Annotated in this window: 53 protein-coding genes and 1 tRNA gene (2 of these 54 cut by a window edge); 34 read left to right on the top strand and 20 right to left on the bottom strand. The window is 70.8% G+C overall.

The features are described 5' to 3' along the window. Positions 1-846, top strand: the 3' portion of a protein-coding gene (locus AUV07_RS07660; RefSeq protein WP_062635035.1) for an arylsulfatase. 1488 nt of this gene lie to the left of the window's left edge; the window shows 846 of its 2334 coding nt (coding positions 1489-2334); its start codon lies off the left edge, out of view; the stop codon is at positions 844-846. Between the two features lie 43 nt (positions 847-889). Beyond that, entirely contained in the window at positions 890-1774 is an 885-nt protein-coding gene (locus tag AUV07_RS07655; protein WP_396816484.1) for a formylglycine-generating enzyme family protein, read from the top strand. A gap of 15 nt (positions 1775-1789) precedes the next feature. Here AUV07_RS07655 and AUV07_RS07650 read toward each other — a convergent pair whose 3' ends face one another. Next, positions 1790-2722 carry an HAD family hydrolase gene (locus AUV07_RS07650; protein WP_062635031.1) on the bottom strand — a complete coding sequence of 311 codons (933 nt, stop codon included), beginning with the start codon at positions 2720-2722 and terminating at the stop codon, positions 1790-1792. 156 nt (positions 2723-2878) lie between these two features. Here AUV07_RS07650 and AUV07_RS07645 point away from each other — a divergent pair, with 156 nt between their 5' ends. The 4 genes from AUV07_RS07645 (at position 2879) to AUV07_RS07630 (ending at position 7902) form a co-directional block, all read left to right on the top strand. Continuing rightward, the gene (locus tag AUV07_RS07645) at positions 2879-3088 is read left to right on the top strand and encodes a heavy-metal-associated domain-containing protein (RefSeq protein WP_025103117.1); all 210 of its coding nucleotides are present in this window, start codon (positions 2879-2881) and stop codon (positions 3086-3088) included. Further along, complete coding sequence (locus AUV07_RS07640; protein ID WP_062635030.1) at positions 3088-5343, top strand: heavy metal translocating P-type ATPase; 2256 nt, start codon at positions 3088-3090, stop codon at positions 5341-5343. Before AUV07_RS07645 ends, AUV07_RS07640 begins: the two co-directional genes overlap by 1 nt. Before the next feature lie 23 nt (positions 5344-5366). Beyond that, complete coding sequence (locus AUV07_RS07635) at positions 5367-5627, top strand: YHS domain-containing protein (protein ID WP_025103119.1); 261 nt, start codon at positions 5367-5369, stop codon at positions 5625-5627. Positions 5628-5694: 67 nt separating this feature from the next. After that, on the top strand, positions 5695-7902 hold the full coding sequence (locus AUV07_RS07630; RefSeq protein ID WP_062635029.1) for a heavy metal translocating P-type ATPase: 2208 nt from the start codon (positions 5695-5697) through the stop codon (positions 7900-7902). Positions 7903-7932: 30 nt separating this feature from the next. Here the strand turns inward: AUV07_RS07630 and AUV07_RS07625 are convergent, their stop codons facing one another. The 3 genes from AUV07_RS07625 to AUV07_RS18095 all read right to left on the bottom strand — a co-directional run bounded on the left by AUV07_RS07625 (position 7933) and on the right by AUV07_RS18095 (position 11205). Beyond that, on the bottom strand, positions 7933-8499 hold the full coding sequence (locus tag AUV07_RS07625) for a hypothetical protein (RefSeq protein WP_062635028.1): 567 nt from the start codon (positions 8497-8499) through the stop codon (positions 7933-7935). A 2-nt stretch (positions 8500-8501) separates the two neighbouring features. Beyond that, complete coding sequence (locus tag AUV07_RS07620; RefSeq protein ID WP_062635027.1) at positions 8502-9650, bottom strand: zinc-dependent alcohol dehydrogenase; 1149 nt, start codon at positions 9648-9650, stop codon at positions 8502-8504. A gap of 94 nt (positions 9651-9744) precedes the next feature. Next, on the bottom strand, positions 9745-11205 hold the full coding sequence (locus AUV07_RS18095; RefSeq protein ID WP_062635025.1) for an aminotransferase class I/II-fold pyridoxal phosphate-dependent enzyme: 1461 nt from the start codon (positions 11203-11205) through the stop codon (positions 9745-9747). 158 nt (positions 11206-11363) lie between these two features. Between AUV07_RS18095 and AUV07_RS07610 the strand changes: the two genes are divergently transcribed. Beyond that, positions 11364-12461, top strand: coding sequence for a carboxylate-amine ligase (locus AUV07_RS07610; RefSeq protein WP_062635023.1), 1098 nt, complete (start codon positions 11364-11366; stop codon positions 12459-12461). A 77-nt stretch (positions 12462-12538) separates the two neighbouring features. On the opposite strand, the gene ctaD is transcribed toward AUV07_RS07610, so the two are convergent. From ctaD to AUV07_RS07590, 5 genes are all read right to left on the bottom strand, one after another. Beyond that, positions 12539-14209 (bottom strand): aa3-type cytochrome oxidase subunit I, encoded by a 1671-nt coding sequence (ctaD, locus tag AUV07_RS07605; RefSeq protein ID WP_231868214.1) that lies wholly within the window; start codon positions 14207-14209, stop codon positions 12539-12541. Positions 14210-14325: 116 nt separating this feature from the next. Continuing rightward, complete coding sequence (nhaA, locus tag AUV07_RS07600; protein ID WP_062635019.1) at positions 14326-15624, bottom strand: Na+/H+ antiporter NhaA; 1299 nt, start codon at positions 15622-15624, stop codon at positions 14326-14328. 61 nt (positions 15625-15685) lie between these two features. Then, complete coding sequence (locus AUV07_RS17775) at positions 15686-15859, bottom strand: hypothetical protein (RefSeq protein ID WP_197462122.1); 174 nt, start codon at positions 15857-15859, stop codon at positions 15686-15688. Positions 15860-15955: 96 nt separating this feature from the next. Further along, positions 15956-16028, bottom strand: a tRNA-Arg gene (locus AUV07_RS07595). A gap of 16 nt (positions 16029-16044) precedes the next feature. Further along, positions 16045-16854 (bottom strand): SGNH/GDSL hydrolase family protein, encoded by an 810-nt coding sequence (locus tag AUV07_RS07590; RefSeq protein WP_062635252.1) that lies wholly within the window; start codon positions 16852-16854, stop codon positions 16045-16047. A 93-nt stretch (positions 16855-16947) separates the two neighbouring features. Here AUV07_RS07590 and argS point away from each other — a divergent pair, with 93 nt between their 5' ends. Continuing rightward, positions 16948-18612 (top strand): arginine--tRNA ligase, encoded by a 1665-nt coding sequence (gene argS, locus AUV07_RS07585; RefSeq protein ID WP_062635018.1) that lies wholly within the window; start codon positions 16948-16950, stop codon positions 18610-18612. A gap of 8 nt (positions 18613-18620) precedes the next feature. After that, positions 18621-19469, top strand: coding sequence for an LmeA family phospholipid-binding protein (locus AUV07_RS07580; RefSeq protein WP_062635016.1), 849 nt, complete (start codon positions 18621-18623; stop codon positions 19467-19469). 12 nt (positions 19470-19481) lie between these two features. On the opposite strand, the gene AUV07_RS07575 is transcribed toward AUV07_RS07580, so the two are convergent. The 4 genes from AUV07_RS07575 to AUV07_RS07560 are packed head-to-tail and all read right to left on the bottom strand — an operon-like array spanning position 19482 to position 22807. Continuing rightward, positions 19482-20216 carry an alpha/beta fold hydrolase gene (locus AUV07_RS07575; protein WP_062635014.1) on the bottom strand — a complete coding sequence of 245 codons (735 nt, stop codon included), beginning with the start codon at positions 20214-20216 and terminating at the stop codon, positions 19482-19484. Between the two features lies 1 nt (position 20217). Further along, positions 20218-20799, bottom strand: coding sequence for a TetR/AcrR family transcriptional regulator (locus tag AUV07_RS07570; RefSeq protein WP_062635012.1), 582 nt, complete (start codon positions 20797-20799; stop codon positions 20218-20220). After that, entirely contained in the window at positions 20792-21682 is an 891-nt protein-coding gene (locus AUV07_RS07565; RefSeq protein ID WP_062635010.1) for an alpha/beta fold hydrolase, read from the bottom strand. The genes AUV07_RS07570 and AUV07_RS07565 overlap by 8 nt, the downstream gene beginning before the upstream one ends. 51 nt (positions 21683-21733) lie before the next feature. After that, on the bottom strand, positions 21734-22807 hold the full coding sequence (locus AUV07_RS07560; RefSeq protein ID WP_180964522.1) for a YihY/virulence factor BrkB family protein: 1074 nt from the start codon (positions 22805-22807) through the stop codon (positions 21734-21736). Positions 22808-22953: 146 nt separating this feature from the next. Here AUV07_RS07560 and lysA point away from each other — a divergent pair, with 146 nt between their 5' ends. The 5 genes from lysA to prfA all read left to right on the top strand — a co-directional run bounded on the left by lysA (position 22954) and on the right by prfA (position 29874). Further along, entirely contained in the window at positions 22954-24372 is a 1419-nt protein-coding gene (gene lysA / locus AUV07_RS07555; protein ID WP_231868213.1) for a diaminopimelate decarboxylase, read from the top strand. Positions 24373-24393: 21 nt separating this feature from the next. After that, a complete protein-coding gene (locus tag AUV07_RS07550; RefSeq protein WP_062635006.1) occupies positions 24394-25698 on the top strand; it encodes a homoserine dehydrogenase in 1305 nt (434 codons plus the stop codon). A 5-nt stretch (positions 25699-25703) separates the two neighbouring features. After that, a complete protein-coding gene (gene thrB, locus AUV07_RS07545) occupies positions 25704-26669 on the top strand; it encodes a homoserine kinase (RefSeq protein WP_231868219.1) in 966 nt (321 codons plus the stop codon). A 164-nt stretch (positions 26670-26833) separates the two neighbouring features. After that, on the top strand, positions 26834-28786 hold the full coding sequence (gene rho / locus AUV07_RS07540) for a transcription termination factor Rho (protein ID WP_062635004.1): 1953 nt from the start codon (positions 26834-26836) through the stop codon (positions 28784-28786). An 8-nt stretch (positions 28787-28794) separates the two neighbouring features. Next, a complete protein-coding gene (gene prfA, locus AUV07_RS07535) occupies positions 28795-29874 on the top strand; it encodes a peptide chain release factor 1 (protein WP_025103135.1) in 1080 nt (359 codons plus the stop codon). 18 nt (positions 29875-29892) lie between these two features. Here prfA and AUV07_RS07530 read toward each other — a convergent pair whose 3' ends face one another. Both AUV07_RS07530 and AUV07_RS07525 read right to left on the bottom strand, forming a co-directional pair. Then, on the bottom strand, positions 29893-30546 hold the full coding sequence (locus AUV07_RS07530; RefSeq protein WP_062635002.1) for a response regulator: 654 nt from the start codon (positions 30544-30546) through the stop codon (positions 29893-29895). Next, the gene (locus AUV07_RS07525) at positions 30543-32186 is read right to left on the bottom strand and encodes a sensor histidine kinase (protein ID WP_157523945.1); all 1644 of its coding nucleotides are present in this window, start codon (positions 32184-32186) and stop codon (positions 30543-30545) included. Before AUV07_RS07525 ends, AUV07_RS07530 begins: the two co-directional genes overlap by 4 nt. A gap of 147 nt (positions 32187-32333) precedes the next feature. Between AUV07_RS07525 and AUV07_RS07520 the strand changes: the two genes are divergently transcribed. Then, a complete protein-coding gene (locus AUV07_RS07520) occupies positions 32334-33881 on the top strand; it encodes a CitMHS family transporter (RefSeq protein ID WP_062635000.1) in 1548 nt (515 codons plus the stop codon). A gap of 26 nt (positions 33882-33907) precedes the next feature. On the opposite strand, the gene epsC is transcribed toward AUV07_RS07520, so the two are convergent. After that, positions 33908-34477, bottom strand: coding sequence for a serine O-acetyltransferase EpsC (epsC, locus tag AUV07_RS07515; protein ID WP_062634998.1), 570 nt, complete (start codon positions 34475-34477; stop codon positions 33908-33910). 8 nt (positions 34478-34485) lie between these two features. Beyond that, a complete protein-coding gene (gene cysK / locus AUV07_RS07510) occupies positions 34486-35424 on the bottom strand; it encodes a cysteine synthase A (RefSeq protein WP_025103141.1) in 939 nt (312 codons plus the stop codon). 97 nt (positions 35425-35521) lie between these two features. Here cysK and prmC point away from each other — a divergent pair, with 97 nt between their 5' ends. The 16 genes from prmC to AUV07_RS07430 all read left to right on the top strand — a co-directional run bounded on the left by prmC (position 35522) and on the right by AUV07_RS07430 (position 51416). After that, positions 35522-36382, top strand: a complete 861-nt coding sequence (gene prmC / locus AUV07_RS07505; protein WP_062634996.1) for a peptide chain release factor N(5)-glutamine methyltransferase — start codon at positions 35522-35524, stop codon at positions 36380-36382. Between the two features lie 52 nt (positions 36383-36434). Further along, positions 36435-37130, top strand: coding sequence for an L-threonylcarbamoyladenylate synthase (locus AUV07_RS07500; protein WP_062634994.1), 696 nt, complete (start codon positions 36435-36437; stop codon positions 37128-37130). Continuing rightward, complete coding sequence (locus AUV07_RS07495) at positions 37127-38299, top strand: MraY family glycosyltransferase (RefSeq protein ID WP_025103144.1); 1173 nt, start codon at positions 37127-37129, stop codon at positions 38297-38299. Before AUV07_RS07500 ends, AUV07_RS07495 begins: the two co-directional genes overlap by 4 nt. Then, the gene (locus AUV07_RS07490; RefSeq protein WP_062634992.1) at positions 38296-38814 is read left to right on the top strand and encodes a hypothetical protein; all 519 of its coding nucleotides are present in this window, start codon (positions 38296-38298) and stop codon (positions 38812-38814) included. The genes AUV07_RS07495 and AUV07_RS07490 overlap by 4 nt, the downstream gene beginning before the upstream one ends. 144 nt (positions 38815-38958) lie before the next feature. Beyond that, the gene (atpB, locus tag AUV07_RS07485) at positions 38959-39747 is read left to right on the top strand and encodes a F0F1 ATP synthase subunit A (RefSeq protein ID WP_036292497.1); all 789 of its coding nucleotides are present in this window, start codon (positions 38959-38961) and stop codon (positions 39745-39747) included. 43 nt (positions 39748-39790) lie between these two features. Beyond that, positions 39791-40027 (top strand): ATP synthase F0 subunit C, encoded by a 237-nt coding sequence (atpE, locus tag AUV07_RS07480; RefSeq protein ID WP_025103147.1) that lies wholly within the window; start codon positions 39791-39793, stop codon positions 40025-40027. A 27-nt stretch (positions 40028-40054) separates the two neighbouring features. After that, positions 40055-40633, top strand: a complete 579-nt coding sequence (locus AUV07_RS07475; RefSeq protein WP_060922506.1) for a F0F1 ATP synthase subunit B — start codon at positions 40055-40057, stop codon at positions 40631-40633. Beyond that, positions 40633-41424 carry a F0F1 ATP synthase subunit delta gene (locus AUV07_RS07470; RefSeq protein ID WP_062634990.1) on the top strand — a complete coding sequence of 264 codons (792 nt, stop codon included), beginning with the start codon at positions 40633-40635 and terminating at the stop codon, positions 41422-41424. Before AUV07_RS07475 ends, AUV07_RS07470 begins: the two co-directional genes overlap by 1 nt. A gap of 47 nt (positions 41425-41471) precedes the next feature. Next, positions 41472-43112, top strand: a complete 1641-nt coding sequence (atpA, locus tag AUV07_RS07465) for a F0F1 ATP synthase subunit alpha (RefSeq protein WP_062634989.1) — start codon at positions 41472-41474, stop codon at positions 43110-43112. Positions 43113-43131: 19 nt separating this feature from the next. Then, positions 43132-44028, top strand: coding sequence for a F0F1 ATP synthase subunit gamma (locus AUV07_RS07460; RefSeq protein WP_025103151.1), 897 nt, complete (start codon positions 43132-43134; stop codon positions 44026-44028). Positions 44029-44054: 26 nt separating this feature from the next. After that, positions 44055-45509, top strand: a complete 1455-nt coding sequence (atpD, locus tag AUV07_RS07455; RefSeq protein ID WP_025103152.1) for a F0F1 ATP synthase subunit beta — start codon at positions 44055-44057, stop codon at positions 45507-45509. Positions 45510-45511: 2 nt separating this feature from the next. Further along, on the top strand, positions 45512-45772 hold the full coding sequence (locus AUV07_RS07450) for a F0F1 ATP synthase subunit epsilon (protein ID WP_025103153.1): 261 nt from the start codon (positions 45512-45514) through the stop codon (positions 45770-45772). A 75-nt stretch (positions 45773-45847) separates the two neighbouring features. After that, on the top strand, positions 45848-46594 hold the full coding sequence (locus tag AUV07_RS07445; protein ID WP_062634987.1) for a YaaA family protein: 747 nt from the start codon (positions 45848-45850) through the stop codon (positions 46592-46594). Positions 46595-46733: 139 nt separating this feature from the next. Further along, entirely contained in the window at positions 46734-47543 is an 810-nt protein-coding gene (locus AUV07_RS07440; RefSeq protein WP_062634985.1) for a hypothetical protein, read from the top strand. Between the two features lie 243 nt (positions 47544-47786). Beyond that, positions 47787-48584: a PP2C family protein-serine/threonine phosphatase gene (locus AUV07_RS07435; RefSeq protein WP_062634983.1), complete on the top strand. Its 798-nt coding sequence runs from the start codon at positions 47787-47789 to the stop codon at positions 48582-48584. A 57-nt stretch (positions 48585-48641) separates the two neighbouring features. Further along, on the top strand, positions 48642-51416 hold the full coding sequence (locus AUV07_RS07430) for an FtsK/SpoIIIE domain-containing protein (RefSeq protein ID WP_062634981.1): 2775 nt from the start codon (positions 48642-48644) through the stop codon (positions 51414-51416). A gap of 43 nt (positions 51417-51459) precedes the next feature. Here AUV07_RS07430 and AUV07_RS07425 read toward each other — a convergent pair whose 3' ends face one another. Then, positions 51460-52455, bottom strand: coding sequence for an asparaginase (locus AUV07_RS07425; RefSeq protein WP_062634979.1), 996 nt, complete (start codon positions 52453-52455; stop codon positions 51460-51462). Positions 52456-52536: 81 nt separating this feature from the next. Here AUV07_RS07425 and AUV07_RS07420 point away from each other — a divergent pair, with 81 nt between their 5' ends. Further along, a complete protein-coding gene (locus AUV07_RS07420; RefSeq protein ID WP_062634977.1) occupies positions 52537-53034 on the top strand; it encodes an OsmC family protein in 498 nt (165 codons plus the stop codon). A 9-nt stretch (positions 53035-53043) separates the two neighbouring features. On the opposite strand, the gene AUV07_RS07415 is transcribed toward AUV07_RS07420, so the two are convergent. Next, positions 53044-53823 (bottom strand): lysophospholipid acyltransferase family protein, encoded by a 780-nt coding sequence (locus AUV07_RS07415; RefSeq protein WP_062634975.1) that lies wholly within the window; start codon positions 53821-53823, stop codon positions 53044-53046. 124 nt (positions 53824-53947) lie between these two features. Between AUV07_RS07415 and AUV07_RS07410 the strand changes: the two genes are divergently transcribed. Beyond that, on the top strand, positions 53948-54910 hold the full coding sequence (locus tag AUV07_RS07410) for an FKBP-type peptidyl-prolyl cis-trans isomerase (RefSeq protein ID WP_062634973.1): 963 nt from the start codon (positions 53948-53950) through the stop codon (positions 54908-54910). Between the two features lie 31 nt (positions 54911-54941). Continuing rightward, positions 54942-56024 carry a 1-deoxy-D-xylulose-5-phosphate reductoisomerase gene (gene dxr, locus AUV07_RS07405; protein ID WP_062634971.1) on the top strand — a complete coding sequence of 361 codons (1083 nt, stop codon included), beginning with the start codon at positions 54942-54944 and terminating at the stop codon, positions 56022-56024. 12 nt (positions 56025-56036) lie between these two features. On the opposite strand, the gene AUV07_RS07400 is transcribed toward dxr, so the two are convergent. Further along, on the bottom strand, positions 56037-56428 hold the end of the coding sequence (locus AUV07_RS07400) for a Mur ligase family protein (protein ID WP_062635243.1). The gene runs 1225 nt beyond the window's last position; 392 of the gene's 1617 nt are visible here — the last part of the coding sequence; the start codon falls outside the window, past its right edge; its stop codon occupies positions 56037-56039.

The raw sequence follows: 56428 nt of genomic DNA, 5'->3' as shown, positions 1-56428 counted from the left end.
TACTCGATGCTCGGCACCCGGGGCATCTGGAAGGACGGCTGGAAGGCGGCGGCGGTGCACGCTCCGCTGAGCGGCAAGGGCCACTTCGACGACGACGTGTGGGAGCTGTATCACGTGGCGGAGGACCGCTCCGAGTCGAACGACCTCGCCGCGACGCACCCGGAGAAGCTGCAGGAGCTCATCGCCGCGTGGTTCGCGGAGGCGGAGGCGAACTTCGCCCTTCCCCTCGACGACCGGTCGGCCCGCGAGATCCTCACGGTCCCCCGGCCTCAGGCGGAGGCGCCCCGGGAGCGGTACGTCTACTTCTCCGGCACCGCGGCGGTGCCGGAGAGCGTCGCAGTGAACGTCCGAGGGCGCTCCTACAAGATCATCGCCGACGTCATCCTGGAGCAGGGCGCCGAGGGAGTGCTCTTCGCGCACGGCTCCCGCTTCGGCGGCCACTCGCTGTTCCTCAAGGACAACAGGCTCGTCTACGTGTACAACTTCCTCGGCATCCCGCCGGAGCAGTCGTTCACCTCGGACGAGCTCGCCCCCGGACCGCACACCCTCGGCGTGGAGTTCGTGCGGGAGGGAGCGGGGGATCACGGCGAGTCCGTCGGCACCGCCACGCTGTACGTCGATGATCGCGCCGTGGCGTCCGGTCCGATGCGGGCCCAGGTCGGGAAGTTCACGCTCTGCGGCGACGGGCTCTGCGTCGGGTGGGACAGTGCCGACCCGGTGAGTGCGCAGTACGCCAACCCGTTCCCGTTCACCGGCGGCACGCTCCTGGGCGTGGCGGTCGACGTGAGCGCGGAGCAGTATCTCGATATGGAGCTCGAGGCGGCCGCGATGCTGTCGCGCGAGTGACCGCGCGGAGCGGGCGGCGGCCTAGCATGAGGGCATGACGGCGATGATCGAGGTCCCCGGCGGAACGCTCCTCATGGGATCGGACGAGTTCTACCCGGAGGAAGGCCCCGTCCACGAACGGCGCGTGGAGGCGTTCGCGCTGGATCAGCACCCCGTGACGAACCGCCAGTACGCCGCGTTCGTCGAGGACACCGGCTACGTCACGATCGCCGAGCGGCCGATGGACCCCGCCGACTACCCCGGCGTGCATCCGGATGACCTCGTCCCCGGCGCCATGGTGTTCACGCCGACCCGCGGGCCCGTCGACCTGCGCGACTGGCGTCAGTGGTGGCGGTGGGAGCCCGGGGCGTCCTGGCGCCACCCGTTCGGACCGGCCTCGTCGATCGACGACCGCCTCGATCATCCGGTCGTGCAGGTCGCGTACCCCGATGCCGTCGCCTACGCCGCGTGGGCAGGCAAGCGCCTGGCCACGGAGGCGGAGTGGGAATGGGCGGCGCGCGGCGGCCTCGTCGGCGCCCGCTTCGCCTGGGGTCAGGAGACGAAGCCGGACGGCACCCTCATGGCCGACACCTGGCAGGGCGCCTTCCCGTATCGGAACGACGGCGCCGACGGATGGATCGGTACCGCTCCGGTCGCCTCATTCCCCGCGAACGGCTACGGCCTGCACGACATGATCGGCAACGTCTGGGAGTGGACGGCGGACTACTGGACGCACCGGCACGTTCCGCCGGGCGCGGTCGGTGTCGACGCCGGTCAGCGCGCGAGCCTGCTGTCCTCCGAGCCCGGGTCGCCCATCCCTCGCCGCGTGCTCAAGGGGGGATCGCACCTGTGCGCTCCGGAGTACTGCCTCCGCTACCGCCCCGCGGCGCGATCGGCGCAGGCGGAGGACACCGCCATGACCCACATCGGGTTCCGCTGCGCCCTCTGACCGGTGATCCCCGACTCAGACGGGGTCGGGGAACATGGACGCCCAGTCGTCGCGGACGCTCACCACGGTGTACCCGCGGTCGGCGGCTGCGCGGAGGGCCTGCTCCGCTCCCGTGTCGTAGGGCGTGTCGTCGCGGTCGGCGTCGTCGTGATGGATCAGCAGCGCGAGTCCGGGCCGAGGGCCGCCGTGCGCGAAGTCGAGCATCGGCATGTCGCCGTTCGAGTTGCCGGCCGCCAGCAGCGGGCGCCGGCCGATCCGACTCCAGATCCGCACGGGCTTCTCCGGACCGTCGTCGAAGAACGCCAGGGCGGACGAGTAGCGGACGCTGGCAGCCTCCTCGTCGTAGGTGAGCCCGAGCGCCGAGCCGATCACGCGCTCGGGAGGGATGCCGTAGTTCGCCTGGGTCATCGGTCGCATGAAGTCGCGCTCGCCGCCCGACACGATGTAGCACGTGAAGCCGTGGCCCTCGAGGTACCGCAGCAGCTCGACCATCGGGCGGTACACCGATTCGGCGTAGGGGCGGCCGAGGAGCGGGTGCTGGGCCGTGCGGTAGAACTCCGCCACGGAGCGGGCGTAGTCCTCCACGCTCACGCCATCGGTCAGTCCCAGGAGCGCCTGGATGATGACGCCGAGGTCGGAGTCGTCGCCGGCGTAGTGCTTGTCGATCGCGGTGCCGAGCCAGCCGAGGTCGCCGGTGACCGCGGCGCGGTAGGGCTGCCGGTCGGCCAGGGAGGGGTCGCGGGTCGCCTCCTCGCGCCAGCGCTCGACGACGTAGTGCAGCTGGGTGGGCATGGGCTTCTCCGACCAGAGAGTGCCGTCGTTGTCGAACACCGCGATGCGTTCGTCGACGGGGACGGCGTCGGGGCCCTCCGTCACGGCGGCGACGAACGCCTCGATGGTGCGCCGCGTGCCGGTGTCCCGCCAGGAAGACAGAGGTGAGGAGTCCATGACCGCGATCCTTCCAGGCGCGGCGTCGGATGCCGAGCGTCCCTCACCCGGAGCGGACGAGTCTCGCCGCGGCCGGGCGTGCGGGAATACCCTCGGAGGGTATAAGGTTGTGCCGAAGGAGTACCCCAGGGGGGTATCCCGAGGAAAGGAAGCATGATGAGCACGAGCGAGTACCAGGTCACCGGAATGACGTGCGGCCACTGCGAGATGGCGATCCGCGACGAGGTGTCGCGCATCCCCGGTGTCGAGGGTATCGATGTCAGCGCGCAGAGCGGGAGACTCGTGGTGCGCAGCTCCGCCCCCGTCGACGACACGGCCGTGCTGGCCGCCGTGGACGAGGCGGGCTACCAGGCGGTCCGGTCCTGATGGACACCCCGTCCGCGACCAGCGTGGAGCTGGAGATCGGCGGCATGACCTGCGCGTCGTGCGCGATGCGGATCGAGAAGAAGCTCAATCGTCTCGACGGCGTCACCGCCACCGTGAACTACGCGACCGAGAAGGCGAGCGTCACGGTGCCGGCGGGCGTCGACACCGCCCTGCTCATCGCCGAGGTCGAGAAGACCGGATACACCGCCGTCCTCCCCGCGCCTCCCGCGCCGGAGGGTGCGCAGCCCGACGGAGAGCAGCCGGATCCGGAGCTCACGGCGCTGCGGCAGCGGCTGATCGCCTCCGTCGTGCTCACCGTCCCGGTCATCGCGATGGCGATGATCCCGGCGCTCCAGTTCACGTACTGGCAGTGGCTGTCGCTCGCGCTCGCGGGTCCCGTGATCGTGTGGGCGGCCTGGCCGTTCCACAAGGCGGCGTGGATCAACCTCCGGCACGGTGCGGCCACGATGGACACGCTCATCTCGATGGGCACGATCGCCGCGCTGCTGTGGTCGCTGTACGCGCTCTTCTTCGGCACCGCCGGGATGCCCGGCATGACGCACCCGTTCGAGTTCACCGTCGCGCCCAGCGACGGTGCCGGGAACATCTACCTCGAGGTCGGAGCGGGGGTGACCACGTTCATCCTCGCCGGACGCTACTTCGAGAAGCGCTCCAAGCGTCAGGCCGGTGCGGCGCTCCGCGCGCTGCTGGAGCTCGGCGCGAAGGAGGTCGCGGTACTCCGCGACGGCGTCGAGACCCGGATCCCGACGAGCGAACTGCGGGTTGGCGACGAGTTCATCGTGCGCCCGGGGGAGAAGATCGCCACCGACGGGGTGGTGGTCGGCGGCACGTCCGCGGTCGACGCCTCGATGCTGACCGGTGAGTCGGTGCCCGTCGAGGTCGGGGAGGGAGATGTCGTCACCGGCGCCACGGTGAATGCCGGGGGACGCCTCGTCGTCCGCGCGACCCGCGTCGGCGCCGACACCCAGCTCGCGCAGATGGCGCGGCTCGTGGAGGAGGCGCAGACCGGGAAGGCCGAAGTCCAGCGGCTCGCCGACCGTGTCTCCGGGATCTTCGTGCCGATCGTGATCGTGATCGCCCTCGGCACGCTCGTGGCCTGGCTCGCGACCGGGTTCCCTGCCGCCGCCGCCTTCACCGCCGCGGTCGCGGTGCTCATCATCGCCTGCCCCTGCGCGCTGGGCCTGGCCACGCCGACCGCCCTCCTCGTCGGCACGGGTCGCGGCGCCCAGATGGGCATCCTCATCAAGGGCCCCGAGGTGCTCGAGTCGACTCGGAAGGTCGATACGGTCGTGCTCGACAAGACGGGCACCGTCACCTCCGGTCGCATGACGCTGACGGCGGTGCACACCGACGACGGCGTGGAGCGCGAGGAACTGCTGCGGCTCGCCGGCGCCCTCGAGGACGCCTCCGAGCACCCCATCGCGCAGGCCGTGGCGGCCGCGGCCACCCGGGAGCTCGGCACCCTGCCGAGCGTCGAGGAGTTCGCGAACGTCGAGGGCAGGGGCGTCCAGGGCATCGTGGACGGCCACGCCGTCGTCGTGGGACGCGCCTCGTTGCTCGCCGACTGGTCGCAGCACCTGTCCGCGGGGCTGGCTGCGGTCAAGGCCGAGGCGGAGGCCCAGGGCAAGACCGCGATCGCGGTGGGCTGGGACGGTCGTGCCCGCGGGGTGCTCGTCGTCGCCGACTCGGTCAAGGCCACGAGCGCGGAGGCGGTGGCGCAGCTCCGGGCGCTGGGACTGACGCCCGTCCTGCTCACGGGAGACAACCGCGCGGTGGCCGAGCAGATCGCCCGCGAGGTGGGGATCACCGAGGTGCTCGCCGAAGTGCTGCCCCAGGACAAGGTGGACGTGGTGCGCCGGCTCCAGGAAGAGGGCAAGGTCGTCGCGATGGTGGGAGACGGCGTGAACGACGCCGCGGCCCTCGCCCAGGCGGACCTCGGGCTGGCGATGGGGACCGGGACCGACGCGGCGATCGAGGCCAGCGACATCACGCTCGTCCGCGGCGACCTGCGCAGTGCGGCCGACGCGATCCGCCTGGCCCGGCGCACGCTCGGCACGATCAAGGGCAACCTGTTCTGGGCCTTCGCCTACAACGTCGCAGCGATCCCGCTCGCAGCGCTCGGCCTGCTCAACCCCATGCTCGCCGGTGCGGCGATGGCGTTCTCCAGCGTCTTCGTCGTCGGCAACAGCCTCCGCCTGCGGTCCTTCCGCAGCAGGGCGGTGGACACCCCGTGAACGAGAGACAGAGGAGTACCGACATGTCCGATTCCCCCGCAGGATCCTGCTGCAGCGTCCCGCGCCAGAGCGGCGTCTCCGCCGAAGGACGCACCGATCTGCTCGCCGTGCCGGCCGAGGGCATGGCCGAATGCCCGGTGATGGCCGGAACACCGGTGGTGATCGCCACGGCCGAGGCCGCGGGGCTGTACCGCGACCACGAGGGCACGCGCTACTACTTCTGCTGCGCGGGCTGCGGGCCGGCGTTCGACGCCGATCCCGCGAAGTACACCAGGGCGGCCTGAGCCCCCACCCGTGCGGGGCCGCGACAGATCCGGCCCCGCACGGCATCATCGACGTTGGAGGGAAGACATGAGCACCTCGCATCACGACCATTCCGCGCACGGTCACCCCACGGGAACGGGGACCGGGACGCCCGTGGACCACACCGGACACGCGGAGCACGCCGCGCACGGAGACCACACGGACCACACCGGACACACGGAGCACGCCGGACACGCGGAGCACGCCGGACACGCGGAGCACGCCGGACACGGCGGTCACGCGGGACACGGCGGTCACGGCGGCCATGGCGGTCACGGCGACCACGTCGCCCAGTTCCGGCGGCTGTTCTGGATCATGCTCGTCCTCGCCGTGCCCACCGTGCTGCTCTCGGGCATGTTCGCGATGATCGTGGGCTACCCGCTTCCCGACATCCCGGGTCTGGTCTGGGTGTCGCCGGTCCTCGGGACGGTCATGTACGTGTGGGGAGGAAAGCCGTTCCTCACCGGCGCCGTCAGCGAGATCCGTGCCCGGCAGCCCGGCATGATGCTGCTCATCGGGCTCGCGATCACGGTGGCGTTCGTCGCGTCGTGGGGAGCGAGCCTCGGCCTGCTGCATCATGAGCTCGACTTCTGGTGGGAGCTCGCTCTCCTCATCGTGATCATGCTGCTCGGGCACTGGATCGAGATGCGCTCGCTGGCGCAGACCACCTCCGCCCTCGACTCGCTGGCCGCGCTGCTGCCGGACGAGGCGGAGCGTGTGGAGGGCGATCAGGTCGTGCGGGTCTCCCCGTCGGACCTCCGCGTGGGCGATGTCGTGGTGGTGCGCCCCGGCGGGAGCATCCCCGCCGACGGGCGGATCGTCGACGGCCGCGCCTCGATGGACGAATCCATGGTGACCGGGGAGTCCCGCACCGTCACCCGGGCGACCGGCGACGCGGTGACCGCGGGGACCGTCGCCACCGACTCGGGGCTGCGCGTGGAGATCACGGCGACCGGAGACGACACGACGCTCGCGGGGATCCAGCGGCTCGTGACGGAGGCGCAGAACTCCTCGTCCCGCGCACAGCGTCTGGCCGACACGGCAGCCGGCTGGCTGTTCTGGTTCGCGCTCGGTGCTGCCGCGATCACCGCGGTGGTGTGGAGCGCGGTCGGCCTGCCGGACGACGCCGTCATCCGCACGATCACCGTCCTCGTGATCGCCTGCCCGCACGCGTTGGGCCTGGCCATCCCCCTCGTCGTCTCGATCGCGACCGAGCGCGCGGCCCGTGGCGGGGTGCTCGTGAAGGATCGGCTGGCCCTGGAGAGCATGCGCACGGTCGACACCGTGCTGTTCGACAAGACCGGCACGCTGACCAAGGGTGAGCCCGTCGTGTCCGCGGTGTCGGTGGCCGGCGCGGAGACCGCGGAGGAGGTGCTGGCGCTCGCCGCGGCCGCCGAGGCCGACAGCGAGCATCCGCTGGCGAAGGCCATCGTCCGCGCCGCGCGCGACAAGGAACTCCGCGTGCCGGCGAGCCGCGACTTCTCGTCCTCGCCGGCGGTGGGGGTGACCGCGACGGTGGACGGTGCGGTGATCCGCGTCGGCGGCCCGCACCTGCTCACGGAAGAGGGGGCCCACGAGCTCCCCGCTGCGGAGGGCTGGCGTGCGGACGGCGCGATCATCCTGCATGTGCTGCGGGACGGCCGCGTCATCGGGGCGCTCAAGCTCGCGGACGAGGTGCGCCCGGAGTCGCGGGACGCGGTCGACGCCCTGCACGCGCTCGGTGTCCAGGTCGTGATGATCACCGGCGACGCGGAGGCCGTCGCGCACACCGTCGCGGCCGACCTCGGCATCGACCGCGTGTTCGCGGGCGTCCGGCCGGAGGACAAGGCCGCGAAGGTGCAGGAGCTGCAGCACGAGGGCCGCAGGGTCGCGATGGTGGGCGACGGCGTGAACGACGCGCCCGCGCTCGCTCAGGCCGACGTCGGCCTGGCGATCGGCGCCGGCACCGACGTGGCGATCGCCTCCGCCGGGGTCATCCTCGCCGGAGACGACCCGCGTGCGGTGCTGTCGGTGATCGAGCTCTCCCGCGCCTCGTACCGGAAGATGACGCAGAACCTCTGGTGGGCGGCCGGGTACAACCTGCTCTCCGTCCCGCTCGCGGCGGGTGTGCTCGCCCCGATCGGCTTCGTGCTGCCGATGTCGGTCGGCGCGGTGCTCATGTCGCTGTCGACGATCGTGGTGGCGCTCAATGCGCAGTTGCTGCGGCGGCTCGATCTCCGTCCGGAGGTCGTCACCGCGGACATCCTGCAGCGCTGAGCGCCACCACGCCGCCGTCTCGGTCCCGGCTCAGCGCCGACGGCCGAGGCGGCGGAGAGCGCGGACGCTCAGGACCGCCGTCAGCACCCAGGGCCCCACGACGATGATCGGGTCGAGCCAGGTGTGCCGGAGATCGATGCGGCCGCGTCCGAACCGCGACGCGAGCGGACGATGCTGCGGTTCCGCGAGGACGCCGGTCTGCGTGATGGGGTCGTCCGGCCGCCGGGTGAGCAGGGAGCGGGCGTGCGCGGTCACGGCATCGACGCGGTCGCCCAGCACGAGCAGCATCCAGCGGGTGTTCTTCGTCTCGCTGAACCGGTCGTAGGCCACGCGCCGGATGGCGCCGGACAGGCCGTGCAGCGGCTGGGCGGTGCCCCAGACGGGAGGCAGCATCCCGTGCTCGATCGAGCGCTCGCGGCCGCGGTCGGGGCCCTGACGCTCGGGGAGGTCCCAATGCGCGCCGGTGTCGCCGACATCCTCCAGCTGCTGCCAGGTGCGGCGGTGCTCGGGGGCGAGGTCGGCGCCCCAGCCCGGGATCCGGGCACGCAGCTCCTCGGGGGTCGGTGCGGGGATGGGTCGAGATCCTTCGTACGGCATGGTCATTCCTCTCCGACGACGATGAGCGGCTTGATGCAGTCGTCGAGCTTGGACGAGAACACGTGGTAGGCCTCCGCGATGTGCTCCAGGGGGAAGCGGTGCGTCAGCAGCTCGGACGGACGGATGTGCCCCGCCTGGATGTGTTCGAGCAGCCGCGGCCACTGCCTCTTCACGGGAGCCTGGTTGCCGCGCACCGTGAGCCCCTTGTTGATGATGTCGCCTAGGCGCACCGAGGTCACCAGCGGACCGTACGCGCCGAGGATCGACACGGTGCCGCCCTTGCGCACGCTGTCGATGGCCCAGTTCACCGCGACGGGGGAGCCGCCCTGCAGCTTGAGCTTGGCCGCGGTCACGTGCTGGACGACACTGCCGTCCGCCTCCGCGCCGACCGCGTCGATCACGACGTCCGCGCCGAGGTAGCCGGTCGCCTTCTTCAGCGCGAGCACGATGTCACCGGCTTCGTGGAGGTGCATCGTCTCGGCGAAGGCGAAGTCCCGTGCCTTCTCGAGCCGGTAGTCGAGGTGGTCGACGACGATGACCCGTCCGGCGCCGAGGAACCAGGCCGAGCGGGCGGCGGCCAGGCCGACGGGCCCGGCGCCGAACACGACCACCGTGTCCCCTTCGGCGATGTCGGCCTGCTGCGCGCCGAAGTAGCCGGTGGAGAACGCGTCCGTGAGCAGCAGCGCGTCTTCGGAGGTGAGCCACTCCGGGATCACCGACGGGCCGACATCGGCGAACGGCACGCGCACGCGCTCCGCCTGCCCGCCGTCGTACCCGCCTGTCGTGTGCGAGTAGCCGTAGATCCCCCCGACCGCGGTCGCATTGGGGTTCACGTTGTGGCAGTTCGAGAAGAGGCCGCGGCGGCAGAAGTAGCACGAGCCGCAGTAGATGTTGAACGGCACCATCACCCGGTCGCCCGGACGAAGCGTCTCCACGGAGGAGCCGACCTCCTCGACCACCCCGACGATCTCATGACCGAAGGTGTGCCCGATGCGGGTGTCGGGCATCATGCCGTGGAAGAGATGGAGATCCGACCCGCACACGGCTGCTCTCGTGACCCGCACGATCGCGTCGTTGGGGTGCTGGATCGTCGGATCGGGTTTCTCCTCGACGCGGATCTTGTACGGTCCGCGGTAGGTCATCGCCTTCATCGGGTGCTCCTTCTCTGCGTGGGGTGACCGACGCTAGGGACCGCCTCGAGGATGACTCAGGGCATTGACGGATGAGCGAGGGAGGCGTAGGGGATCAGGACCGCACGACGCGGATGGTCTCGACCGACGGATCCGCAGCGTCGGGGATCACCATCCCGGCCTCCGCGCCCGAGCGCAGGTAATCGACCACTGCCTCCTCGATGCGCTCGCCGGGGAGGACCGCCGGCACCCCTGGCGGGTAGGGCGTTATCTGCTCGGCGGCGATGCGTCCGACCGCCTCGACGGCCGGCACCACCTCGACGGGACCGAAGAACGCGTCGCGCGGGCGCATCACCGTCTCCAGCTCGAGATCGCCCGGCGCGGGCCGATGTACGGGCGGAGCCGCGGGCAGGCCATCCGCGGCCTGCCCGAGCGCCGTCAGGGCGGCGATCAGCAGGTCGGCCGACTCCGGCCGGTCGGCGAGGGAGAACGTCGCCTCGATGCGGGTGGGGTCGTTCAGCCCGACGTCCAGACGGGTTTCCGCGCGCAGCCAGTCCGCGGCCTGATAGCCGCTGATGCCGAGACCGCTGACATCGATGAGGATGTGCATCGGGTCGAAGTCGTGCGACGCCTCGGCGCGCACCAGCTCGTCGCCGAGGACGTGCAGCCCGGGGAGGCGGTCGATCCGCGTGCGCGCGTCATCGACGAGCTCGAGGGTCCTCCCGATCATCTCCCGGCCGTGCTGCACCATCTGCCGCCGCCAGCCGTCCATGGCCGCGTAGAGCAGGACATTGGCGCTCGTGGTCGCCAGGACATCGGCGCACTGCTGCAGGCGGACGGGGTCGACCAGGTCGCCCTGCAGATGGTAGATCGAGCCCTGCTCCAGGCCCATGCCCATCTTGTGCACGCTGACCACGCAGACATCCGCCCCGGCGTCCATGGCCCAGGTCGGCAGGTCGTCGTGGAAGGGCAGGTGCGCGCCCCACGCCTCGTCGATGATGAGCGGCTTGCCGCGCTTGTGGCAGACCTCGGCGATGGCCGCGATGTCCGCACACGTGCCGTACGGGGTCGGGCTGGTGATGAGTGCGGCGGAGGCGTCGGGGTACCGCTGCCACATCTTCTCGACCGCGTCCGGTGACGGCGGGTGGGCGATGTGAAGCTCCGGATCCCAGGTGGGGGAGATCCATCGCGGCTGAAGGCCGGAGAGGACGAGGCCTGCGGTGACGGACTTGCGGGCGTCTCTGCCGATGAGGATCTCGCCTTCCCCGCGGGTGACGGCGAGGATGGTCGCCTTGACGGACAGCGAGCTGCCGCAGGTGGAGAAGAAGGCGTGGTCGGCGCCGACGGCGTCGGCCATGAGGTTCTCCGCATCCGAGAGGTATCCGTTCGTCGAGGACCGATCGTCCAGTCCCGCCGACGCGAGCAGGTCGTTGCGGAACACATCCGCGCCCAGCACCTCGAGGACGCGCGGATCGACCCCGCGGCCTTGGCGATGCCCGGGCGGGGTGTAGCCGTAGCGGTTCAGTTCGTGGTACTCGTTCATGGCCTCGAGGATCGGTGCGCGGTTCTGGTCCATGTGCCCTGTGTAGCCGGGGGAGGGGAGGCGGTCCCGACCCTTGCGCTTCCCGCGGCGCTGTGCTCGACGCCCGGCCGTGGGCGGAGGCGCGGCATGACCCGCAGGCGTGAATTGTCAAGAGCCTGTTTCCCTTCGCGAGGCCCCGGCTCAATGCCCCTATGAGAACGATCGGTGTCGAAGAGGAACTGCTGCTGGTCCATGCGGAGACCGGTGCCCCGGTCGCGGCCGCGCCGCGGATCCTTGGCGGTGCCACCCACGCAGAGGCGCCCGCCCTGGAGGCGGAGCTGCAGCAGGAGATGCTGGAGGTGGTCGGCCCGGTATGCCGCACTCTCGACGAGCTCGCGCGAGGCGTGGACGAGGGACGCCGCCGAGCGGACGAGAGCGCGCGGGCGTGGGGGACGCGAGCGGTACCGCTGGCGACGTCGCCGCTGCCGGTGGTGCCGCACCACTCGGCGGCGCCGCGGTACCGGGAGATGACGCGACGCTACGGAGTGACGGCGCGACGGACTCTCACGTGCGGCTTCCATGTGCATGTGTCGATAGCCTCCGAGGCGGAGGGCGTGGGCGCTCTCGATCGCCTGCGCGAGTGGCTCCCGATCCTTCTCGCCTTCAGCAGCAACTCCCCGTTCTGGGACGGCGTGGACACCGGGTACGCGAGCTATCGCAGCGACGTCTGGAGCCGCTGGCCCTGCGCCGGTCCCAATCCCGTCTTCGGTTCGGTCGCGCGGTACCGTGAACACGAGCGCGAGACCCTGGCGACCGGGACGCTGCTGGACGCCGGGATGCTCTACTTCGACGCCCGGCTCTCCCGGCATCAGCCGACACTCGAGATCCGCATCGCCGACATCTGCCGAGAGCAGGACGACGCGGTCACGCTCGCCGCCCTGGGCCGTGCGCTCGTGGAGACGGCTGCCGAGGAGTGGCGCAGGGGTGTGCCCGCGCAGAGCACGGACGAGCGTCTGCTCCGGCTCGCCGGATGGCGGGCGGCGATGAGCGGCGTCCGCGGCGAGCTCGTCCACCCGATCACCGGGCGCCCCTGCTCCGCTGCGGAGGCCGCGCGAGCGCTGCTCGACCACGTGCGCCCCGCACTCGTCGCTGCCGGAGACCTCGGTCGAGTCGAGTCCGGGCTCGCGGCCGTCCTGGAGCGGGGGACGGGCGCGGACCGCCAACGAGCGGATCTGGCGCGGCGGGGCCGGCTGGTCGACGTCGCCCTCGGGGCTGCTCGCCGCGCCGAGGACGCCCCGGTCCTCACCTGACCGACGCGCTCAGCAGCGGGGGCGCGCGTTCCTGCGGACCGCCGCGCGGCGCGACGACCGGGAACCCTCGATCTTGTCTAGGACGGGGCAGTCCGCCGTCGTCGCTGATCCTCCGGCGGCGGTGCGACCGGTTCCTCGGTCACTCCCTGATGGTTCAGGTCGAACGCCGGGCGCTCGCTGCGGATGCGCGGGATCGACGTGAAGTTGTGCCGCGGCGGCGGGCACGAGGTCGCCCATTCGAGCGAGGAGCCGTACCCCCAGGGGTCGTTGACCAGCACCCGGGGTGCTTTACGGGCCGTGATCCAGACGTTGAGGAAGAACGGCAGCATCGAGGCGCCGAGGATGATCGCCCCGATCGTGGAGACCTGGTTCTGCCAGGTGAACTGGTCCTGGTCCGCGTAGTCGGCATAGCGCCGCGGCATCCCTTCGACGCCCAGCCAGTGGTGGATGAGGAAGGTCATGTGGAAGCCGATGAACAGCATCCAGAAGTGCACGTAGCCGAGGCGCTCGTTCAGCATGCGACCCGTCCACTTCGGCCACCAGAAGTAGAAGCCGGCGAACATCGCGAACACGACCGTACCGAACACCACGTAGTGGAAGTGCGCCACGACGAAGTAGCTGTCGTGGAGCGGGAAGTCGAGCGGGGGCGAGGCCAGGATCACACCGGTGAGACCACCGAAGACGAACGTGACCAGGAACCCCAGGGCGAAGACCATGGGTGTCTCGAAGGTGACCGACCCTCGCCACATCGTGCCGATCCAGTTGAAGATCTTCACACCCGTCGGCACGGCGATGAACATGGTGAGGAGCGCGAAGAACGGCAGGAGCACGGAGCCGGTGACGTACATGTGGTGCGCCCACACGGCCACCGAGTATGCGGCGATCGCGATCGTCGCATACACCAGGGTCTTGTAGCCGAAGATCGGCTTCCGGCTGAACACCGGGAACACCTCGGAGACGATGCCGAAGAACGGCAGCGCGATCACGTACACCTCGGGGTGGCCGAAGAACCAGAAGAGGTGCTGCCAGAGAAGCACGCCGCCGTTCTGCGGATCGAAGATGTGCGCACCGAGGATCCGGTCCGCCGCCGCGGCGAACAGAGCGGCCGCGAGCACGGGGAACGCCAGGAGCACGAGCAAGCTCGTGATCAGGGTGTTCCAGGTGAAGATCGGCACGCGCCACATCGTCATGCCCGGGGCACGCATCGTGATGATCGTCGTGATGAAGTTCACCGCGCCGAGGATCGTGCCGAAGCCGGAGATGCCCAGGCCCACCATCCAGAGATTGCCGCCGACGCCGGGTGTGAAGGTCGCGCTCGCCAGCGGTTGGTAGGCGGTCCACCCGAACGACGCGGAGCCCTGGGGCGTGAGGAAGCCGGCGACCGCGATGGTCGACCCGAACAGGAACAGCCAGAACGAGAAGGCGTTCAGACGCGGGAAGGCGACGTCCGGAGCACCGATCTGCAGCGGCATGATCGCATTCGCGAAGCCCGCGAACAGCGGCGTCGCGAACATCAGCAGCATGATCGTGCCGTGCATCGTGAACAGCTGGTTGTACTGCTCCTTGGTCGGGACGATCTGCATCCCCGGAGCGAACAGCTCGGCACGGATCACCAGCGCCATCACACCGCCGAGGAGGAAGAACATCACCGAGGCGATGAGGTACATATACCCGATCGTCTTGTGGTCCGTGGAGGTGATCCAGGTGACGACGATGTTGCCCTTCTGCTCGACGCGTGACGAGCTCATCAGCGCAGCGCGACGCGCGTCGGCGCGTCTGGTATCGGTCGACATCGAAAACTCCACTTCTGCGGCGCCCCGTGCGCGGCGGATGCGCCGACGGTAGGAGGAACCGGAAGGGAGACTCAGGTGGTTGACAGATTCGTCGGAGCGGAGGATGATCCCCGGCGAGCCCGACGGCTGCGGGTGGCGAGCACGAGTCCGCCGAGGACCGCGGCGAGGAGCGAGCCGACGAGGACGCCGATCTTCACGTGGTCGTCCGCGACGCTGCTGCTGCCGTACGCGAGCTCACCCACCAGCAGCGAGACCGTGAAGCCGATGCCCGCGAGCAGGGACATGCCGGCGAGATCCGGCCAGCGCAGCGTCTCGTCGAGGCGCAGGGCCGGTACGCGACTCAGCAGGAACGTCGTGAGCAGGATGCCGACGGGCTTCCCGAGCACCAGCCCCGCGATGATCCCGATGGTGATGGGGTCGGTCAGCGCCGAGACCAGGCCGTCCACGCCGCCGATCTCGACCCCGGCCGCGAAGAACGCGAAGACCGGCACGGCGACGAGGGTCGCCACGATGCCCCAGCGATCCGCGAAGTGCGCGGCGAGACCGTCGTAGACCGGGGCGCCGTCCGCGTCCGTCCCGGTCCGCACCCGCGCGCGGGCCGTCGGACGCACCGGGACCAGGAAGCCGAGCAGCACCCCCGCGACCGTCGCGTGCACCCCGGATGCATGCACGAACGCCCACACGGCGAGGGCGAGAGGGAGCAGGATCCACCAGGAACGGATGCCGTTCTGCACGGCGAGCGCGAAGCCCGCGAGGGGGAGGAGCGCGAGGATCAGCCAGGGGAAGCTGATGGTCTCGGTGTAGAAGGTGGCGATGATCGTGATGGCGATCAGGTCGTCGATGATCGCGAGCGTGAGCAGGAACACCCGCAGTGCCGGCGGCAGGAAGCGGCCCACGACGGCGAGCACCGCGATCGCGAACGCGATGTCCGTGGCCGTGGGGATCGCCCATCCGCGGAGGACCTCGGCGCCGGAGGTCGCGTTGATCGCGACGAAGAACAGGGCGGGGACGATGACGCCCCCGACCGCGGCGGCGATCGGAAGCGCGGCACGGCGCGGATCGCGCAGCCGCCCGGCGACGAACTCCTCCTTCAGCTCCAGCCCGACGACGAAGAAGAACACGGCGAGCAGGCCGTCGGCGGCCCAGGCGCCCACGCTGAGCTCGAGGTGCCACTCCGGGATCCCGAAACGGAAGTCCCTGACGGCCTCGTACCAGGGGGCGGCGGGGGAGTTGGCGAGGATCAGGGCGGCGAGCGTGGCGGTCAGCAGCAGACCGCCGCCGAGCACGTCGCTCCGGGCGGTGGAGCGGATGCCGCGCCACAGCTCATGCGGCGCGAGACGGAAACGGGCAGGGGACGACGAAGAAGACACAGGGGTACCTCACGGCAGTTGGATGGGTGACGCGATGGCGCCGCACCCGTCCGGGCGCGGCCTATCCCTGTGGCGGCGGGCAGCCCGCGATCTCGCCGTGCGAGAGGGTGCCCCAGACGCTCGTCCACCCGTTCGTGCCGGGGTGCAGGACCACGCGCATCCACTGCGTCATCGGCGTCGCGGACGACAGACGGCGCGGAGCGCGCGTCGAACCGGCGATGTGGAGGGAGGGCACGGATCCAGGCTACCCGGCTCGGCTGCGGGACGTGGACGGGCTCCCGGTTGCACGAGAAGAGGGACCGTCCGTCTGGACGATCCCTCTTGCTGTACGTGCCCCCGACAGGAGTCGAACCTGCGACCTACGGTACCGGAAACCGGCGCTCTATCCACTGAGCTACGGAGGCGTACCGATCGACAATATCACTCGTCGGGGGTGGTCTCCGACCCACCGGCCTCCGTGACCGGCGCGGCGCGCAGTTCGTCGAGCGCTGCGGCGAGCTTCTCGGCGAGGTAGCGGTGGCCGTCGGTGGACGGATGCTTGCGCCCGACCTCCACGTCGATGACGGCGAGATAGTTGTCCTCGGTGATCCAGTCCCGCTCGATCGGGGAGATGTACCACCAGCCGCGGGCCGAGGCGAGAGCCGCGAGATCCCGGTCGATCCGTGCCGTCTGCGCGCCGACCGGAAGCTCGTGCGGCGCGGGGCCGAGCACGACGATCGCGGCCTCCGGGTAGAGAGCCGTCAGCGCGTCCCACGCGGCGGTCACGGCCTCGCGGTAGCCGGCCACGCCCTGCGCCCGGTCGTTGATGGAGCCCTGGATGATGACGAGATCCGGATCGAGAGTCGGGTCCAGTGCCGCGATGCGGTCGCCGAAGGCGGGGCCGTCGATGCCGGGCTTGAGGTAGCCGCTGCCCCGGACGCCGTCCACGATGGTCGTGCCGTGCAGGAGGTCGGCGAGCACGTACGCGTAGCCGAGCGTGGGGTCGGAGGCGGCCGAGCCGTAGGTCCAGGAATCGCCGAACACGAGGACGGTCGGCTCGTCGGGGAGCACGAGCGGTGCGGGGGCGATCACCGCGATGGACTCGTCTCCGGCGGCGGCACCGACGGGGAGGGATGACGGCGCCGGAACCCAGGGCCGCCAGACCCCGAGAACGCCCGCGGCGACGGCGACGAGGAGGGCCGCGGCGATGCCCGCGATGCGCAGTAGACGAGGAGCGGCGGGGGCGTTCATGGTGTGAGAGTAGATCACCGAGGACGGATCGCAAACTCCGCAGGACACGGGGCGACGGAACGGGCCCGCGCACCCCCGTAAACTGGGGGATCTATGAATCCTGAAACGCTCGCCCACGCCCTCCTCGCCGTCCTCGCCCTCATCGCCGAGGAACGACGTCCGGGCGAGCCGTTCGACCTCTCCGCCGCCGACATCGTGCTGGAGCGCCCGCGCAACCGCGATCACGGCGACTGGGCCTCGAACATCGCCATGCGCCTGGCCAAGACCTTCGGCACGAACCCGCGGGAACTCGCTCAGCAGATCGCCGACGGACTGGCCGATGTGGACGGCATCGCGAGTGTGGAGGTGGCGGGTCCCGGCTTCCTCAACATCCGCCTCGACGCGGCGGCCGCCGGTGCGCTCGCGAAGGTCATCGTCGACGCCGGTCCCGCCTACGGGACGAACTCCTCACAGGAGGGCGTCAGCGTCAACGTCGAGTTCGTCTCGGCCAACCCCACCGGACCGCTGCACATCGCGCACACCCGCTGGGCGGCCCTCGGCGACGCGATCGTCCGCCTGCTCCTCGCGAGCGGCGCCCGTGCGGTGCGCGAGTACTACATCAACGACGCGGGCGTGCAGATGGACCGCTTCGCCGCGTCCGTGCTGGCTGCGGCGAAGGGGGAGCCCACGCCGGAGGGCGGCTACCCGGGGGAGTACATCGCGACGCTGGCCGGCCGCGTTCTCGAGGCCCGCCCCGACCTGCTCGACCTCCCGGAGGAGGAGCAGCTCGCCGTCGCCCGCGAGCTCGGCTACGAGTACCAGCTCGCCGAGATCAAGCACTCCCTCGAGCGCTTCAACGTGCCGTTCGATGTGTGGTTCTCCGAGCGCACCCTCCACGCGAAGGATGCTTCGGGTTCCAGCCTGATCGACCAGGCCGTCGACCGTCTGCGCGAGCAGGGCCACGTGTTCGACGAGGACGGCGCCGTCTGGGTGCGCACCACCGACTTCGGCGACGACAAGGACCGCGTCATCCGCCGCTCGAACGGCGAGTACACGTACTTCGCCGCCGACGCCGCCTACTACCTGAACAAGGGCGACCGCGGCTTCCGCGACAAGATCTACCTGCTCGGCGCCGACCACCATGGCTACGTGCACCGTCTCAAGGCGGTCGCGGGAGCGGCGGGCGACGACCCCGCGAAGAACATCCAGGTGCTCATCGGCCAGATGGTCTCGATCAACGGAGCCCGCCTCAGCAAGCGCGCCGGCAACATCATCGAGATGGACGACCTGCTCGACTGGCTCGGCACGGACGCGCTGCGGTACTCGCTGGAGCGCTCGCCCGCCGACTCGCCGCTCGACCTCGACCCGGAGCTCCTGCAGAAGCGCACGAACGACAACCCGGTGTTCTACGTGCAGTACGCACACGCCCGCACCCACAACGTCGCGCGCAACGCCGCCGACTCCGGCATCGACCGCTCGGTCTTCTCCCCGGAGACGCTCACGCACGAGACCGAGGCGGCGCTGCTGGGCGCGCTGCAGGAGTTCCCGCGCATCGTCGCGTTCGCCGCCGAGGTGCGTGAGCCGCACCGCGTCGCGCGCTACCTGGAGGAGCTCGCCGGGCTGTACCACCGCTGGTACGACAACTGCCGGGTGATCCCCCTGAGCGACGCCCCGGTCGAGGACGTGCACCGCACGCGCCTGTGGCTGAACGACGCCGCCGGCCAGGTCTTCCGCAACGGGCTCGACCTGCTCGGCGTCTCCGCGCCCGAGCGCATGTAGGGAGCGCCATGAGCGACGACAACCCGACCCTCCCGTACCCGAAGCCCTCGGACGAGCACCCGACGCTCGTGGTCCCCGACCCGGCGGACGGTCGCGAGCGGAAGGGCGCACCGCCGCGGCGGCGCCGGTGGCCCTGGGTCGTCCTCATCGTCGTGGTGGTGGTCGCGGCCCTCGTGGTCGCGGCCGAGCTCGTCGCCCGTGCGATACTGCCCGGCGTCGTGCGTTCGATCGTCATCGAGCAGCTCGATCTGCCCGCCGACCAGCAGCTCGATGTCGAGACCGAGGGGATCCTGTTGCCGCAGCTGCTCGCCGGCCGCCTCGACACCCTGCGCCTGTCGACCGACGCCGTGACGCTGCAGGGCATCACGGGGGCGGCCGACGTCACCGCGACGGGCGTCCCGCTGCGCGGCGGCGACCTCGATGGCGCCGACGGCACCATCCGCATCGACCAGGACCAGTTCACCGCTCTGCTCTCGGACACCGACCTGCCCGTCGACACGGTCGAGTTCGCCGCGCCGAACGCGACGCTCGGCGGCTCGTTCGCGGTGCTCGGCACGCCGGTCCCGGTGTCCGTCACGTTCACCCCCGGCGCCGCCGAGGGGGACCTCGAACTCACGCCGGTGGCGGCGAGCATCGGGGGCGTGGACATCGATCTCGACCGCGTGGGCTCGTCGCTCGGCTCCCTGGGCGCAGGGATCACGGAGCCGCGGCGCGTCTGCATCGCCGACCAGCTCCCGGCCGGGCTCACGCTGACGGGGCTCGAGATCGTCGAGGACGAGGCCGTGATCGACATCGACGTGAACGGCGCGATCGTCACGGACGAGTCGCTGCAGGAGAAGGGCACCTGCGACGGCTGAGCGGACCCCGGTTCACCCGGGCAGGCGCTCCTGCAGGCGCGCGGCGAGTTCCGCCGGCCGTTGCAGGGGGATGCCGTGACCGCACCCCTCGACGACCTCGAGTGTGCTGCGCGGGTGCACGCGGTTCAACAGCGCGGCGGAGCGGCGCATGAGCGGCTTCTCCTCTGCGCCGACGAGCACCAGCGCCGAACCGGGATGCGCACGCCACGCGGGCGGCGGTGTGAAACGCAGGTTCTCCTCGACCGCGTGCAGCAGCGTCGTGCGTGAGAGGGCGGCGGAGGTCTCCAGGTAGCGGGGAAGCAGTTCTTCCGGGATGAACAGCTCTCGTGCCTGCAGACGGGCGAAGCGCTCGTTCCTGGCGAGTCCGGCGGTGAGGCGGAGCAGCGCCAGAGTGGGCCCGACGGCCCGGATCGGCTCCGCCTGAGCGCTGATGACGACGGCGTCGGCGACGAGGTCCGGGCGTCGTGCGGCCAGCAGGACGGCGAGCTGCGCGCCGAGGGAGAAGCCGACGACGGTGGCCGGTCCGGTCTCCCGCTCCAGCAGGGGGATGAGCCCCGTCACCGTCTCCCCGTGCGATGCGTAGTCGACGCTCGCGCTGCGGCCGTGACCGGGGAGGTCCGGGACGATGACCCGGCGCGCGGGATCGAGGTGTCCGCGCAGCGGCCCCCACATCCACCCGGCGACCCCGCCGCCGTGCAGGAGCAGAAGCGGTGGTGTCCCCGGGGGACCCGATGTCTCGTGATGCATGTCACTCCGTCTCGAAGCTCGCGGCCATCCGGCCGACGGTGTCGATCGCGCTCTCCAAGGTCGCGCGATCCAGGGGACCCAGCGTGCGTGCGGCCGAGAGCAGTCCGAGGGTGGCGCTGGAGAGAGCGAGGGCCAGGGCTTCGGGCTCCACATCCGGCACGATCCGGCCCTGGCGCTGGAGGTCACGGATACCGGCGACGACCCGTTCGTGACGCGTCCGGTACCGGGAGGTCGGCTGCGCGGCGACGTGGGCGCCGAGCACTCCCGCGTCGTCGAGGAACGCGGCCGTCATGAGCTCGTCGCCGAGCAGCGCCGCCGCCGTGGCGCGGTAGAGGGCGCTGAGCGAGGGCTGCGATCCGGCCGTGCGGCCGACCGTGTCGGCGATCCGCGCGGTGCCGCGCTGGAGCAGGGCATCGAGGATGTCGCGTTTCGCCGCGAACTCCAGGTAGACGGCGCCCTTGCCGATACCGGCCGCGCGCGCGATCGCGGCGACGTTCATCGTGTCGAAGCCCTCGGCCAGGACCATGCGCTCCGCCGCGTCGAGGATGCGTCCCCGACGGTCGGGCACGAGCGGCCTAGGCATCGGAGCCTCGGGCGAACCAGTCGCGCAGGGCGGGGATCACGAGGTCGGGACGGTCCCGTTGCACCCAGTGCCCGGCGCCGGGGGCCACGAGGAGCTGCCCGTCGGGCAGGATCTCCGCGGCCTCCTCGACCCGTCGGAGAGGGACGCCGGAGTCGCGGTCGCCGTGCACGAGGAGGACCGGGACGCGGATCTCGGCGAGTCGATCACGGTAGTCGGTGCGGAGTCGCAACGGCCGCACCTGATCCCGCTGCCAGTCGCCGAACGTCGTGAGACCGGAGCCGGTCGCGGCCTCGGCGAGCACCGCGTCGACGAGACCAGGGGTGCGGGCGTCGGGGGAGCGCACGAGATCCTGGAGGCCTCGCGTCATCGCCTTCCGGTCGCGTGCGTAGACGCGTGTCATGGCACCGAGCAGGCCCGAACGCAGGAGCAGGAACGTCGACAGGTGCGAGAGGGTCCCGACGGCGCCGTCCGTCAGGCGCGGCATCAGGCCGTAACTGCCGAGAAGGGCGGCGGCATGTGCTCCGTCCGGGCGGTCGAGCAGATGGCCCAGCGCCATGCCCGCGCCCATCGAAAGACCTCCGATGGCATAGGCGTGCAGCCCGAGGGCGTCGACGAGGTCGCCGACGTACTGCACCAGGCGCTCCTGGGTCAGCGGCGCATCGAGGCGTGGGCTGCGTCCGAAGCCGGGGTGGTCCGGCGCGAGGACCCGGTGTCCGGCCGCCGCCAGCGCCGACCCGACCTGGCCCCAGGAGAGCTCCGCACTGTCGGCCCCGCCGCCGTGCAGCAGCAGCACGGGCGTCTGCGTCTCCCCGGAGGGGCACCATTCCAGGACCGACACCGCGGCGCCGGGAACGGTCACGGTGTGCCGTCGTGGTGCGGACATGCGTCCCCTCTCGTTGTGACCATCCTATCCATTCCGGTCACAACGAGGACCTCACTCCGGGGCGGCGGTGCCGTTCTCCTCGGCCGCCGCGCGCTGGGCGTCCCGCAGCTCGGCCGTCGCGATCTTCACGTCGACCTCGGCGCGCTGCAGCCGTCGCTGCACGAACGTCCGCGCGCCGAACCGTTCGTGCAGGCGGTCGCCGCGCTCCTCCTCGGCGGTGACGATGTAGGCGCATGCGACGAGGATGACCTGCGTGGACAGCTGGAGCCAGATCAGGAGCGCGAGGAGCGAGGCGAACGAGGCGAGGAGGGGGTTGCTCGTCGCGCCGCCGACGAAGAGCCCGGAGAGCTGCTGCAGCACGATGAGGCCGAAGGCGCCGAGGAGGGCGCCGCTCCACAGGGAGCGCGCGGCGGGCCGGACGCCGGAGAGCAGGAGGAAGGCGCCGACGATCAAGGCCGCGTCGAGGATGAAGACCACGAGCAGCGACAGGAGACGGACCGTCCAGACGAGCAGCGGCGAATCCGACGGCACCCCGAGCAGATCGCCGATCCAGGTCACCCCGAGCTGTCCGATGAAGGTGATCCCGGCGGCGAGCACGAACGCGAGGCCGATGCCGACGCCGAGCAGCAGGTTGCGGACGATGACCCAGATCCACAGGATGTCCGCCTGGATCGTGCCGGCGATGGTCCGGATGGCCGTGCGGAGCGAGCCGATGGCGCCGAGCGCGGCACCCACCAGCGCGATGAGGGAGATGATGCCGGCGATCGAGAACGAGGCCGGGGTCCGGAGGTCCTTGGTGTCGATGACACCGCCCTCGCCGATGAGCCCGGGGACCGCGGACTGCACGGCGTCGATGATCGCGCGCCAGGCCTCCGGGTTGCCGGAGAGCCAGAGAGCCGCGAGGGAGAAGCCGAGGAGCACGCCCGCGAAGACGCTGAACAGGGCCCGGTAGGTCACGCTGTCGGCGAGCATCGGGCCACGGCGCTCGGAGTACAGCAGCACGGCCCTGACCGGGCGCCGGGCGAGGGCCCAGGCGATCACCGGACCCGTGATGCGGGCGACGAGCCCCGGGCGGGCCGGGGCTGCGGAGTGGTTCTCGGAGTCTCGGTTGTCGGTGTCTGCCACGTGCCCACCCTACGAGCCGGGCGGTACCGCTCCCCAGGGGGTTGACGCGGCGTGTCAGCATGACCAGGCCGTGACAGAGGGTGCCCTAGAATCGGGGCAACTCGATGTGCGCCTCCGCCCGAGATCCGTCCCACGATTGGTGTTCCGTGCTCGACTCTGCCGCCACGCTCGCTCCGGACTGGCTCGTCGTCCCCGAAGATCCGAACGATCTCGCGCCCGGTGTCTGGCCGTCTTCGGCCACGCGCGACGACGACGGCAGCCTCGTGCTCGCCGGAGTGCCGGCGCCCGAGCTCGCCCGCACCTACGGCACGCCGCTCCTCGTGCTCGATGAGGACGAGGTGCGGCGCCGCGCCCGGGCCTTCCGCGACGCGTTCGACCGCGCCGCCTCGGCGCACGGCACCACCGCGCAGGTGTACTACGCCGGCAAGGCCTTCCTGTGCACGACGGTCGCCCGCTGGGTCGTCGACGAGGGGCTGCGCATCGACGTGTGCACCGGCGGCGAGCTCGAGGTCGCCCTCGCCGCGGGGGTCGCACCGGCCTCGCTGGGCTTCCATGGCAACAACAAGTCGGTCGCCGAGCTGGAGCGCGCGGTCGCTCTCGGCATCGGCACGATCGTCGTCGACAGCGCGATCGAGATCGAGCGCCTCGCCGCCATCACGGCCCGGACGGACACCGTGCAGCGCGTCATGGTCCGGGTCATCAGCGGCGTCCACGCCGAGACCCACGACTTCCTCGCCACGGCCCACGAGGACCAGAAGTTCGGCTTCCCGCTCGCCGAGGCCGAGGTCGCCGTGGCCCGCATCCGCGAGATCCCGGGGCTGGAGTTCGCCGGCCTGCACTGCCACATCGGCTCCCAGATCTTCGGCGTGGCCGGCTTCCGCGAATCCGCGTCGCGCGGGCTCGAACTGCACGCCGCCCTCCTCGAGGACGGCCCGGTGCCGCAGCTGAACCTCGGCGGCGGCTTCGGCATCGCCTACACCCGCGTCGACGACCCCACGCCGATCGACGAGCTGGCCGACGGCATCGTCGCGGCGGTCGCCGAGGGCTGCGCGGCGCGGGGCATCGCGGTGCCCGCGCTCTCGTTCGAGCCCGGGCGCGCGATCGTCGGCACGGCGGGTGTGACCCTCTACGAGGTCGGCACGACGAAGGACGTCACGGTCGCCTCCGGGGCCACACGGCGGTACGTCAGCGTCGACGGCGGGATGAGCGACAACGCCCGCACGGCTCTCTACGGCGCCAGCTACTCCGCCCGGCTCGCCTCGCGGACGGGGACAGACGAGCCCCAGCTGAGCCGGGTGGTCGGCAAGCACTGCGAGTCCGGCGACATCGTCGTCGACCACGAGTACCTCCCCGGAGACGTGACACCGGGCGATCTGCTGGCCGTCCCGGCGACCGGCGCCTACTGCGCCTCGCTCGCGAGCAACTACAACCACGTCCCGCGGCCGCCGATCGTGGCGGTGCGGGAGGGGCGCTCGCGGGTGATCGTCCGCGGCGAGACCGTCCACGACCTGCTGGCCCGCGACGCGGGCATCGACGGGGCGCACGCCCCCGAGGGAGCACGATGACCCACCCCGAAGGAGCACCCATTGACTGACTACAGACGACTTCGCGTGGCGCTGCTGGGCGCCGGAGCCGTCGGCTCCCAGGTGGCGGCGCTCCTGCTCCGCCACGGCGACGAGCTGGCCGACCGCGCGGGTGCCGCGCTGGACCTGGCCGGCATCGCGGTCCGTGACCTCGACGCGCCCCGCGACGTCGAGCTCCCGAAGGAGCTCTTCACGACCGACGCCGAGTCGCTCATCCTCGGCGCCGACATCGTGATCGAGCTCATCGGCGGCATCGAGCCCGCCCGCACCAACATCCTCCAGGCGATCGGCTCGGGAGCCGACGTGGTCACGGCCAACAAGGCGTTGCTGGCCACCCATGGCCCGGAGCTGTTCGAGGCGGCGGATCGCGTCGGCGCCTCGGTGTACTACGAGGCGGCGGCCGCGGGTGCCATCCCGATCATCCGTCCGCTGCGCGACTCGCTCGCGGGCGACCGCGTCGTGCGGATCATGGGCATCGTCAACGGCACCACGAACTACATCCTCGACCGGATGGACACCGAGGGCGCCGACTTCGCCGACGTGCTGGCGGACGCGCAGCGCCTCGGATACGCGGAGGCCGACCCGACCGCGGACGTCGAAGGCTACGACGCCGCGCAGAAGGCCGCGATCCTCGCCAGCCTCGCCTTCCACACCGCGGTCCCGCTGGAGGCCGTGCACCGCGAGGGGATCACCGCCATCACGGCGTCGATGATCGAGGAGGCCCGCGCGGCGGGCTTCGTGATCAAGCTGCTCGCCGTCTGCGAGCGCATCGAGGCCGACGGCGCCGAGTCCATCTCGGTGCGGGTCTACCCGGCCCTCGTGCCGGTCGCCCACCCTCTCGCCTCCGTGCACGGTGCCAACAACGCCGTCTTCGTCGAGGCCGAGGCGGCGGGCTCCCTCATGTTCTACGGTGCCGGCGCGGGCGGCATCCAGACGGCCTCGGCCGTGCTCGGCGACGTGGTCTCCGCCGCTCGTCGGCACATCGCCGGCGGCGTCGGGGTGGGCGAGTCCACCAGGGCGAACCTCCCCGTCGTGCCCATCGGCCATGTGACGACGCGCTACCAGATCACCCTCGAGGTCTCCGACGCCCCCGGCGTGCTGGCGACGGTCGCCGGAATCCTCAGCGACGGCGGGGTGTCCGTCGCGACCGTCGTCCAGACCGTCGAGGGGGAGGACGAGCCGACCGCCCGCCTCATCATCGGCACGCATCGCGCGACGGAGCAGGCCCTCAGTGACACGGTGGACGTGCTCGCGGGCAGCGACGTCGTCGCCCGCGTGGTGTCCGTCCTCCGGGTGGAAGGCGAGTGACCACGGTGACGGCCACGGCTCCCGCCCCCGAGGAGCACGGCGCGCGTGTGGGGCGCACGGTCGAGGTGACGGTGCCGGCGACGAGCGCCAACCTCGGCCCCGGCTTCGACACTCTCGGCCTGGCGCTCAGCATCTACGACCGGCTCGAGGTGACGGCGTTGCCCGAGGGGCAGCTCGAGATCGAGGTCTCCGGTTCCGGCGCTGAGGACATCCCGCGGGATGCCTCCAACCTCATCGTCCGGACGATCGCCTATGTGTTCGCCGACGCCGGCCGCCCGATGCCCGGACTGCGCATCGTGGCCGAGAACGCCGTCCCGCACGGCCGAGGCCTCGGGTCCTCCGGCGCGGCCGTCGCTGCCGGCGTGCTCGCGGCGAAGGGGCTGCTGGCGGGAGACGTCGACATCTCCGACACCGATCTGCTGCGCCTGGCGACCGAACTGGAGGGCCACCCGGACAACGTGGCCCCTGCGCTGTTCGGCGGGCTCACGATCGCGTGGATGGGGGAGCGCGGCCCGCAGCACAAGAAGCTCCTCGTGCACCGCGGCGTCTCCCCGCTCGTCCTCGTCCCGGCGTACACGATGTCCACCTCGCAGGCCCGGTCGCTGCAGCCGCCGCACGTCTCCACGGCCGACGCGGTGTTCAACGTGTCCCGGTCCGCACTGCTCATCGCCGCGCTGATGCAGAGCCCGGAGCTGCTGCTCGACGCGACCGCCGACCGCCTGCACCAGGACTACCGCGCCGGTGCCATGCCGGAGACGCAGCGCCTCGTGCAGGCTCTGCGTGCCGCCGGATTCGCGGCGGTCGTCTCCGGCGCCGGACCCAGCGTGCTCGTGCTCGCCGACGGTCCCGGCAGCCGTCTGGACGCCGTCGAGGTGGCCAATCAGGTGACCGACACCCCGTGGGAGGCGCTCCTGCTCGCCGTCGACGTCCGTGGTGGTACAGTGGGGGATCGAGCGGAGGGCTCCACGTAGCATTCGTGAATCTGGCCCCATTGCATCTCTTGCAAGACCCGCACGCGAACCCCTGAGGCCCAAGTGCCGAGGCTGGCTGACGCCGAGCGTCAGCCCGTGCGATCGTGCGCAGCACCCGTTGTGCGCGTTCACGCTCATTTCCCATGACCTATAAGGGAGTACTCGTGGAGAACCTCTCCGAGACCCAGAACGATCAGGCGGCTCCGACCGCCGATGCCCCCGTCGCCGAGCAGGCGACCGAATCCGCTCCGGCCAAGAAGCGCGCACCGCGTCGGGCGAACACCGCCACGGCTGCGGCCAAGGCGGCCAAGGCCGCGGAGGAGTCCGGCTCGGCGGAGGCCCCTGCGGCTGCCGGCGACTCCGCCGAGGCGGCGGAGGCGGCCCCGAAGGCGAAGGCTCCGCGCCGCACGCGGGCGAAGAAGGCGGACGCCGAGGCTCCGGCCGAGGCCGCACCGGCTGAAGCGGCCTCGGCTGCCGAGACCACCGAGGCGCCCGCCGAGGCCCCCAAGTCCGCCCGCGGCCGTCGCACGAAGAAGGCGGACGCCGAGGCCCCGGAGGCGAAGACCGAGAAGGCCGAGGCTGCACCGGCCGACAGCGCCGCGGAGACCACCGACGCGGGCACCGCCCAGGGCGGCCGCGCCAAGAACGACGCGGCGAAGAGCGAGTCGAAGAACGACGGCGCTGCCGCGAAGAACGAGGCCGAGGCGGACGCTCCCGCGAAGGACGCATCCGGCGAGGCGGACAACGGCGAGGAGCAGGGCGGCCGGGGCCGCAGCCGCAACCGCAACCGCAACCGTGGCCGCGGCCAGGGCGGCGGTCAGGAGCAGGCGCAGAACGCGCCGGCCGACGACGACCAGACGGGTAACGGCAACGGCCGCAACCGTCAGCGCAACAAGCGTCGCAGCGGCGGCCAGGTCGACGAGTTCGAGACGGAGATCACCGAGGACGACGTCCTCATCCCGATCGCCGGCATCCTCGACGTGCTCGACAACTACGCCTTCGTGCGCACCACCGGTTACCTGGCCGGCCCGAGCGACGTCTACGTCTCGCTCGGCCAGGTCAAGAAGTACAACCTCCGCAAGGGCGATGCCGTCGTCGGCTCCATCAAGCAGCCGCGCGAGGGCGAGCAGCAGGGTCGGCAGAAGTACAACGCCCTGGTCAAGGTCGACTCGATCAACGGCCTCTCGGTCGACGATGCGGCCACCCGCGTGGAGTTCGGCAAGCTCACCCCGCTCTACCCGCAGGAGCGTCTGCGGCTGGAGACGGCTCCGGAGAAGCTCACGCAGCGGATCATCGACCTCGTCGCGCCGATCGGCAAGGGCCAGCGCGGCCTCATCGTCGCACCGCCCAAGGCCGGCAAGACGATCGTCCTGCAGCAGATCGCCAATGCGATCGCGCAGAACAACCCCGAGGTCCACCTCATGGTCGTGCTCGTCGACGAGCGCCCCGAAGAGGTCACCGACATGGAGCGCACCGTGAAGGGCGAGGTCATCGCCTCCACCTTCGACCGCCCCGCGGAGGACCACACCACGGTCGCCGAGCTCGCGATCGAGCGGGCCAAGCGCCTCGTCGAGCTGGGCCGCGACGTGGTCGTGCTGCTCGACTCGATCACCCGCCTCGGGCGCGCGTACAACCTGGCCGCTCCGGCGTCCGGCCGCGTGCTCACCGGCGGTGTCGACGCGTCCGCGCTCTACCCGCCGAAGCGCTTCTTCGGTGCCGCGCGCAACATCGAGAACGGCGGATCCCTCACGATCCTCGCCACCGCGCTCGTCGAGACCGGTTCCAAGATGGACGAGGTCATCTTCGAGGAGTTCAAGGGCACCGGCAACAGCGAGCTGCGGCTGTCCCGTCAGCTGGCCGACAAGCGGATCTTCCCGGCGGTCGACGTCAACGCGTCCAGCACCCGCCGCGAGGAGATGCTGCTCTCGGCCGACGAGGTCAAGATCACGTGGAAGCTGCGCCGTGCTCTCGCCGGCCTCGACCCGCAGCAGGCCCTGGAGGTCGTGCTCGGCAAGCTCAAGGAGACCCACTCCAACGTGGAGTTCCTCGTGCAGATGCAGAAGTCCATCCCGACGCTGCCCTCGGGCGCTCACGGGCACGACAACAACATCCGCTGAGGACCGACGTGTTCGAGTCCGTCCAGACTCTGATCGACGAGCATCGCCGGGTCCAGGAGGAGCTCTCCGACCCGGCGGTGCACGCCGACGCGGCACGCGCCAAGCGCGTCAACCGTCGGTACGCCGAGCTGTCGCGCATCGTGGCGGCGCATGAGGCGTGGACGGCTGCCGTCGACGATCTGGAGGCGGCGCGGGAACTGGCCCGTGAGGACGAGGCCTTCGCCGCGGAGGTCCCCGCCCTCGAAGAGGGCGTGCAGGCGGCGCAGGAGCGTCTGCGGCGACTGCTCATCCCGCGCGACCCGGATGACGCCCGCGACGTGATCATGGAGATCAAGGCGGGGGAGGGCGGCGCGGAGTCGGCCCTGTTCGCCGCGGATCTGCTGCGCATGTACGTGCAGTACGCCGCGTCGAAGGGGTGGAAGACCGAGCTGCTCGAGCGCAACGAGTCCGACCTGGGCGGCTACAAGGACGTCCAGGTCGCCATCAAGGGTTCCTCGTCCGACCCCGCGCAGGGTGTCTGGGCGCATCTGAAGTACGAGGGCGGCGTGCACCGCGTGCAGCGGGTTCCCGCCACGGAGTCGCAGGGCCGCATCCACACCTCGACGACCGGCGTGCTCGTGTTCCCCGAGGTGGACGAGCCCGAGGAGATCCAGATCGATCAGAACGATCTGAAGATCGACGTGTTCCGCTCGTCGGGCCCCGGCGGACAGTCGGTGAACACCACCGACTCCGCTGTCCGCATCACGCACGTGCCGACCGGGATCGTCGTGTCGATGCAGAACGAGAAGTCGCAGCTGCAGAACCGCGAGGCGGCGATGCGGGTGCTGCGTGCCCGGCTGCTGGCCAAGCAGCAGGAGGAGCTCGATGCGGCCGCCTCGGACGCGCGCAAGTCGCAGATCCGCGGCATGGACCGTTCGGAGCGCATCCGCACCTACAACTTCCCGGAGAACCGGATCGCGGATCACCGCACCGGGTTCAAGGCGTACAACCTCGATCAGGTCATGGACGGTGCGCTCGACCCCATCATCGAGAGCGCCATCGCCGCCGACGAAGAGGCCCGTCTGGCCGCCGTCGGCTCCGAGGGCTGAGCGGCCGCCGCGACGGCGTCAGGTGCGCGCAGCGTACCGGTGCTCGGGACGCCCGGTCGACCCGTAGCGCAAGCGCACCTCGACGATGGTCCGTGCGGCGAGAGCCGCGAGGTGCCGTTGTGCCGTGGCACGGGAGATGCCGACCCGCTCGGCGACCTCCGCCGCTGAAGCCTCGCCGTCGCCGAGCGCCGCGAGCACGCGCTGCTCGGTGGCCGAGCGCGACAGGGAGACCGGCTCGCCGCCGCCGTGCAGGATCGCCAGCGCGCGGTCCACGTCCTCCTGCGTGAGGGGCCGATCACCCGCGAGCAGGTTGCGGTAGCGGGTGTACCGGTCGAGGAGTCCCGTGAGAGCACGTCGGTCGAAAGGCTTCACGAGGTAGCCCACGGCGCCGGCTCGCAGTGCGCGGCGCACGGTGGGCGCGTCGTCCACGGCGGAGATGAGGATCGCGTCGACCCCGAGCTCGCGGACGAGTCCGATGCCGTCCCCGTCGGGGAGGTAGACGTCGGCGAGCAGGAGGTCGGGGCGTGTCGCGCGCACGAGGTCGCGCGCCTCGGCGCAGGACCGCGCGGTCCCGGTCACGGTGTATCCGGGCTGATCGTCCACGATCGTCCGGTGCAGGTCGGCCACCCGGAAGTCGTCGTCGAGGATGAGCGCGCGCAGCGGTTCGGTCATCGGTCCTCCTTCGGGACACGCGGGGCGGGGTCGACGGCATCACCGAGCCGGGCGGCGAAGACCGCGCCGTGGTCGGGACCGCCGGGGTCGATGATCCAGAGGTCGCCGCCGCTGCGGCGGGCGATCTCCGTCGCGAGCGGCAGGCCGATGCCGTGTCCATGCACGGAGTCCCCGCCCCCGTCGTCGGCGCGCGGTCGCGGATCGGACGGGCGGAGCCCCTCGCCGGAGTCGGCCACCGTGACGACGAGCGCGTCACCGTCGCTCAGCACGGAAACGTCCACCCACCGTGGCTCCCGCGTGCCCGCGACGGCGGCCACGACCGCGTTGTCCACGAGGTTGCCGAGTACGCTGGCCACGTCCTCCGCCCGACGGACGGTGCCGATCACCTGGGTGTCTGCCGCGATCCGCAGGGCGACGCCCCGTTCGGCGGCCTCGACGCCCTTGGCCCCGAGGAAGGCGTGCAGGAACGGGTCGCCCACGAGGTCGAGTCCGGTCACGGGGAACGTCACCGGACCACGGCTGACCAGCTCGTCGAGGAACGCCCTGGCGTCGTCGACGCGACCGGCGTCGATGAGGCCCGCGGCCACATGGAGGCGGTTCGCGAACTCGTGGCGTTGGACACGCAGCGCGGAGGTCATCGTCCGAACGGCCTCCAGCCGCTCGGTCAGGGCGATGAGGTCGGTGCGGTCGCGCACGATCAGCACATCGCCGAGCGCGCGCCCGTCGCGTCGCACCGCGCGCGACTCGAGGTACAGCATCCGGTCGCCCACGACGGCCTCCGCGCGGTCGCGAGCCCCGGTGGCGGTGTCGCGCACGACAGGGGGGAGGGGAAGCGCGTCCACGGGGCGGCCGATCGGATCGTGGAGCCCGAGAAGCCGGTCCGCCGCGGCATTGCTCACGCGCACGACGCCGTCCTGATCGACCGCGAGCACGCCGTCGCCGACGCCGTCGAGCACCGCCGTCTGATTCTGCACGAGGGCGACCAGCTCCTCGGGCTGCACGCCGATGGTCAACCGTTCCCAGCGCCGACGCAGGAGGAGGAAGGCCAGCAGCGCGAGGGCGAGGGCGCCGGCGGCGGTCAGACCGAGCGCGGCGAGCAGCGGCGCCAGGTCGTCGAAGACGCCGTTGCGCTCGAACCCGACGCTGATCTCGCCGACCGGCGTGCCGGAGTCGTCGCGCACCGGCACCTTCGCGCGGGCGGACTCGCCGAGCGTGCCGGTCTGCCAGTCGACCACCTCGTGTCCCGCCAGCACCGCGGCGAACGGGGTGCTCACGACCTCGCCGATCCGCGAGGGCAGCGGATGGGCGAGTCGGATGCCTTCATCGTCCGTGATGACGACGAACAGGGCCCCGGTGCGGGCCATGACGTCTGTGGCGATCTGCTGCAGGTCTCCGTCGCGCAGCGCCTCCGCGTCCGGCTCGTCGTCCGACGCGGAGATGGCGGCGACCGCCGCCCGCACCTGCGCGTCCTCGGCCAGGGTCCTCGCGATGCCGAGCGCGGTCGACTCCGCCTCGGCGCGCAGCTGCTGGACCGCGAGGGCGAGGTACACGCCCGTGCACAGCGTCACGACGAGGGCGACGGCGGCGAGGTGCAGCAGCAGCGCGCGGGTCGCGAACCGGACCCGTCTCCGCGGGGACATCGACACCTCCTCGATGCGCAATATGCGCAGAAGTCACGGTACGCGCACAAGGCGCGGTTATGCGGCATACCGCGCTCCGCGTCTCCGGATTCCCTAGCCTCGTCAGGATCCGTCAGCGATGACGGAGCGACGACGAAGGAGTCACGCATGTTCCACGCATCGACCGCGCTGATCGCTGCCGCCGAGGAGGAGGCACCGACCTACGACGTGGCCTTCGTGCCGCCGGAGGGTGTGCTCGTCATCCTCGGCTTCACGATGGTCCTCGTGTTCATGACGCTGATCATGACCAAGCGCCTCACCCCGATGGTGGCCCTGATCCTCGTGCCGACCGCCTTCGGGCTCTTCGCGGGAGCAGGGCTCGGGCTCGGCGACATGATCCTCGACTCGATCGGCGCCATGGCGCCCACGGCCGCGCTGCTGATGTTCGCGATCATGTTCTTCGGCATCATGATCGACGTCGGCCTCTTCGATCCCCTCATCCGGCTGATCACGCGGGTGCTCGGCGACGACCCCGCGAAGGTGGTGCTCGGGACCGCGCTCCTCGCGGGCGCGGTGTCCCTCGACGGCGACGGCTCGACGACCTTCATCATCACGACCTCCGCGATGCTGCCCATCTACCTCCGTCTCGGCATGAGTCCCGTCGTCCTCACCTGTGTCGCCGGCCTCATGAACGGCACGCTCAACATCGTCCCGTGGGGCGGCCCGACCGTGCGCGCCGCGACCGCGCTCGGTGTTCAGCCGACGGAGATCTTCGTGCCGATGCTCCCCGCCCTGGGCGCAGGCATCGTCGTGACGCTCGGCTTCGCCTGGCTCCTCGGCCTGGGGGAGCGGCGGCGCTTGGGGCGGATCGACGCGGACGGCCGGCTCACCGGAGCCGACGGCGGCGTCCTCTCCTCGGTGCCCCGGATCTTCCGCGGCGCCGAGCTCAAGCCGGGCGCTCGTGCCTCGCTGCGCACCGGCAACCTCGTCGTCGTCGCCGGCGGACACGCTCCGGTCGCCGCCGGGAGCGTCGACCCCGCGGACACCGCGATGGCCGACACCATGCTCGATCCCGCCCGCCCGACCCTGCGTCCGCGGCTGATCTGGTTCAACCTCCTCCTGACCGTCGCGGTCATGGTGCTCCTGGTGATCGACATCCTGCCGCTGCCCTACGTGTTCATGGTCGGCGCGGGCATCGCGCTCGTCGTCAACTTCCGCGGCATCAAGGACCAGGCGGCGGAGATCGTCGCGCACGCCCCGAGCATCGTCGGCGTCGTGTCGATGGTCATCGCCGCCGGCGTCCTCGTGGGGGTCCTCTCCGGCACCGGCATGGTCGACGCGATGGCGACGTGGATCACGAACGTGCTGCCGCCCGCACTCGGCCCGTTCCTCGCCCCGATCACGGGCGTGCTGTCCATCCCGTTCACGTTCTTCATGTCGAACGACGCCTTCTACTTCGGGATCCTCCCCGTGCTCGCTCAGAGCGCGGCGAACTTCGGCATCGATCCGGTCGAGATGGCTAGGGCCTCGATCACCGGGCAGCCGGTGCATCTGCAGAGCCCGCTCGTGCCCGCAATCCTGCTGCTCGTCTCCCTCGCCGGGGTGAACCTCGGAGACCACCACCGCAAGGTGCTGTGGCGCGCGGTCATCGTGTCGCTCGTGATGCTGGGGATCGGCATCCTGGTCGGTGCCGTCCCCTTCTTCGTCGCGCAGTGAGGGCAGCAGGGCGCTGCCCCCGCCCCTCAGATGGAGTAGTCCGGGGCGGTCAGCAGCGCCCTGGTGTCCTCACCGGCGGTCCGCTGACGCGGCTTCGCGGGCACACCCACGAGCACGCTGTCGGCGGGGGCGTCCTTGGTGACCACGGCGTTGGCGCCCACCACCGAACGGGCTCCGACGGTGACGGGGCCGAGGATCTTCGCCCCCGCGCCCACGGCCACGCCGTCCTGCAGGGTGGGGTGCCGCTTGCCGACGTCCCTGGTCCGCCCGCCGAGGGTCACGCCGTGGTACATCAGCACGTCATCGCCGATCTCCGCCGTCTCGCCGATGACGACGCCCATGCCGTGATCGATGAAGAAGCGTCGGCCGATCCGGGCGCCGGGATGGATCTCGACGCCCGTCAGCCACCGGGCGACCTGCGACCCGGTGCGGGCGAGGAGCCGGAGGCGCCGCCGCCACAGCGCGTGCGAGACGCGGTGCGCCCAGATGGCGTGCAGGCCGGGGTAGAGCAGCGCGACCTCGACCGCGGTGCGCGCGGCCGGGTCGCGAAGGCGCGCGGCGGCGATGTCCTCGCGCATTCGCCCGATCATGCCCATCGACGACCTCAGTCCTCGCGCAGATCCTCGAACAGGGCGGTGGAGAGGTACCGCTCGCCGGTGTCCGGGATGATCACGACGATGGTCTTGCCGGCGTTCTCCGGGCGTGCGGCGACGGTCAGCGCGGCGGAGACGGCGGCGCCGGAGGACATGCCGACCAGCAGACCCTCCTTCGCCGCGAGCGCGCGAGCCACGCGCAGCGAGTCCTCGAACTCCGCCGTGATGATCTCGTCGAGCACCTCGCGGTCGAGCACGTCGGGCACGAAGTTCGGCCCGATGCCCTGAATCTTGTGCGGTCCGGGGTGCCCTTCGGTCAGGACGGGGGAGTCCTTGGGCTCGACGGCGATGACCTGGACCTCGGGCTTCGCCGCCTTCAGGGCCTGCCCGGTGCCGGTGACCGTGCCGCCCGTGCCCACGCCGGCGATGAAGATGTCGACCGCGCCGTCGGTGTCGCGCAGGATCTCCTGCGCCGTGGTCTCGCGGTGGATCTGCGGGTTCGCCGCGTTCTCGAACTGGCGGATCCAGATGGCGCCCGGGGTCTCGTCGACGATGCGCTTGACCTCCTCGATCGCCCCCTTCATGCCCTTCGTGGGGTCGGTGAGGACGATCTCCGCGCCGAACGCCTTGAGCAGCACGCGGCGCTCCTTCGACATCGAGGCGGGCATCGTGAGGATGACGCGGTAGCCGCGCGCGGCGCCCACCATGGCGAGGGCGATGCCGGTGTTGCCGCTCGTCGACTCCACGATCGTCCCGCCGGGGGCGAGCTCGCCGGCGGCCTCGGCGGCGTTGATCATGGCGATGCCGATGCGGTCCTTCACACTGGACGCCGGGTTGTAGTACTCGAGCTTCGCGAGCACGGTGGCGCCGAGGCCCTCGGTCACGCGGTTGAGGCGGACGAGCGGGGTGTTCCCGAAAGCGGTGGTGATGTCGGGGTGAATGCCGGACATGGGGGAGCCTTCCTGTGCGGGTGCGCTGCCGATCCAGCCTAGGCGAGCGCGATGGGGGGCGGGGCATTGTGACGGTCGCGCACTCTACGCTGGAGCCATGCCCGACCTCTCCCTTGCCGCCGCCGTGCGCGCCGCGGCGCAGCGTCTCGCCGACGCCGGCGTGCCGGACCCCCTCGTCGATGCGGAGCTGCTCGCCGGACACGTCCGCGGACAGCGCAGGGGAGAGGTGCAGGCGGCGGTGATCCGCGGCGACCGGCTCACCGATGACGACGCGGCTGCGCTGGACGCCCTCGTCGACCGCCGCGCGCGCAGGGAGCCGTTGCAGCATCTCACCGGGACCGCGCCGTTCCGGCACCTGGAGCTCGCGGTCGGCCCCGGCGTCTTCGTCCCGCGTCCCGAGACGGAGACGGTGGTGCAGTACGCGATCGACGCTCTCCTGGGTTCGGGGGAGCCGTCACCGATCGGGGTCGACCTCGGCACCGGCAGCGGCGCGATCGCGCTCGCGATGGCCACCGAGGTGCCGCACGCCCGGGTGTACGCCGCTGAGCTCTCTCCGGAGGCGCACGCCTGGGCCCGACGCAACGTCGAGGGCGTCGAGAACCTCACCCTCGTGCTGTCCGATCTCGCGGATGCCTTCCCCGAACTCGACGGCACCGCGAGCGTCGTCATCTCCAACCCGCCGTACGTGCCGGCGCAGGCGATCCCCCGCGATCCGGAGGTCCGGCTGTTCGATCCGGCGCTGGCCCTCTACGGCGGAGAGGACGGTCTCGACGTCGTCCGCGTCCTCAGCACGCGCGCTCTGCGACTGCTCCGGCCCGGGGGGACGCTGGTGATCGAGCACGGCGAGCTGCAGGGCGCTCCGATCCGGGAGCTGCTCGCGGCGGACGGCTGGCGGGCCGCGGCCACCCATCGCGATCTGACGCTGCGCGATCGCGCCACCACCGCCCTCCGCCCCTGATCAGCAGACGTCGAGCTCGTCCCGAACCCGCCCCGCGTAGAATCGAACCGTCATGTCCCCCATCTTCGACTGCAGCGACGAGGCGCAGCTGCTCGCCGGGATGCGCAACGCGCGTCAGGCGATCGGCCGCGGCGACCTCATCGTCATCCCCACCGACACCGTCTACGGCGTCGCCGCCGACGCCTTCTCGCCGGCCGCGGTCCAGCGCCTCCTGGATGCCAAGGGGCGTGGCCGCGATCAGCCGCCGCCCGTTCTCGTCGGCACGAAGGAGACGCTGACGGCCCTCGCAGAGGAGGTCCCGGAGCCGGTCCAGCGCCTCGTCGACGCCTTCTGGCCCGGCGGTCTCACGATCGTCCTTCCCGCGCAGCCCTCGCTGGTGTGGGACCTGGGGGAGACCAGGGGAACCGTGGCCGTGCGCATGCCCGAGGGGCGCGTGGTTCTCGAACTGCTGGCCGAGACCGGGCCGCTCGCGGTGTCCAGCGCCAACCTCACCGGCAAGGCGGCGGCGATCTCCGCGCTCGACGCGGAGAAGATGCTGGGCGACAGCGTCGCGGTGTATCTGGACGACGGCATGAGCAGGAACGGCGTCGCTTCCACGATCATCGACGCCACCTCGCTCGTCCGCCGCGCCTCCGACGCCGAGCCGGGCGTGGTCCGGGTCCTGCGGGACGGCGTCGTGACGAGAGAGCAGCTGCGCGAGGTCCTGGGCGATCTGCTCGAGCCGGAGCCGCAGGACGGGGATTCGTGAAGCAGTACCTCTTCACGATCATCGTCACCGCCGCGATCACCTTCGTGCTGACGTGGGCGGTGTGGCGGTTGAGCCTGCGCTTCAAGCTGTATCCCGGCATCCGCGAGCGCGACGTGCACACCACGCCGACGCCCCGCCTCGGTGGCGTCGCGATCTTCTTCGGCATCGTGGCCGCGTTCGCGATCTCGGCGGCCAACCCCTTCTTCCAGAGCATCTGGACGCCCCCGCAGACCATGTGGTCCATCCTTGCGGCCGCCCTCCTCATCGCCGTGATCGGGGTCATGGACGACCTCTGGGACATCGACTGGATGATCAAGCTCGGCGCGCAGTTCCTCGCCGCGGGCATCATCACCGTGGGTGGCGGCCTGCAGATCCTCTCCCTGCCGTTCGGCGACCTCATCGTGGTGTCGAGCTGGCTGAGCATCACGATCACGATGTTCGCGATCGTGATCGTCATGAACGCCGTGAACTTCATCGACGGGCTGGACGGTCTCGTCGCCGGCGTCTGCCTGATCTCCAACGGGGTGTTCTTCGCGTACTCGTACATCTTCACGCGCGACTCCGGTGCCTCGAGCTACTTCAACCTCTCCACGTTCCTCGCCGCGGTCCTCATCGGGGCGTGCCTCGGGTTCCTGCCGTTGAACTGGAGCCCGGCGAAGCTGTTCATGGGCGACTCCGGTGCGCTCGTGATCGGCCTGCTCATGGCGACATCGGCCATCGCGATCACCGGGCAGATGGACCCCTCGGCGCTGGACCCGGAGCGCCTCGGACGCTCGCAGCTGATCGGTGCCTTCCTGCCCATCCTGCTTCCGCTGCTCGTCGTGCTCCTGCCGCTCCTGGACTTCGGGCTCGCCGTGCTGCGCCGGATGAGCGCGGGCCGCTCGCCGTTCTCCCCGGACCGCAAGCACCTGCACCACCGGATGCTGGACCTCGGTCACCGCGACCGCGACGCCGTCCTCATCTTCTACGCCTGGACGGCCGTCATCTCGCTCGCCGTCCTCCTGATGTACGTCGGCGCCAGGGAGGACTGGCCGGGCCAGTACATCCCCGGCGTCGTGTTCGGCGTCGTCGGCATCGCCGCGTGCCTCGTCATCACCCTGAGTCCCACCCGCCGACGCAAGACCGCCGCGGGCGCCGCGCCCGACCCGATCCCTCTGGAGCCCCGATGAGCCCGAGCCCCGTTTCCAGCACCCCGATCCTGCGTCGCACCCTCATCTGGTCGGCCGTGGCCACCGTCGTGCTCGCCCTCGTCGCCGGCGGCATCGGATTCGCCGTCGCGCAGGGGGAGGGGCTGATCAGCGGACTGCTCGGCGTGCTCCTCGCCGCGCTCTTCCTCGGCATCACCGGGCTGAGCATCCTCATCGCGAACCGGTGGTACGGCGACCCGCTCTATGTGCAGCTCTTCTTCGCGATCGTGCTCGGCGGCTGGCTGCTGAAGCTCGGCGTCTTCGTCGTCGTGATGATCCTGCTCGCGGGACAGCCGTGGATCGAGCCGATGGTGTTCTTCCTGTCCATCGTGGCGGGCGTGCTCATGTCGCTGATCATCGACGTCGTCGTGCTGACCCAGATGCGCCTGCCGAACGTCAGCGACACCACGCTGCCCACCGAGGTGCCGGAAGACCGCGCCCCGGGAGCGGTGAACGATGCCCAGGACGGCCCGGCGGACGCCGCCCCGCGGTCTTAGGGCACCCTTGGATTCTGATAGTGTTGAGGAGTGCCCGCCGCTCGCCCGCGAGCGCTTGCGCTGTGTAGCACACCGACCATCGTCGCCCCGGTTCTGACCGGTGCCCCGAAGCTGGAGCCCGCGCTGTTTAATCTTGCTGCGACCCTGACCCCCCGACTCGCGTCCTCTGATGGCGAGTTCCACGGCCCTTCGATCGATGAGTTCTTCCCGGAGATCCTCTTCCACGTCGGACCCATCCCGGTCAACCGGATCCACCTGATCCAGTTGCTCTCGGTGATCGCCGTCGTCCTGATCCTCTGGCTCGGCACCCGCCGCATGAAGGTCGTGCCCGGCCGGTTCCAGAGCCTCGTCGAGATGGGCCTCGGCTTCGTCCGCGGCGGCATCGCCCACGACCTGCTGGGCCGCAAGGACGGCGACCGGTTCCTGCCGATCCTCACCACGATCTTCTTCATGGTGCTGTTCATGAACATCACGGGCATCATCCCGTTCCTGAACATGCCGGGAACGGCGATCATCGCGGTGCCGCTCACGCTCGCCGTGGTCAGCTACGTCACCTTCATCTACGCCGGCATCAAGAAGAGCCCGAAGAACTTCTTCAAGAACGCCCTCTTCCCGTCGGGCGTGCCGTGGCCGGTCTACTTCATCGTCACGCCGATCGAGCTCATCTCGACGTTCATCATCCGCCCGGTGACCCTCACCCTGCGACTGCTGATGAACCTCGTCGTCGGCCACATGATCCTGGTCCTCTGCTTCGCAGCGACCCAGTTCTTCTTCTTCACCGCGGGTGGCGGCTGGGCCGCCCTCGGTATCGGAACCCTCGCCTTCGGTGGCGCCTTCACTCTCTTCGAGATCCTGGTGGCCGTCCTGCAGGCATACGTCTTCACCGTCCTCACCGCGGTCTACATCCAGCTCGCGGTCGCAGAAGAGCACTGAGCGGGCGGGCAACAGCCCTCCCACCCAACGAAAGGAAAAACCCGTGGACGCAACTACGGTTCTCGCTGAAATCAACGGCCACCTCGCGGCGGTCGGCTACGGCCTCGCGGCCATCGGCCCGGCCATCGGTGTGGGCATCGTGGTCGGCAAGACCATCGAGGGCGTCGCCCGTCAGCCCGAGCTGGCCGGTCGCCTGCAGGTCCTCATGTGGATCGGTATCGCCTTCACCGAGGCGCTTGCGTTCGTCGGCATCGCCGTCGGATTCATCCCCTTCCCGTAATCCCCACCGACTTCTGAAGGAGACAGGATGCTGAACGCTCTTGTCACGAACCTCGCGGCTGAGGGTGAGGCGGCGAACAACCCGCTGATCCCCGCGTGGTACGACATCATCTGGTCGGGCTTCTGGTTCCTCATCATCCTCGCCGTCGTGTGGAAGGTCGCCCTTCCCCGTCTGACGAAGATGCTCGACGAGCGGTCCGCCGCCATCGAGGGCAACATCGCCAAGGCCGATGAGGCGCAGAAGCAGGCGGAAGCGGCTCTCGAGGAGTACACCCGGCAGCTCGCCGAGGCGCGTACCGAGGCCGGCGAGATCCGTGAGGCCGCCCGTGAGGACGGCAAGAAGATCATCGCCGAGGCGAAGGAGACCGCAGCCAGCGAGGCCGCGCGTCTGACCGCCACCGCGCACACGCAGATCGAGGCCGAGCGCCAGACGGCTCTCGTCTCCCTGCGCAGCGAGGTCGGCTCGCTCGCTCTCGACCTCGCCGGCGGCGTGGTCGGCGAGACGCTCTCCGACGACGCTCGCGCGGCCGCCGTGGTCGACCGCTTCCTCGCCGATCTCGAAGCATCCGACCTTCGACAGGCTCAGGTTCCGGGCGGGCAGTCGTAATGGGCAGCGCGACCGCTCAGGCACTCGCGGCATCCACTCAGACGCTTGCCGCAGCGAAGGACGTCACCCTCGAGACCGCGCGCGAGCTGTTCGCGGCCGCGCGGGCCGTGGGCGAATCGTCTCAGCTGAGCGGCGCGCTGGCTGACCCCTCGGCTCCGACCTCGGCCCGGCAGAACGTCGTGTCCGCGGTGTTCGGCCAGTACGGCTCCGCAGCGCAGGACGTCCTGCGCACCGTGGTCGCCGAGCGCTGGTCGAACGCGTCCGAGCTGATCGACGGCCTCGAAGAGCTCGCGATCCGGGCGGCGACCATCGCCGAGCCCGGCGCGGACATCGAGGGAGAGCTCTTCGGCTTCTCGCGCGTGATCGCGGCGAACCCGGAGCTCGAACTCGCTCTCGGCAGCCGGCTCGGGGGAGAGGACGCGAAGGCCGCACTGGTCGAGCGTCTCCTCGCCGACGCCTCCGCCAGCGCTCCGACGGCCCTCATCGTCACGTCCCTCGTGCGTCAGCCGCGCGAGCGCCGGGTGCGGCAGCTGCTGAGCCGGGCGATGCGCATCGTCTCGAGCCAGCGCGGCCGCCTCGTGGCCACGGTGCACACCGCGACCGAGCTCAGCGACGCCCAGCGCACGCGACTCGGCCAGACGCTCTCGCAGCGATACGGCGGCCAGGTGTCCCTCAACGTCGTCATCGACCCCAGCGTCGTCGGAGGCCTGCGCGTGCAGATCGCCGATGACGTCATCGACGGCAGCATCTCCGCACGACTCGCCGACCTTCGCCAGAAGCTCGCGGGCTAACACGACTTCGCGCGGGGAACCGCGCACCCAGATACAAAGGGAAGACAATGGCAGAACTATCGATCAGCCCCGACGTCATCCGTGACGCGCTGAAGGATTTCGCCGCCGCGTACGAGCCCACCGGGGCCGCGGCGACCGAGGTCGGCACCGTCATCGACGCCGCCGACGGCATCGCTCACGTCGAGGGACTTCCCGGCGTCATGGCGAACGAGCTCGTGACCTTCGCCGACGGCACCAAGGGTCTCGCGCTGAACCTCGACGAGCACGAGATCGGCGTCGTCGTCCTCGGCGACTTCACCGGCATCGAGGCCGGTCAGGAAGTCACCCGCACGGGTGAGGTCCTCTCCGTCCCGGTCGGTGACGGCTACCTCGGCCGCGTCGTCGACCCGCTCGGCAATCCGATCGACGGCCTCGGCGCGATCGCGACCGAGGGTGTCCGCGAGCTCGAGCTCCAGGCCCCCGGCGTCATGCAGCGCAAGTCGGTCCACGAGCCGATGCAGACCGGCATCAAGGCCATCGACGCGATGATCCCGGTCGGCCGCGGCCAGCGCCAGCTCATCATCGGCGACCGTCAGACCGGCAAGACGGCCATCGCGATCGACACGATCATCAACCAGAAGGCCAACTGGGAGTCCGGCGACGTCAACAAGCAGGTCCGCTGCATCTACGTCGCCATCGGTCAGAAGGGCTCGACCATCGCTTCGGTGAAGGGCGCGCTCGAAGAGGCCGGCGCTCTGGAGTACACCACCATCGTGGCGGCTCCGGCGTCCGACCCCGCCGGCTTCAAGTACCTCGCTCCGTACACCGGTTCGGCCATCGGCCAGCACTGGATGTACGGCGGCAAGCACGTCCTGATCATCTTCGACGACCTGTCGAAGCAGGCCGAGGCCTACCGTGCCGTCTCGCTGCTGCTCCGCCGCCCGCCGGGCCGCGAGGCCTACCCGGGTGACGTCTTCTACCTGCACTCGCGTCTGCTCGAGCGGTGCGCGAAGCTGTCCGACGAGCTCGGTGCCGGCTCGATGACGGGTCTCCCGATCATCGAGACCAAGGCGAACGACGTCTCGGCGTACATCCCGACCAACGTGATCTCGATCACCGACGGCCAGATCTTCCTGCAGTCCGACCTCTTCAACGCCAACCAGCGTCCCGCGGTCGACGTGGGTATCTCGGTGTCGCGTGTCGGTGGTGACGCCCAGGTGAAGTCGATCAAGAAGGTCTCCGGAACGTTGAAGCTGGAGCTGGCGCAGTACCGCTCGCTCGAGGCGTTCGCGATGTTCGCGTCGGACCTCGACGCCGCGTCGCGCCGTCAGCTCTCGCGCGGTGCCCGTCTGACCGAGCTGCTCAAGCAGCCGCAGTACTCGCCGTACCCGGTGGAGGAGCAGGTCGTCTCGATCTGGGCCGGCACCAACGGCAAGCTCGACTCGATCGAGGTCGAGGACGTGCTGCGCTTCGAGCGCGAGCTGCTCGACTACCTGCGCCGCAACACCAAGGTGCTCGACACGCTGCGGGAGACGAACGTGCTGGACGACGCGACCGTCGCCGAGCTCGACAAGCAGACCGACAACTTCCTCCTGGAGTTCCAGGGCGGCAAGGGCCACGCCATCGGCGCCCCTGGTCACGAGGAGCACGCTGCGGCCGAGGCCGAGGACGTCAACCAGGAGAAGATCGTCAAGGGTCGTCGCGCGTAATCGCGTGAGGTACTGATTCATGGGCGCTCAACTCAGGGTCTACAAGCAGAAGATCTCTTCTGCTCAGACGACCAAGAAGATCACGAAGGCGATGGAACTCATCGCGGCTTCGCGCATCCAGAAGGCGATGGCACGCGTCAAGGCGTCCACCCCCTTCGCGCGGGCCGTGACGAGGGCCGTGTCCGCCGTCGCGACGCACTCGAACGTCGACCACCCGCTCACCCGCGAGCCCGAGACGATCCGCCGCTCCGCGGTCGTGATCTTCTCGTCGGACCGCGGCCTCGCCGGAGCCTTCAACTCGCAGATCCTCCGTGAGGGTCTCGAGGTCGCGGAGCTCCTGCGTGAGCAGGGCAAGGAGCCGGTGTTCTACCTCGTGGGCCGCAAGGCCGTCGGGTACTTCCAGTTCCGTCGTATCGAGGCCGCTGCAGAGTGGACCGGCGACACCGACACCCCCTCGTTCCACACGGCGGAGGAGATCTCGCAGACGCTTCTCGAGGCCTTCAACCGTGGGGGCGAGGACGGCGGCGTCGACGAGATCCACCTCGTGTACAACCGCTTCGTCAGCATGATGACGCAGTCGCCGGAGTCCGTGCGCCTGCTGCCGCTGGAGATCGCGGAGGCCGACGACTCGGAGGCGGGCAGCACCGTCTACCCGCTGTACGAGTTCGAGCCCGACGCCGAGACGGTGCTCGACGCGATCCTGCCGGTGTACATCCAGAGCCGCGTCTTCAACGCCCTCCTGCAGTCGTCCGCGGCCAAGCAGGCCGCGACGCAGAAGGCGATGAAATCGGCCAGCGACAACGCCGACAAGCTCATCACCGACTACACCCGCCTGCGCAACAACGCGCGTCAGGCCGAGATCACCCAGCAGATCGCCGAGATCGTCGGTGGCGCCGACGCTCTCGCATCGAGCTGACAGACCCTCAGGAAAGAGACGAAGAAATGACCACCACCGCCACGGCTGAGCAGCCGGCGACCGCGGTCGTCGGGCGCGTCGCCCGCGTCAACGGTCCGGTTGTCGACATCGAGTTCCCGCACGACTCGATCCCCGACATCTACAACGCGCTGAAGACGACGATCACGATCGGCGAGGAGTCCACCGAGATCACGCTCGAGGTCGCACAGCACCTCGGCGACGACCTGGTCCGCGCCATCGCCCTGAAGCCGACCGACGGCATCGTCCGCGGTCAGGAGGTGCGTGACACCGGTGAGGCCATCTCGGTCCCCGTCGGTGACATCACCAAGGGCAAGGTCTTCAACGTGATCGGCGAGGTCCTCAACGGCGAGCCCGGTGAGACCATCGAGGTCACGGAGCGCTGGCCCATCCACCGCAAGGCCCCGAACTTCGACCAGCTCGAGTCGAAGACCACGATGTTCGAGACGGGCATCAAGTCGATCGACCTCCTCACCCCGTACGTGCAGGGTGGGAAGATCGGTCTCTTCGGTGGTGCCGGCGTCGGCAAGACCGTCCTCATCCAGGAGATGATCCAGCGCGTCGCGCAGGACCACGGTGGCGTGTCGGTGTTCGCCGGTGTCGGTGAGCGCACCCGTGAGGGCAACGACCTCATCCACGAGATGGAGGAGGCGGGCGTCTTCGACAAGACCGCCCTCGTCTTCGGCCAGATGGACGAGCCGCCGGGGACGCGTCTGCGCGTCGCCCTGTCGGCTCTGACGATGGCGGAGTACTTCCGTGACGTGCAGAAGCAGGACGTGCTGCTCTTCATCGACAACATCTTCCGCTTCACGCAGGCCGGTTCCGAGGTCTCCACGCTGCTGGGCCGCATGCCCTCCGCCGTGGGGTACCAGCCGAACCTCGCCGACGAGATGGGCCTCCTCCAGGAGCGCATCACCTCGACGCGCGGTCACTCGATCACCTCGCTGCAGGCGATCTACGTGCCGGCCGACGACTACACCGACCCGGCTCCGGCCACGACCTTCGCGCACCTCGACGCGACGACCGAGCTCTCCCGTGAGATCGCGTCGAAGGGTCTGTACCCGGCCATCGACCCGCTGACCTCGACGTCGCGCATCATGGACCCCCGCTACTTGGGCGAGGACCACTACCGCGTGGCCACCACGGTCAAGCAGATCCTCCAGAAGAACAAGGAGCTGCAGGAGATCATCGCCATCCTCGGTGTCGACGAGCTCTCCGAGGAAGACAAGATCGTCGTGTCGCGTGCACGTCGCATCCAGCAGTTCCTCTCGCAGAACACCTACATGGCGAAGAAGTTCACGGGCGTCGAGGGTTCGACCGTGCCGCTGAAGGAGACCATCGAGTCGTTCGATGCGATCACCCGCGGTGACTTCGACCACGTCGCCGAGCAGGCCTTCTTCAACGTCGGTGGCATCTCCGACGTGGAGGAGCGCTGGGCGCAGATCCAGAAGGAGAACGCCTGACCATGGCGCTGCACGTCAGCCTCGTCTCCGCCGACGCGGAGGTCTGGACGGGAGAGGCGAGCCTCGTGGTCGCCAAGACCGTCGAGGGCGAGATCGGCTTCATGTCCGGTCACGAGCCGGTGCTGGCCATCCTCGCCGAGGGCCAGGTCCGGATCACCCAGACGGATGGCGCCAAGGTGCTGGCGAACGCGCAGGACGGATTCCTCTCCATGGAGGGCGACGTCCTGACGATCGTGGCCGGCAACGCGGCACTCATCTCCTGACAGTCCTGTACATCGCGTCCGCCTCGACACCCGCCCGGGTGCCGAGGCGGACGCGTCTCTTTTCCCCGAGGTTTCATGAAGATCCTGCTCCCGCCGTCCGAGACCAAGCGCGAGGGCGGTGACGGCAGCCCGCTGGACGTGTCGGCGCTCGCGCTTCCCGATCTCGCGCCGCAACGGAACGCCGTGATCGACGCGCTCATCGCTCTCGCGGACGACGAGGATTCGGCGCGCCGCGTGCTCAAGCTCAGCGAGCGCCAGCGAGGAGACGTCGCACACAACAGGGCTCTGCGGAGCGCACCCACGATGCCCGCGGTGGACCGCTACACCGGGGTGCTGTTCGACGCGCTCGACGCGGCGTCGCTGTCCACAGCCTCCCGCCGCTGGCTGGATGCCCATGTGTGGATCCACAGCGCCCCGTTCGGCCCCGTCGCCGCCCTGGACGGGATTCCGATGTATCGGCTCGCCGCCGGCACGGCGCTGCCCGGAGTGGCGCCGCTCCGCCGTCACTGGGCCGATCCGACGACGGCGGCGATCGCGGCCGACGCCCCCTCGTTCGTCCTCGATCTGCGCAGCGAGGCCTACGCGGCGCTCGGTCCGGTCCCGGGCGCGGTGTCGTCGGCGTACGTGCGGGTCGTCACGGAGCAGGGGAGAGCCCTGAACCACTTCAACAAGAAGAGCAAGGGAGTGCTCGTGCGGTCGCTGGCGGAGGAGCGTCCGCGGCTCGGCTCTCTCCGTGCCCTGCAGCGGTGGGCCCAGGCGCATGACGTCGTGCTCCGGGACGGAGAGGTGCCCGGCGAGGTCGAGCTGGTCGTCGCCGATTGACGGCCGCTCCGAGCCCGACGAATCGCCTCCGGCGGTCGTTGCCGCCCCCTGGGTGCACCGCTACCATGTCCAATGCGAGGCGGGGAGTCTCGTGGTGGGGGACGAAAGCCGTCTCCCCTGACCAGAGAATGTGAGCCTCATGGGTTACGACGACTATGGAGCGGGCTATCTCGGCCTGCTCTTCGCCTACTTCTTCGTCATTCTGCTGATCGCGGTCGCCGGATACGTCCTGGTGTCGCTCTTCTACATGAAGATCTTCCAGAAGGCCGGAGTCCAGGGGAACTGGCGCGCCTGGGTGCCGGTCTACAACTCCATGATCTTCTTCAAGCTCGGCGACCTGAGCCCGTGGCTCGTCCTCTACGGGATCGCGGGTGCCGCGCTGCTGAGCTGGATCGGCATCGGCTTCCTGTTCTCGCTCGCCCTCGGTGTGCTCTCGGTCATCGCCGCGTGGCGCGTGGGTCTCAAGCTCCAGAAGGACGCCGTCTGGGTCGTCCTCTACGTCTTCCTCGCCGTCGTCTGGCTCGGCATCAACGCTTTCGACAAGTCGCGCTGGAACCCGAACATCCAGCCGGCGCCGTGGGCGGGCAACGGATTCCTCGGCGACCGCACGGTCTGGGACGGCATCCCCGTCCAGCCCGCCGCGGCCGCGCCGCAGCAGGGCTACGGCGCGCCCCAGGGGTACGGCGCCCCGCAGGGCTACGGCACCCCTCCGCAGGGGTACGCGCCTCCGACGCAGCCGTACACCCCGCCCACCGCCCCGGGCTACGTACCGCCGGCCGCACCGACCGCTCCGTCGACGGGAGCGCCGATCCCTCCGGTGCCGCCCACCACTCCGCCGGCTCCGCCCGCGGCTCCGCCCACGACGCCCCCCGCGCCTCCGGCGGCTCCGCCTGCGGCGCCTCCGGCTCCGCCGACCACGCCGAACGATCCCACGCAGCCTCCTGCGTGACGACGGTGGAAGAACCCCCGGTCTCCGGACCGGGGGTTCTTCGCGTCCGTGGTGCCGGCACGCCCCGACATGCCGCTAACGTGGAGGCATGGACTCGTCGCACCGGAGGGCCGTGCACTCTCCTCCTTTCGTCGCGCGCCCCGTTCACAGAAACCCCGGTGCGGAGCAGGAGAGCGAGTTCCACTACGATGTGTGAGTATCCTGCGCCCGTCCCCTTCGCCGCAGGTCCATCGGAGGCAGTTCGTGGCTGAGACCAAGACGCACACCGTCACGGTTGCGCATCGTCCGTTGCTGCTGTCCTGGGCCGGGGTCACCGACCAGGGGCGACGCCGGGAGACGAATCAGGACGCGCTGCTCGCCGAGTACCCGTTGTTCATCGTCGCGGACGGCATGGGCGGCCACGCCGGCGGGGAGATCGCCAGCCAGAGCACCGTCACCCGGCTGCGCGCGGTGGTGGACGCGGACGAGGTCTCTCCGACCGCGATCGAGAAGGCGCTCGCTCTCGCGGTGGACGACATCGCCGGGCATCCGGACACCACCGATGAAGGCACCGGCACCACGCTCACGGGTGTGTATCTCGATGAGCGCGAGGGGGAACCGCACTGGGTGGCGCTGAACATCGGCGATTCCCGCGTGTACCTCCTCCGCGACGACCGGCTGCTGCAGGTCACGACGGATCATTCCGTCGTGCAGGAGCTCATCACGGCGGGCAAGCTCAGCCCGGAAGAGGCCGAGGGACACCCGTACAGCAACGTGATCACCCGCGCCGTCGGCGCCAGTGAGCTCACCGCGCCGGACTACGTGACCATCGACGTGCGTCCGGGAGACCGCTTCGTGATCTGCTCCGACGGACTCACGAAGGAGCTCACGGACTACGGCATCCAGCACTTCCTCCGCGCGCACGCCGATCCGGGGGAGAGCGTCGACGCGATGCTCGCCGCGGCTCTCGACAACGGCGGTCGCGACAACGTCACCGTGATCGTCCTGCAGGTCAGCGACCCCGAGGACTCCTCCTCCCCATCCGACGACTCCGCGGAGTAGCGCCCCGCAGCCTGTGGAGAGGCCGCATCGGCACCGGGGGTGGGATGCACTGGGGGCATGGACCCTTCGCCCCTGCTCCTGCCGTCCGCAGCGACACCGCTCCGCCGCCGCCCTCTTCCCCTCGTCGCCGCCGTCGTCCCCGTGGCGGCCGGCCTCGCGCTCTGGATGACGACGGGGGCCGTGCACGCGCTGTGGTTCGCGGCTCTCGGTCCCCTGATGCTGGGCGCTTCTCTCCTCGACACGGCCCGGGGGCGCCGCCGGGAACGGAAGGCCGACGCGTTCAGGGTGAGCACCGCCTGGGCCGACATCGAGGCCGAGCTGCATCGTCGCCACGCGCAGGAGCGAGCGCAGGTGGAGCGCCGTCATCCGGATGCGGCATCCTGCATCCGCGACCGACCGTTGCGGGATGCCCGACCGCCGGGCGACGACACCACGCTCGTGGTGGGACGCGGATCCCGGGCGAGCGGGGTGCGCTGCGAAGGCGGTGACGACGCCCGTGCTCACGCCTTCCGCCGCCGCTGCGCGGTGTTGGAGGATGCGCCGTGGGTCGTCGCCCTCGGCCGTGGGGTGTGTCTCCGCGGCCGCGAGCCGCTCGTGCAGGCGGCAGCTCGCGCTCTCGTGATCCAGCTCTGCCTGCGCTTCTCGCCGAGCGTGCTGTCCCTCGTCGGCAACGAGGGGTGCGACCGGGCGCTCCGAGCGCTTCCGCATGCGCAGCGGGCGCGACGCGGCGGATTCCGTCTCGCTCTCGCCACGGCTTCGGCCGGCGGGTCGGGGCCAGGTGCGGATGCCGTGATCTGGACCGTTCCGTCCGGCGCCGAGGTCCCGGAGGGCATCACGACGGTGATCGACATCGAGGAACCGGGCGCGGCCACGCTGCGGACCCCCGACGGCGAGGTCGACCTCGCCGTGGAGTTCCTGTCGTCGGCCCAGGCAGCGGCCGCGGCCGAGCTGTGCGGCGCGCGGGACGGGGCGGGGCCCGCCGACACCGCGACAGCCCTGCGAGACCTTCCGCAGCCGCCGGCGGGCCCGGGCCTCCGCGTCGCGCTGGGCACCGGGAGGGATGGCGCGCCCGTGGGAGCCGACATCGTCGAGGACGGTCCACACGCCATCGTGACGGGGATGACGGGCACGGGCAAGAGCGAGCTCCTCGTCAGCTGGGTCGTCGCGATCTGCGCGGGGCATGGCCCTGACCGGGTGAGCTTCCTCCTCGCGGACTTCAAGGGAGGAACGGCCTTCGACCGATTGCGCGGTCTGCCACAGGTGGTCGGCGTCATCACCGACCTCGATGAGACGGAGGCGCGACGCGGGGTCGCCAGCCTGGCCGCCGAGATGCGGCGTCGCGAGGCAGCCCTCGCCGCGATCGGTGCCCGGGACGTGCGCGAGACCGACCTGCCCCGTCTGGTCATCGTCGTCGATGAGTTCGCCGCCTTGCTGCAGGAGCACGCGGAGCTCGCGGCGGTGTTCACCGATGTCGCGGCGCGGGGGCGTGCGCTGGGCATGCACCTGATCCTGGGCACCCAGCGCGCCGCCGGTGTCATCCGTGACGCTCTCGCGACGAACTGCCCGCTGCGGATCAGCCTCCGCGTCGCGGAGGCCGCCGACAGTCGAGCGGTGATCGGGACCGGGGAAGCGGCGGATCTGCCCGGGGGCGCGGACGGGCGCGGTCGGGCGCTGCTCCGACGCCCCCAGGACGAGGAGCCCCACCCCGTGCGCACAGCGCTCGCGGATGACGAGCACATCCGTCGCATCGGGGAGCGATGGTCCGGCACGACTCCATCCGCACGGCCATGGCACCCATCCCTCCCCACGCACCTGCCGCTCGAGACGCTGCGGACCGGGTCGAGGGCGGGCGACCGGAGAACCGAGGAGGGGCCGCTGATCGTGCTCGGACGCGCCGACGACCCCGACCACCAGGCGCAGCCGCTGGAGGTCCTGCGTCCGGGGCACGAGCGCGGCCTCGCTGTGCTCGGCGCTCCGGGGACCGGCAGGACGACAGTGCTGCGCGTGATCGCCGCGCAGCATCCGGAATGCACGTGGTTCCCTGATGACCCCGAGAGCGCCGTCGATCAGCTCCTCGCATGGACGGAGGAGGACGGCGCTCCCTCCGATGTCGTGCTCGCCGACGATCTCGACGCTCTCCATGCGGCGCTGCCTCTCGAAGACGGTCAGGACTTCGTCCAGCGCTGGGAGCACCTCGTGCGGTCGAAGGCGGCCGTCACCTGGGTGCTGGCCGCGAGCCGGGCCGTCGGCCCCCTGGCGCGCGTGTTCGATGCGCTTCCGCGACGAGCGGTGCTCCGGATGCCCACCCGGGTCGAGCACCTCGCCGCCGGTGGCGAGCTGGCGGCCTTCCGACGAGACCGGCCGCCGGGGCGGGCGGTGCTCGAGGAGCGGGAGATGCAGTTCGCGTGTATCGACTCCGAGAGCATGCCCGTACGGCCGGTGCAGCCCCTCCGCGAGGTGGCGCCGGCCTGGGCACCGGCGGGGGAGTTGACGGCGCTGGTCACCCCGGGCGCGCCCTCGGTCGTCGAGACGCTGGCCTCGGCGCACCCGGAGTGGGACGTGCAGGCCGCGGATCCCGAGACGAGCCGGAACGGCAAGCCGCTCGTGCTCGTCGCCGATGCCGAGAGCTGGCAACGTCACTGGGCGCTGTGGCAGCGGGTGCGGTCGCACGGGGAGGTGCTCATCCGGGCGGAGCGGCCCAGCGAGCTGCGTCAGCTCGTCGGCATCCGCGCTCGCCCGCCGTACGCCCGACCCGACGCCGGACGCGCGTGGTCCGTGATCGGCGACCGCGCACCCCGGCGTGTGGTCATCGATGCTCTGGGGCGTCGATGACCACCCGACGGCGGCACACGGGTCCCGTGCCGCCGATGTGCGGTCAGATACCCGCGCCGGGCCGGACGACGCCGACGCGGGAGCCGCCACCGAGCACCGCGAGCGGCAGGGCCTCGGCCAGCGCGGCCACGTCGGCCTCGCTGAGGCCGCCGGCGCGCGCCAGCAGCGTGGCGGCCACGATCGTCGATGCCCGGGCGCCGCCGTCCAGCATCTTGAGGGCGACCGTGGTCCCGTTCGGAGCCACCATCACCATGACGCCCTCTGCGCCGCCCTTCGCGAAGACGCCGAGCCGCTCGATCGCGATCGTGTCAGGGCGCCCCGGACCATCGATGGTCCAGGGGTTCTCGCGGACGGCCTTGACGAGGGCGCCGGCCACCCGATGCAGCGCGAACGGGGAGCGCTCGGAGGCGGTGCCGACGCGGTGGATCGCGCGGGCCAGGCCCGTGAGGCTGAGGGCGTACACGGGCGCGCCACAGCCGTCGATCGCGGTGTGCGCCATCTTCTCGCCGGTGAGGCGTTCGATGACGTCGCGGATGTGGGCCTGGAGCGGGTGGGTCGGCTCGAGGTAGCCCTCGACGGGCCAGCCGGTCGCGATGCAGGCGCGGAGCATGGCGGCGTGCTTGCCCGAGCAGTTCATCCGGACCCGCGCCTCCTGGCCGTGCTCGCGCACCATCTCGTCGCGGGTCGCGGAGTCGCTCGGCCATGCCGGGGGACAGGCGAGGTCGTCCTCGTTGAGGCCGCCGGCGGTGAGCATCTCGCGAACGACCTCGGCGTGCCGGTCGGTTCCGGAATGACTGGCGGTGGACAGCGCCAACTGCTCTCCCTCGAGCACGGCGCCCGCCGTGAGGCAGGCGACCGCCTGCAGGGGCTTGAGGCTGGAGCGGGGGAGGATCAGTGCCTCCGCGTTCCCATGCCGCGCGACCACCTCGCCCTCGGGCGACAGCACGACGGCCGCACCGGCATGACGCGACTCGATGAAGCCGCTCCGCTCGACGACGGCGAGTTCGACGGAATCCTGAACGGTGAGAGTCTCCAGCACCCGACAACTCTACCGGCGGGTGCGGCGCGGCTCCGTCGAGGACAGAGCCCGGGTGTCGGCGCCGCCTGACAGACTGGGGTCATGCCAGAGCAGACGACTCCCCGGGCCCTCGGCGAGCACCGCTACGCCCTCACCTCCACCTGGACTGGCAACACCGGGTCCGGCACGAGCGGTTACCGCGACTACCGCCGTGACGTCACGATCGAGGTCGAGGGGAAGCCCGAGCTGCTCGCGTCGTCCGACAAGCCCTTCCGCGGCGATCCGTCGCGCTGGAACCCGGAGGACCTCCTGCTGGCCTCCCTCTCGGAGTGCCACCTGCTGTCCTATCTGCACGCGTGCGTGACGGCCGGCGTGGTGGTCGTGTCCTATCGCGACACCGCGAGCGGCGTGATGCGCGAGAACGGCGCCGGCGGTGGGTCCTTCGTCGAGGTGCTGCTGCGCCCGGAGGTCGTCGTCGCCGAGGCGTCGATGATCGAGGCGGCCGAGCGGGCGCACGCCCAGGCGAACGAGTGGTGCTTCATCGCCAACTCGGTCAACTTCCCCGTCCGGCACGAGGCGACCGTGACGGCCGCCGGCTGAACGGGCCGCTCAGCGGCGCTCGTGCGGGAGCGCCTGCTTGATCTTCTCGATCGTGTTCTGCGCCGGCGCCTCGTTGTAGGTGCCCGCGAGCTCCTGACCGGAGAGGGCGTGGATCGCGGCCATGATCTCGTCGGTCGCGAGTCGGCGTGCGCGGCCGCTCGTCGCCGGTCCGTGCGGAGACAGATCCAGGGGCTCCCCGAAGCGCACGGTGATCCGCTCGGACAGCGTGGGCATCTTGGCGCCGACCGGCATCACCTTGTCGGTGCCGATGAGCCCCACGGGGACGACGGGGGCGCCGGTCTGCAGGGCGAGGAACGCCACGCCCGTGCGGCCCTTGTACAGCCGGCCGTCGGTGGAGCGGGTGCCCTCGGGGTACAGCGCGACGGCGAGGCCCTCGTCGAGGAGCTGACGCTGCAGGTCGAGGGCGTCGAGAGCCGCCTGGCCGGCGCCGCGGCGGACCGGGATCGCACCGATCGCCTCGAAGAACGTCTTGGACGCCCAGCCCTTCAGGCCGGTGCCCTCGAAGTAGCTCGACTTGGCGAGGAAGTGCACGGGACGCGGGGCCGCCACCGGAATGGCGATGGAGTCGATGAACGACAGGTGGTTGCTGGCGAAGATCACCGGGCCGGTGGTGGGGACGTGCTCGCGTCCTTCGATGTGCGGCCGGTAGACGAGCCGGGCGAGCGGGGCGATGAGGCTGCGGCCCAGAGCGTAGGTGAAGCCGGCGTGCCGGGGCTTCGGGGAGTCCTCTGAGGGGGTTTCGGGGTCCACGGACTGCTCAGAGCTCATCAGAGCAGGCTACTCCCGGATCCATGCCGACGTGGGAATGAAGACTCGCGCCGCCGCTTCCCAGCGCGAGCAAAGGGCGATGAGGCAGGATGGAAGCTCCCGCCCGCGATCGTGAGGTCTTCCTGTGCGCACCCGTCCGCTGCTCGTCCTGTCCACCGTCGCTGCGGCGACCCTGCTGCTGGCGGGCTGCTCCGGCAACGGCGATCCGCAGAGCACCTCCTCCCCGGACGCCTCCGGGTCGAGCCAGTGCCTCGTGAACGCGAAGGCCGGCGACACCTCGGACGCCATCGAGGTGGACGGCGAGGGCCTCGACGCCACGATCACGGTTCCCGCCGATGCGGAGTTCGCGAACGTCGAGCGGACCGTCGTGTCCGAGGGCGAGGGAGACGACCTCGCGGCGAACGACCTCGTCTCCGTCCAGTACCAGATCGTCGATGCCGCCAGTGGCGACGTGGTGGACTCGTCGGCGCGCGGCGAGGACGGCACGCTCCCCGTGCTCCTCGACCCGAACCAGTCGTCGCTGTTCGTCGCCGCGCTGGAGTGCGAGCCGGTCGGATCCCGTGTCGTCCTCGCCATCCCCGGCAGCGCGCTCGGTGAGGGGCAGAGCAACATCGTCGTCTACGCGGAGGCCGTCGACCGACTCCCCGAGGTCGCGACGGGTGAGCCCGTCGAGCCGACCGCCGGCATGCCCGAGGTCGAGCTCGACGACGACGGCACGCCGTCCGTCACGATCCCGGACGGCGACGCGCCGACCGAGACGAAGGTCTCCGTCCTCAAGCAGGGCGACGGGGCGACGGTCGCGTCCGGCGACCTCGTGGTCGTGCAGTACCTCGGCGTGAAGTGGTCAGACGGCGAGGAGTTCGACTCCAGCTGGAGCCGCGACGCCGCCCCGGCGCAGTTCCAGACCACGGGCGTCGTCACCGGCTTCCAGAAGGCTCTCGAGGGGCAGAAGGTCGGTTCGCAGGTTCTCGTCGTCATGCCGCCGTCCGACGGCTACGGCGCGAGCGAGGGCCACGAGCTGCAGGACGAGAGCCTCGTGTTCGTCGTCGACATCCTCGCAACGACCCCGGTCCAGCCGCAGCAGTAGGACCGCGGGCGGCGTGTCCTAGGCTGGCGTCATGCGTCGCGTCATCATCCTCGGCTCCACCGGTTCCATCGGCACCCAGGCGCTGGATGTGATCCGTGCCAATCCTCGACGCTTCGAGGTCGTCGGTCTCGCCGCAGGTTCGAACGCGGCGATGGTGGCCGAGCAGGCGGCGCAGTTCCAGGTGGAGCACACCGCTCTCGGCGCGGCGGAGGCGGAGCAGCTGGTCCGCGACGTCGAAGCCGATGTGGTGCTGAACGGGATCACCGGCTCGATCGGGCTGGGCTCGACGCTGGCTGCGCTGGAGGAGGGACGGACGCTCGCCCTGGCGAACAAGGAGTCGCTGATCGTCGGCGGTGATCTCGTGCTCGCCGCGGCGGCGCCCGGTCAGATCGTCCCCGTGGACTCCGAGCACTCCGCCCTCGCGCAGGCTCTGCGCTCCGGTACGCACGACGAGATCCGTCGGCTCGTGGTCACGGCCTCGGGCGGGCCCTTCCGCGGGAAGTCGCGCGACGAGCTCACCGCCGTCACGCCGCAGGATGCGCTCGCGCACCCGACGTGGAACATGGGACGCACCGTCACCACGAACTCCGCCACGCTGGTCAACAAGGGCCTCGAGGTCATCGAGGCGCACCTGCTGTTCGACGTGCCCTACGACGACATCGACGTCGTCGTGCACCCGCAGTCGATCGTGCACTCCATGGTGGAGTTCATCGATGGGTCCACGATCGCCCAGGCCTCTCCGCCGGACATGCGGCTGCCGATCTCGCTCGGCCTCGACTGGCCGCACCGGGTGGGCGGTGTGGGCCGCCCGCTGGACTGGACCACCGCCACGTCGTGGACGTTCGAGCCGCTCGATGACGACGCCTTCCCCGCGGTGGCACTCGCGAAGGCGGTCGGGCGTGCCGGAGGCACCTTCCCCGCGGTCTACAACGCCGCCAACGAGCAGGCCGTGGACGCGTTCCATGAGGGACGCCTGCCGTTCCTCGGCATCGTCGACACCGTGCAGCGGGTCGTCGACGCGCACGACGCTCCGGACGCGCTGACCGTGGAATCGCTCGCGGCGGCGGAGGACTGGGCGCGGCGGAAGGCCGACCAGCTCATCGCCGCCGCCTGACGCGGCGCGGGGTCAGTCCTCGTCCGGGTACGGCACGGGCCAGCGCGGCTCCGGCACGGGCCATCCGGCGGCCTTCAGCGCACGCCGGGAGAGCTCGCGGGCGGAGTACGGCGTCCGCACTCCGCGGATGTCGCGGTAGTCCTGGTGGCCGGGTCCCGCCCAGAGGATCGCGTCGCCCTCGCCGACGAGTCCGACGGCGGCCACGATCGCGGCCTCCGGCGGGGAGTACTCGTGGATCTCGGCGTCGGGACGGGCGCGACGCGCGCCCTCGACGAGCGTCGCACGGATCGACGCCGGGTCCTCGAACCGCGGGTGGTGATCGGTCACGACGAGGATGTCGCTGCCCTCCACCGCGGTGCGGGCCATGTCGAAGCGCTTGCTGGCGTCGCGGTCCCCGTCGGCCC

The organism is Microbacterium sp. CH1 (assembly GCF_001595495.1).
Taxonomy (GTDB): Bacteria; Actinomycetota; Actinomycetes; order Actinomycetales; family Microbacteriaceae; genus Microbacterium.
Note: the sequence above shows the minus strand (reverse complement) of the source record. Positions and strands in the feature narration are given on the sequence as shown.

What these genes read in the sequence shown, in the direction of transcription:
- AUV07_RS07655 (WP_396816484.1), top strand. Translation starts at nt 890, where the DNA reads ATGATCGAGGTCCCCGGCGGAACGCTCCTCATGGGATCGGACGAGTTC.
- AUV07_RS07650 (WP_062635031.1), bottom strand. Translation starts at nt 2,722, where the DNA reads ATGGACTCCTCACCTCTGTCTTCCTGGCGGGACACCGGCACGCGGCGC.
- AUV07_RS07645 (WP_025103117.1), top strand. Translation starts at nt 2,879, where the DNA reads ATGAGCACGAGCGAGTACCAGGTCACCGGAATGACGTGCGGCCACTGC.
- AUV07_RS07640 (WP_062635030.1), top strand. Translation starts at nt 3,088, where the DNA reads ATGGACACCCCGTCCGCGACCAGCGTGGAGCTGGAGATCGGCGGCATG.
- AUV07_RS07635 (WP_025103119.1), top strand. Translation starts at nt 5,367, where the DNA reads ATGTCCGATTCCCCCGCAGGATCCTGCTGCAGCGTCCCGCGCCAGAGC.
- AUV07_RS07630 (WP_062635029.1), top strand. Translation starts at nt 5,695, where the DNA reads ATGAGCACCTCGCATCACGACCATTCCGCGCACGGTCACCCCACGGGA.
- AUV07_RS07625 (WP_062635028.1), bottom strand. Translation starts at nt 8,499, where the DNA reads ATGCCGTACGAAGGATCTCGACCCATCCCCGCACCGACCCCCGAGGAG.
- AUV07_RS07620 (WP_062635027.1), bottom strand. Translation starts at nt 9,650, where the DNA reads ATGAAGGCGATGACCTACCGCGGACCGTACAAGATCCGCGTCGAGGAG.
- AUV07_RS18095 (WP_062635025.1), bottom strand. Translation starts at nt 11,205, where the DNA reads ATGGACCAGAACCGCGCACCGATCCTCGAGGCCATGAACGAGTACCAC.
- AUV07_RS07610 (WP_062635023.1), top strand. Translation starts at nt 11,364, where the DNA reads ATGAGAACGATCGGTGTCGAAGAGGAACTGCTGCTGGTCCATGCGGAG.
- ctaD (WP_231868214.1), bottom strand. Translation starts at nt 14,209, where the DNA reads ATGAGCTCGTCACGCGTCGAGCAGAAGGGCAACATCGTCGTCACCTGG.
- AUV07_RS07590 (WP_062635252.1), bottom strand. Translation starts at nt 16,854, where the DNA reads ATGAACGCCCCCGCCGCTCCTCGTCTACTGCGCATCGCGGGCATCGCC.
- argS (WP_062635018.1), top strand. Translation starts at nt 16,948, where the DNA reads ATGAATCCTGAAACGCTCGCCCACGCCCTCCTCGCCGTCCTCGCCCTC.
- AUV07_RS07580 (WP_062635016.1), top strand. Translation starts at nt 18,621, where the DNA reads ATGAGCGACGACAACCCGACCCTCCCGTACCCGAAGCCCTCGGACGAG.
- AUV07_RS07575 (WP_062635014.1), bottom strand. Translation starts at nt 20,216, where the DNA reads ATGCATCACGAGACATCGGGTCCCCCGGGGACACCACCGCTTCTGCTC.
- AUV07_RS07570 (WP_062635012.1), bottom strand. Translation starts at nt 20,799, where the DNA reads ATGCCTAGGCCGCTCGTGCCCGACCGTCGGGGACGCATCCTCGACGCG.
- AUV07_RS07565 (WP_062635010.1), bottom strand. Translation starts at nt 21,682, where the DNA reads ATGTCCGCACCACGACGGCACACCGTGACCGTTCCCGGCGCCGCGGTG.
- AUV07_RS07530 (WP_062635002.1), bottom strand. Translation starts at nt 30,546, where the DNA reads ATGACCGAACCGCTGCGCGCGCTCATCCTCGACGACGACTTCCGGGTG.
- AUV07_RS07525 (WP_157523945.1), bottom strand. Translation starts at nt 32,186, where the DNA reads ATGTCCCCGCGGAGACGGGTCCGGTTCGCGACCCGCGCGCTGCTGCTG.
- AUV07_RS07520 (WP_062635000.1), top strand. Translation starts at nt 32,334, where the DNA reads ATGTTCCACGCATCGACCGCGCTGATCGCTGCCGCCGAGGAGGAGGCA.
- epsC (WP_062634998.1), bottom strand. Translation starts at nt 34,477, where the DNA reads ATGGGCATGATCGGGCGAATGCGCGAGGACATCGCCGCCGCGCGCCTT.
- cysK (WP_025103141.1), bottom strand. Translation starts at nt 35,424, where the DNA reads ATGTCCGGCATTCACCCCGACATCACCACCGCTTTCGGGAACACCCCG.
- prmC (WP_062634996.1), top strand. Translation starts at nt 35,522, where the DNA reads ATGCCCGACCTCTCCCTTGCCGCCGCCGTGCGCGCCGCGGCGCAGCGT.
- AUV07_RS07500 (WP_062634994.1), top strand. Translation starts at nt 36,435, where the DNA reads ATGTCCCCCATCTTCGACTGCAGCGACGAGGCGCAGCTGCTCGCCGGG.
- AUV07_RS07490 (WP_062634992.1), top strand. Translation starts at nt 38,296, where the DNA reads ATGAGCCCGAGCCCCGTTTCCAGCACCCCGATCCTGCGTCGCACCCTC.
- AUV07_RS07475 (WP_060922506.1), top strand. Translation starts at nt 40,055, where the DNA reads ATGCTGAACGCTCTTGTCACGAACCTCGCGGCTGAGGGTGAGGCGGCG.
- AUV07_RS07470 (WP_062634990.1), top strand. Translation starts at nt 40,633, where the DNA reads ATGGGCAGCGCGACCGCTCAGGCACTCGCGGCATCCACTCAGACGCTT.
- atpA (WP_062634989.1), top strand. Translation starts at nt 41,472, where the DNA reads ATGGCAGAACTATCGATCAGCCCCGACGTCATCCGTGACGCGCTGAAG.
- AUV07_RS07460 (WP_025103151.1), top strand. Translation starts at nt 43,132, where the DNA reads ATGGGCGCTCAACTCAGGGTCTACAAGCAGAAGATCTCTTCTGCTCAG.
- atpD (WP_025103152.1), top strand. Translation starts at nt 44,055, where the DNA reads ATGACCACCACCGCCACGGCTGAGCAGCCGGCGACCGCGGTCGTCGGG.
- AUV07_RS07450 (WP_025103153.1), top strand. Translation starts at nt 45,512, where the DNA reads ATGGCGCTGCACGTCAGCCTCGTCTCCGCCGACGCGGAGGTCTGGACG.
- AUV07_RS07445 (WP_062634987.1), top strand. Translation starts at nt 45,848, where the DNA reads ATGAAGATCCTGCTCCCGCCGTCCGAGACCAAGCGCGAGGGCGGTGAC.
- AUV07_RS07440 (WP_062634985.1), top strand. Translation starts at nt 46,734, where the DNA reads ATGGGTTACGACGACTATGGAGCGGGCTATCTCGGCCTGCTCTTCGCC.
- AUV07_RS07430 (WP_062634981.1), top strand. Translation starts at nt 48,642, where the DNA reads ATGGACCCTTCGCCCCTGCTCCTGCCGTCCGCAGCGACACCGCTCCGC.
- AUV07_RS07420 (WP_062634977.1), top strand. Translation starts at nt 52,537, where the DNA reads ATGCCAGAGCAGACGACTCCCCGGGCCCTCGGCGAGCACCGCTACGCC.
- AUV07_RS07415 (WP_062634975.1), bottom strand. Translation starts at nt 53,823, where the DNA reads ATGAGCTCTGAGCAGTCCGTGGACCCCGAAACCCCCTCAGAGGACTCC.
- dxr (WP_062634971.1), top strand. Translation starts at nt 54,942, where the DNA reads ATGCGTCGCGTCATCATCCTCGGCTCCACCGGTTCCATCGGCACCCAG.